43 protein-coding genes and 13 tRNA genes (2 of these 56 cut by a window edge) are annotated in these 57671 nt (G+C 30.3%); 19 read left to right on the top strand and 37 right to left on the bottom strand.

Features of this window, described 5'->3' with window-relative positions:
- From argS to OF377_RS02280, 4 genes are all read right to left on the bottom strand, one after another.
- On the bottom strand, positions 1-1606 hold the 5' portion of the coding sequence (argS, locus tag OF377_RS02295; RefSeq protein WP_263836272.1) for an arginine--tRNA ligase. The gene continues 41 nt to the left of window position 1, outside the view; 1606 of the gene's 1647 nt are visible here — the first part of the coding sequence; it begins with the start codon at positions 1604-1606; the stop codon falls past the left edge of the window.
- A gap of 59 nt (positions 1607-1665) precedes the next feature.
- A complete protein-coding gene (gene rpsU, locus OF377_RS02290) occupies positions 1666-1836 on the bottom strand; it encodes a 30S ribosomal protein S21 (protein WP_263836271.1) in 171 nt (56 codons plus the stop codon).
- A 256-nt stretch (positions 1837-2092) separates the two neighbouring features.
- A complete protein-coding gene (locus tag OF377_RS02285; protein WP_263836270.1) occupies positions 2093-2614 on the bottom strand; it encodes an adenine phosphoribosyltransferase in 522 nt (173 codons plus the stop codon).
- Positions 2615-2626: 12 nt separating this feature from the next.
- Entirely contained in the window at positions 2627-5596 is a 2970-nt protein-coding gene (locus tag OF377_RS02280; protein WP_263836269.1) for a hypothetical protein, read from the bottom strand.
- A gap of 148 nt (positions 5597-5744) precedes the next feature.
- On the opposite strand from OF377_RS02280, the gene ybeY reads away from it, so the two are divergent.
- Genes ybeY through dnaG form a run of 5 tightly spaced genes read left to right on the top strand, consistent with a single transcriptional unit; the run spans position 5745 to position 11078 of the window.
- Positions 5745-6182 (top strand): rRNA maturation RNase YbeY, encoded by a 438-nt coding sequence (gene ybeY / locus OF377_RS02275; RefSeq protein WP_263836268.1) that lies wholly within the window; start codon positions 5745-5747, stop codon positions 6180-6182.
- Positions 6182-7090 carry a GTPase Era gene (era, locus tag OF377_RS02270; RefSeq protein WP_263836267.1) on the top strand — a complete coding sequence of 303 codons (909 nt, stop codon included), beginning with the start codon at positions 6182-6184 and terminating at the stop codon, positions 7088-7090. The genes ybeY and era overlap by 1 nt, the downstream gene beginning before the upstream one ends.
- Positions 7090-7806: a DNA repair protein RecO gene (recO, locus tag OF377_RS02265; RefSeq protein ID WP_263836266.1), complete on the top strand. Its 717-nt coding sequence runs from the start codon at positions 7090-7092 to the stop codon at positions 7804-7806. Before era ends, recO begins: the two co-directional genes overlap by 1 nt.
- A 31-nt stretch (positions 7807-7837) precedes the next feature.
- On the top strand, positions 7838-9250 hold the full coding sequence (locus tag OF377_RS02260; protein WP_263836265.1) for a glycine--tRNA ligase: 1413 nt from the start codon (positions 7838-7840) through the stop codon (positions 9248-9250).
- Positions 9195-11078 (top strand): DNA primase, encoded by a 1884-nt coding sequence (dnaG, locus tag OF377_RS02255; RefSeq protein WP_263836264.1) that lies wholly within the window; start codon positions 9195-9197, stop codon positions 11076-11078. Before OF377_RS02260 ends, dnaG begins: the two co-directional genes overlap by 56 nt.
- Before the next feature lie 27 nt (positions 11079-11105).
- Here dnaG and OF377_RS02250 read toward each other — a convergent pair.
- Positions 11106-11187 (bottom strand) — tRNA-Leu (locus tag OF377_RS02250).
- A 117-nt stretch (positions 11188-11304) separates the two neighbouring features.
- Between OF377_RS02250 and OF377_RS02245 the strand changes: the two genes are divergently transcribed.
- Entirely contained in the window at positions 11305-11913 is a 609-nt protein-coding gene (locus OF377_RS02245) for a class I SAM-dependent methyltransferase (RefSeq protein WP_263836263.1), read from the top strand.
- 3 nt (positions 11914-11916) lie between these two features.
- Positions 11917-12870 carry a 6-phosphofructokinase gene (locus OF377_RS02240; RefSeq protein WP_263836262.1) on the top strand — a complete coding sequence of 318 codons (954 nt, stop codon included), beginning with the start codon at positions 11917-11919 and terminating at the stop codon, positions 12868-12870.
- Between the two features lie 37 nt (positions 12871-12907).
- On the opposite strand, the gene OF377_RS02235 is transcribed toward OF377_RS02240, so the two are convergent.
- The 12 genes from OF377_RS02235 to rpmF form a co-directional block, all read right to left on the bottom strand.
- Positions 12908-13684 carry a tRNA1(Val) (adenine(37)-N6)-methyltransferase gene (locus OF377_RS02235; RefSeq protein WP_263836261.1) on the bottom strand — a complete coding sequence of 259 codons (777 nt, stop codon included), beginning with the start codon at positions 13682-13684 and terminating at the stop codon, positions 12908-12910.
- A gap of 66 nt (positions 13685-13750) precedes the next feature.
- Positions 13751-13824, bottom strand: a tRNA-Gly gene (locus OF377_RS02230).
- A 4-nt stretch (positions 13825-13828) separates the two neighbouring features.
- Positions 13829-13914 (bottom strand) — tRNA-Leu (locus OF377_RS02225).
- Positions 13915-13951: 37 nt separating this feature from the next.
- Positions 13952-14026: transfer RNA gene (locus OF377_RS02220), tRNA-Lys, on the bottom strand.
- Between the two features lie 37 nt (positions 14027-14063).
- Positions 14064-14138: transfer RNA gene (locus OF377_RS02215), tRNA-Gln, on the bottom strand.
- Between the two features lies 1 nt (position 14139).
- A tRNA-Tyr gene (locus tag OF377_RS02210) sits at positions 14140-14223 on the bottom strand.
- 119 nt (positions 14224-14342) lie between these two features.
- The gene (locus OF377_RS02205) at positions 14343-14930 is read right to left on the bottom strand and encodes a hypothetical protein (protein WP_263836260.1); all 588 of its coding nucleotides are present in this window, start codon (positions 14928-14930) and stop codon (positions 14343-14345) included.
- A 73-nt stretch (positions 14931-15003) separates the two neighbouring features.
- Positions 15004-15825, bottom strand: coding sequence for a bifunctional 5,10-methylenetetrahydrofolate dehydrogenase/5,10-methenyltetrahydrofolate cyclohydrolase (locus OF377_RS02200; RefSeq protein ID WP_263836259.1), 822 nt, complete (start codon positions 15823-15825; stop codon positions 15004-15006).
- Positions 15826-15834: 9 nt separating this feature from the next.
- Positions 15835-17154, bottom strand: a complete 1320-nt coding sequence (locus OF377_RS02195) for a hypothetical protein (protein WP_263836258.1) — start codon at positions 17152-17154, stop codon at positions 15835-15837.
- A 14-nt stretch (positions 17155-17168) separates the two neighbouring features.
- The gene (locus tag OF377_RS02190; protein WP_263836257.1) at positions 17169-19331 is read right to left on the bottom strand and encodes a hypothetical protein; all 2163 of its coding nucleotides are present in this window, start codon (positions 19329-19331) and stop codon (positions 17169-17171) included.
- A 163-nt stretch (positions 19332-19494) separates the two neighbouring features.
- Complete coding sequence (locus OF377_RS02185) at positions 19495-19719, bottom strand: hypothetical protein (RefSeq protein WP_263836256.1); 225 nt, start codon at positions 19717-19719, stop codon at positions 19495-19497.
- 27 nt (positions 19720-19746) lie between these two features.
- Positions 19747-19917 carry a 50S ribosomal protein L32 gene (gene rpmF / locus OF377_RS02180; RefSeq protein ID WP_263836255.1) on the bottom strand — a complete coding sequence of 57 codons (171 nt, stop codon included), beginning with the start codon at positions 19915-19917 and terminating at the stop codon, positions 19747-19749.
- A gap of 147 nt (positions 19918-20064) precedes the next feature.
- Here rpmF and udk point away from each other — a divergent pair, with 147 nt between their 5' ends.
- From udk to OF377_RS02165, 3 genes are read left to right on the top strand one after another with little or no spacing between them, the layout of a single operon-like run.
- The gene (gene udk / locus OF377_RS02175; protein ID WP_263836254.1) at positions 20065-20685 is read left to right on the top strand and encodes a uridine kinase; all 621 of its coding nucleotides are present in this window, start codon (positions 20065-20067) and stop codon (positions 20683-20685) included.
- Complete coding sequence (locus OF377_RS02170; protein WP_263836253.1) at positions 20685-20993, top strand: hypothetical protein; 309 nt, start codon at positions 20685-20687, stop codon at positions 20991-20993. Before udk ends, OF377_RS02170 begins: the two co-directional genes overlap by 1 nt.
- On the top strand, positions 20971-21267 hold the full coding sequence (locus OF377_RS02165; RefSeq protein WP_263836252.1) for a NifU family protein: 297 nt from the start codon (positions 20971-20973) through the stop codon (positions 21265-21267). Before OF377_RS02170 ends, OF377_RS02165 begins: the two co-directional genes overlap by 23 nt.
- Positions 21268-21336: 69 nt before the next feature.
- On the opposite strand, the gene OF377_RS02160 is transcribed toward OF377_RS02165, so the two are convergent.
- Positions 21337-21921 (bottom strand): hypothetical protein, encoded by a 585-nt coding sequence (locus OF377_RS02160; protein WP_263836251.1) that lies wholly within the window; start codon positions 21919-21921, stop codon positions 21337-21339.
- An 83-nt stretch (positions 21922-22004) separates the two neighbouring features.
- On the opposite strand from OF377_RS02160, the gene OF377_RS02155 reads away from it, so the two are divergent.
- The 6 genes from OF377_RS02155 to OF377_RS02130 all read left to right on the top strand — a co-directional run bounded on the left by OF377_RS02155 (position 22005) and on the right by OF377_RS02130 (position 27553).
- The gene (locus OF377_RS02155; protein WP_263836250.1) at positions 22005-22220 is read left to right on the top strand and encodes a hypothetical protein; all 216 of its coding nucleotides are present in this window, start codon (positions 22005-22007) and stop codon (positions 22218-22220) included.
- Positions 22221-22223: 3 nt separating this feature from the next.
- Positions 22224-23300 (top strand): radical SAM family heme chaperone HemW, encoded by a 1077-nt coding sequence (gene hemW / locus OF377_RS02150; RefSeq protein WP_263836249.1) that lies wholly within the window; start codon positions 22224-22226, stop codon positions 23298-23300.
- A gap of 354 nt (positions 23301-23654) precedes the next feature.
- Positions 23655-24776 carry a DnaJ domain-containing protein gene (locus OF377_RS02145; RefSeq protein WP_263836248.1) on the top strand — a complete coding sequence of 374 codons (1122 nt, stop codon included), beginning with the start codon at positions 23655-23657 and terminating at the stop codon, positions 24774-24776.
- Complete coding sequence (gene grpE / locus OF377_RS02140) at positions 24776-25405, top strand: nucleotide exchange factor GrpE (RefSeq protein WP_263836247.1); 630 nt, start codon at positions 24776-24778, stop codon at positions 25403-25405. Before OF377_RS02145 ends, grpE begins: the two co-directional genes overlap by 1 nt.
- A gap of 65 nt (positions 25406-25470) precedes the next feature.
- Positions 25471-25881, top strand: a complete 411-nt coding sequence (gene cdd / locus OF377_RS02135) for a cytidine deaminase (protein WP_263836246.1) — start codon at positions 25471-25473, stop codon at positions 25879-25881.
- 10 nt (positions 25882-25891) lie between these two features.
- Positions 25892-27553 (top strand): phospho-sugar mutase, encoded by a 1662-nt coding sequence (locus tag OF377_RS02130; protein WP_263836245.1) that lies wholly within the window; start codon positions 25892-25894, stop codon positions 27551-27553.
- Between the two features lie 35 nt (positions 27554-27588).
- Here OF377_RS02130 and plsY read toward each other — a convergent pair whose 3' ends face one another.
- Positions 27589-28338 (bottom strand): glycerol-3-phosphate 1-O-acyltransferase PlsY, encoded by a 750-nt coding sequence (plsY, locus tag OF377_RS02125; protein ID WP_263836244.1) that lies wholly within the window; start codon positions 28336-28338, stop codon positions 27589-27591.
- Positions 28339-28384: 46 nt separating this feature from the next.
- Between plsY and OF377_RS02120 the strand changes: the two genes are divergently transcribed.
- Entirely contained in the window at positions 28385-29563 is a 1179-nt protein-coding gene (locus tag OF377_RS02120; protein ID WP_263836243.1) for a DUF1600 domain-containing protein, read from the top strand.
- 72 nt (positions 29564-29635) lie between these two features.
- Here the strand turns inward: OF377_RS02120 and OF377_RS02115 are convergent.
- From OF377_RS02115 to rpsP, 5 genes are all read right to left on the bottom strand, one after another.
- Positions 29636-29709: transfer RNA gene (locus tag OF377_RS02115), tRNA-Gly, on the bottom strand.
- A gap of 49 nt (positions 29710-29758) precedes the next feature.
- The gene (locus OF377_RS02110) at positions 29759-31225 is read right to left on the bottom strand and encodes a YitT family protein (protein ID WP_263836242.1); all 1467 of its coding nucleotides are present in this window, start codon (positions 31223-31225) and stop codon (positions 29759-29761) included.
- Positions 31226-31311: 86 nt separating this feature from the next.
- Entirely contained in the window at positions 31312-31680 is a 369-nt protein-coding gene (gene rplS / locus OF377_RS02105; RefSeq protein WP_263836241.1) for a 50S ribosomal protein L19, read from the bottom strand.
- A 9-nt stretch (positions 31681-31689) separates the two neighbouring features.
- The gene (gene trmD / locus OF377_RS02100) at positions 31690-32376 is read right to left on the bottom strand and encodes a tRNA (guanosine(37)-N1)-methyltransferase TrmD (protein WP_263836240.1); all 687 of its coding nucleotides are present in this window, start codon (positions 32374-32376) and stop codon (positions 31690-31692) included.
- A 3-nt stretch (positions 32377-32379) separates the two neighbouring features.
- Complete coding sequence (gene rpsP / locus OF377_RS02095) at positions 32380-32691, bottom strand: 30S ribosomal protein S16 (protein ID WP_263836239.1); 312 nt, start codon at positions 32689-32691, stop codon at positions 32380-32382.
- 226 nt (positions 32692-32917) lie between these two features.
- On the opposite strand from rpsP, the gene OF377_RS02090 reads away from it, so the two are divergent.
- Positions 32918-39139 (top strand): ZmpA/ZmpB/ZmpC family metallo-endopeptidase, encoded by a 6222-nt coding sequence (locus OF377_RS02090; RefSeq protein WP_263836238.1) that lies wholly within the window; start codon positions 32918-32920, stop codon positions 39137-39139.
- A gap of 52 nt (positions 39140-39191) precedes the next feature.
- Here OF377_RS02090 and OF377_RS02085 read toward each other — a convergent pair whose 3' ends face one another.
- Entirely contained in the window at positions 39192-43571 is a 4380-nt protein-coding gene (locus OF377_RS02085; RefSeq protein ID WP_263836237.1) for a hypothetical protein, read from the bottom strand.
- 10 nt (positions 43572-43581) lie between these two features.
- Positions 43582-48798: a hypothetical protein gene (locus OF377_RS02080; RefSeq protein ID WP_263836236.1), complete on the bottom strand. Its 5217-nt coding sequence runs from the start codon at positions 48796-48798 to the stop codon at positions 43582-43584.
- 162 nt (positions 48799-48960) lie between these two features.
- Here OF377_RS02080 and OF377_RS02075 point away from each other — a divergent pair, with 162 nt between their 5' ends.
- On the top strand, positions 48961-49473 hold the full coding sequence (locus tag OF377_RS02075; RefSeq protein WP_263836235.1) for a Holliday junction resolvase RecU: 513 nt from the start codon (positions 48961-48963) through the stop codon (positions 49471-49473).
- On the opposite strand, the gene OF377_RS02070 is transcribed toward OF377_RS02075, so the two are convergent.
- The 11 genes from OF377_RS02070 to OF377_RS02020 form a co-directional block, all read right to left on the bottom strand.
- Entirely contained in the window at positions 49474-50256 is a 783-nt protein-coding gene (locus OF377_RS02070) for a hypothetical protein (RefSeq protein ID WP_263836234.1), read from the bottom strand.
- Positions 50234-51976, bottom strand: coding sequence for an aspartate--tRNA ligase (gene aspS, locus OF377_RS02065; RefSeq protein WP_263836233.1), 1743 nt, complete (start codon positions 51974-51976; stop codon positions 50234-50236). The genes OF377_RS02070 and aspS overlap by 23 nt, the downstream gene beginning before the upstream one ends.
- Positions 51963-53246: a histidine--tRNA ligase gene (gene hisS, locus OF377_RS02060; protein ID WP_263836232.1), complete on the bottom strand. Its 1284-nt coding sequence runs from the start codon at positions 53244-53246 to the stop codon at positions 51963-51965. Before hisS ends, aspS begins: the two co-directional genes overlap by 14 nt.
- Positions 53230-54852 (bottom strand): CTP synthase, encoded by a 1623-nt coding sequence (locus OF377_RS02055; protein WP_263836231.1) that lies wholly within the window; start codon positions 54850-54852, stop codon positions 53230-53232. Before OF377_RS02055 ends, hisS begins: the two co-directional genes overlap by 17 nt.
- Positions 54852-57005 (bottom strand): RelA/SpoT family protein, encoded by a 2154-nt coding sequence (locus tag OF377_RS02050; RefSeq protein ID WP_263836230.1) that lies wholly within the window; start codon positions 57003-57005, stop codon positions 54852-54854. Before OF377_RS02050 ends, OF377_RS02055 begins: the two co-directional genes overlap by 1 nt.
- Positions 57006-57122: 117 nt before the next feature.
- Positions 57123-57198: transfer RNA gene (locus tag OF377_RS02045), tRNA-Phe, on the bottom strand.
- Between the two features lies 1 nt (position 57199).
- Positions 57200-57275: transfer RNA gene (locus tag OF377_RS02040), tRNA-Asp, on the bottom strand.
- A gap of 2 nt (positions 57276-57277) precedes the next feature.
- A tRNA-Met gene (locus tag OF377_RS02035) sits at positions 57278-57354 on the bottom strand.
- Between the two features lie 32 nt (positions 57355-57386).
- A tRNA-Ser gene (locus tag OF377_RS02030) sits at positions 57387-57479 on the bottom strand.
- Positions 57480-57534: 55 nt separating this feature from the next.
- A tRNA-Ile gene (locus tag OF377_RS02025) sits at positions 57535-57612 on the bottom strand.
- A 2-nt stretch (positions 57613-57614) separates the two neighbouring features.
- Positions 57615-57671: transfer RNA gene (locus tag OF377_RS02020), tRNA-Met, on the bottom strand (it continues 20 nt past the right edge of the window).

Genomic DNA, 57671 nt, shown 5'->3' with positions numbered 1-57671 from the left:
AACCATTAAATAAAACTTGCTTTACACTTTTAATCAACCCTAATCGAGCTTGGGTTAAAGGAATTTGGTCACGATCAATAATCTTTACATTTGCATAATAGTTATGTAGTAAATTAGCTAACTCATACAAATAGTTTGCGATTTTATGCATACTAAATGTATTGGTTGCAATACTAATTGTTTTTCTGAAATAATGCAATTGATTGCAAAGATTACGTTCTTTCTCGTTAGTTAATAAATTCGCATCTATCGCAGGTATTAGATCTTTGTTTTTGTTTAATAATGAAAAACAACGGGCATGAGCGTATTGAACATAAAAGAGCGGGTTGTTGTTATCTTTTGCAAGTGCTACATCAACATCAATAACCACGTGGGTATTCATTGATGATGAACCCAAGAACCAACGAAGTGCATTCGGCCCAATCACACTAATTAAATCCCGAATTGTTAAGGATTGACCTGAACGTTTAGATAACTTAAACTCCTCATTATTTTTTGTTAACTTCATAATTTGTGAAGTTAAAACAATTAAATTATCAGGATTAAATCCAAAACATTTTACACCCGCTTTCAAGCGCGTAATATAACCTAAATGATCTGTTCCAAACAAATTAATCATCACATCAGGCTTGTATGTTAAATATTTGTAGTAATGATATGCAATGTCGGGCAAAAAATAAGTCATCGCTTGGTCAGATTTAATTAAAACACGATCTTTATCATCGTTAAATAAAGTTGTTTTTAATCATAATGCACCACCTTGTTTATAAGTATATTCATCTAGTTGGTTTAGAGTGGTAGGAATTAAATCTGTTGCACGAATTGCTTTTTCAGATGTGTAATTATCAATCACTGTGTGCATTAAATTCAAATCGTTCTTAATTTCTTTTAGAAAATATTGCACTCCAAACTCTTTGATGTACTCACGTACTTTATGATCGACAATATTAAAATCAGTATCAACTTGCACATTTACAAATTGATCGCTAACTTGTCGTTGTAATGCATTTGCGGCTTCTTTGATTTCATTCCCATGATACGAATCTTCAACTAAATCAAATGGTTTGTTGAAATTTTGTAAATAACGAATTAATATACTACTTGCAAGTTTATCAACCTGGTTTCCTGCATCGTTAACATAATATTCACTAGCAACATCATAACCACTTTTCTTTAATAAAGCGCATATTAAATCACCATAGACAGCATTTGCAGCATGACCAATATGCAATAAGCCGGTTGGGTTTGCAGAAACATATTCAACAAGGTATTTTTTATCTTGGGGCGCAAACACCGGAAAATCTCTTGTTTCTGCATTAATTGTTTCTAATAACTCTTGATTGTCTTTTGGTTGCAGAACAAAGTTAATAAATCCGGGATTAACAACTCTGATATCCTTAAATACATTTTGATCAATTTTGCCAACTAAGTCTTGAGCAATTTCAACCGGTTTCTTACGTCATATTTTTGTAAGGGTCATTGCAACATTAGTATAAAAATCACCGTGTTCAATATTACTAGTTTTATCAATCACATAATTATGATTTTCTAATCCGGATTCAGATAGTATTTGATCAATGATTTTTTTAATTTTTGTAATAATCATTTTAACTCCTATAAAATAAAAAATTCAACTCATACCATAGGCAAGAGTTGAATGAAATTCTAGTATTTAGAACGGTATTTATTTGCCTCTTTAATTTTTTCTTTTTTACGTAGGCCTGGTCTTAAATGGTATTCATGACGCTTAGAATCTTTTTTTGTTTCATTTGAAATACGTTTAAATTTTTTTAACGCTTTTTCCAAATCGCCTTCAACGCTAACTCCTCTTGACATAATTCACCTACATTTCTATAAAAAATTATAATAATGTATATAATTATATGATAAAAATAACATTTATAGCAAGGAAAACACCAATCAAACAAAATATTAACCTAAAGAAGCCGTTTTTTAGGTAATTTACAAGATGTTTTATTTTATTAATTGTAAATTAATATAAATTTATTTTTGATGAGATATTCAAAAATATAAAATATTTATTAAGAAAAAACAGAATCATTACTGATTCTGTTTTTTGACAAAATAGTTCTTAATATTTAATTAATGAGAAAACGGGGGCAGATAGTTTTTTGAAGCCTTCTAAAAATGTTAATTCAATTAAATATAATGAGCCAACAACTTGTCCACCAGCTAAACCGACTAATTTTTCAATCGCTTCAACAGTTCCGCCGGTTGCTAGTAAATCGTCAACAATTAACACACGTTGACCAGGTTGAATTGCATCTTTGTGCATTTGCACGCTTGAACTACCGTATTCAAGGTCATAATCCACAGAAAAATGTTCACGTGGTAATTTGTTTGGTTTTCTTACTAAAACAAACGGTTTATCCATTTTTAAAGCTAGTGGTAAGCCGAATAAGAATCCACGTGATTCAGCACCCACAATTACATCAACATTTAGATCTTTTGCATAATCAGCAAACATATCAACAACATCTTTCATTGCTTTTGGTTGCATAAAGATTGGGGTAATGTCCTTAAAAATAATTCCTTGTTTTGGGAAATCAGGAACATCTTTAATTAATGATTTTACATATTCAATTTTTTCCATACTTTTAAACTCCTAGAACTTATTGATGTTTCAAATTTCTTGTTCATCATACTTATCATAACCAGTTTGGTGATGTGTATGTAGGGTTTTTTGGCGAATTTTTTGGGCAATCAACACTGTGACAATATTTAATTTTTGCATCAATATCATCACTGGATAATAAAGAATTGCGAAGGCTACAAACACAATCAGATTCATCATAATTAGAACAGTTGGCAAGAAGAACATCAAGATTAATAGTGATATTAGAACCACACTATAAATTATAGTATAAGCAAGACTATTATGGGTTGTTCGACTAATAAAGATCGCTTTTAATTGATGTTTTGTGTATCAATTTTTTTTATTCACATATGTTTTTGTTTGTGATAAATAAACGAAAACAAAAATTAACATCAAAATAAAGAATAAATTAAATCCTAATAAACTATATTCATTAATCGGAATTTGTGCTAAATAGACAACTGCTACCCCTATAAACATATAGGTAAATAAACTAACAAAAATAACCAGCACTGATGTTAGGCCTAATCAGATTAAAGCCCAGAATAAGGCAATTACTAAAATAATTAAATAACTATAAATACTCATTGCTGCATTTTGAATTCAAAATGCAGTGTTTTGTTGACTAAAACTCAATGTAAAGTTTTGCGTTAGTGTATATCAATCACTTCTAAAACTTGTAATAGTTGTGTCAAAGACTAATTCTGTTTTTTTCTCCAAAATTGTATAGTCGACTAATGAATTATAGTCTCAACTCTTAATTGTTTCTATCGGTATAAAATGGTCTACATAAGCAACTAAGCGAGTGTTACTAAATCAATCATTTGCACGTACTTGCAATCCTAAAACAAGCATTCCAGCAACAAAAATAATTATAAAAATAACAGCTAAACTAATTGCTAATCATTTATTTTGAAGTCATTGTGCAAACTTAACAGCCGATTTGTTTACTGGTAGCTCTAAGGTTCCAAAATGCTGTTGATTAATTTCTTGAGCATGTGTTAGAGATTTCTTTCATAAATGGTATTGTGGTTGTTCTTCATTTAGATAAGCTACTAAATACCCACTTGCAAGACTAAGTAAATAATTAATCAGTACACTTGCAAATGTAATAATCATTATATTAGTTCCCCACGCTTGGTTAGTGTGATCATTAAAGAACATAAATACTAAACCAACAAATACAACGAGCATATACATATAGAAATATTTAATTCAGTGCTCATTTAAGCTTTTAACAAAAGCATTTTTATATGAATAACCTTGTTGTAAATAATGCTTTAACTGTTTGTTAATTTGCATAAAACCAAACAGGTTTAATAAATTTAAAGTAAATAAAGCAGCATAACTTTCGGCACTAAAACCAATATTAAATTTCACTAAAAATATTAGTGACAAGGTGTAAGATAAAAACATTAAAACAGCATTTAATGCGCCTGCAAATTTATACAGCACGCTAATAACAATACCAATTAGCAGAATAACTATACTTAAACCAATCAGAATACTCTGTTGATTTGTCAATTGGACTATTAACTTGTTTGTGTATGTTGCTTGTAAATGGCTTGCACGATTTAGAAAATCAACAAAAACACGTGCATATTGATGTTTTATTAAATCTTTGTTATCAGCTGATAGTAAATTACTATAAACATATGCATCATTGAAATATTTTTTGAAATTAACTAAGTTTGCAAAATATGAATTATTACTTTGATTATTTTGTGGTTGACTCAAGATAATTTGTTTAGTACTAAACTCATTATTTTCATCAGTTTTAAAGAAATGATAGAATGACAAATAATCAATTGCTAACACATAAGGGCTAATCAATGATAAATCCTTTATGTTTCACGAATAAAACATTTCTTGCTCTTTTAATACATCATCAGCGGTTGTTGGTTGACTAAAACTAAATTGGTTATTGCTGTTCTTTTTATAAAAGCTTGATGAATAAAATGCACGAATTAAATTTAATAATTGGTCATCCTGAACCTTGGTATTATACTTAATAGTATTTTTGTCAATTAAAAAATCATTAATCGGCTTTTTGCTGCTGCTAATAAAGTCAACATATTGTTTTTCTTCTGAATTAGCATCTAAAGCGCTATATTGAGCGTCCACCATATTTCAAGTGTTTTGATCCAATACATCTTTTTGTTGGTGCGCATACGCTAATAAAGCAAGTGAGTTTAACTTCATAATTAAACCATCACGATTAGCCCATAACAACCATAAGTTTTCTGGTTTAGTTAGTTTCTTTTTATCCTGAATAATATTTGAAACAGCTTGATCACGAGTTTCAGTTGTATTTTCTTGACCAACAACGTTTTTATATTGAGCATCAAAAGTCTTTAAGCTAAAATTAGCATTATCTTTGGTTTTAACATTAATAGTTAATTCTAAATTATTACTCAAATTATTGTTTTTTAGATCTAATGCTTGAGGGTTTTTATTCAAAACCAAAACACCAGTTTCATCAAATGTTTCATCATTTAATTTAGTTGTTTTGTGAATTGTTTCACCTAATAAATCCGAAATATTTTGCAACTCCAAACGGTTGGATAAACTAAACACATTCAACAGAGCTAATTTTGCAGTTGTTTGCTCATTTTGATCACTTAAGTGCGCATAGTCAAAATAACTATGTGTGCTATTTAAACTATAATCATAAAAGTAGTTGATGATTTCATCATCAACTTGTGTTTTAGTATTTAGAATATGAAAGTCTAATTTTGATAATTGATCGATGTTGCTTTTATGAACTTGCAAATGATCAACGTTGTCGCTAATTAACCATTGAGTATGAGTAACATACTTTTGATCCAGTCCGTTCGTGCTTTTTAAATCGCTTTTTAAACTCACACTACTAGCGACAACTCCCGCAATACTTCCTGCAACAACAGTAGTTAATCCGCTGATTAGCAATGCTTTTTTATTTCACTTAAATGGTTTGTTGACAAATTGTGAGTTTTTCAAAACGATCAATCCTTTTAATTTTGTATGCACTATAAATCATAATTATATTATAAACATATCGCAATCGGTGTCTTTTTTGTATTTAAGATTAATGTTTATTATAATTATATAGATAACTTATGCCATCAAAACCATTAAAAGGGGAGCTATGATTTACAACATCTATAACCAAACAAAAGATTTTGATTTAACAACCCACGAGAGTTTGTTTGAAAAATTAATCGAAACCATTCAAAACCATTTGCAAATACCAGAGTCTAAAATATTTGAACTCTTTTTTGTTGATGACGAAGAAATTAAAGAAATTAATTTTAACTATCGCCAAAAAGACGCAATTACAGATGTGGTTTCTTTAGAAAGCGACCAAAACCACACAAGTCCAATTCTAGGGGAAATTTATGTTTGTTATCCGCAAGCTATTCGTCAAGCGAATGCCTATGAACACTCATTAACCCGTGAATTGTGTTTTCTAGTTACGCATGGCTTATTACACATTTTAGGTTATGACCACCTAAATCCCCAAGACGAAAAAATTATGTTTGGGTTACAGGAAGAAATATTAAACAAGCTAGGAGTAACTCGCTAATGCAACAACAAATTAAATACGCAAACATCGCAATTATCGGAAAACCCAATGTAGGAAAATCGTCGTTAATGAACCGACTAACATCAACATGATCAAGTATTGTTACGCCAAAACCACAAACAACACGAAACGCAATTAGCGTTGTCTATGAAGATGATGAAGCAAAATTCGTGTTCACTGACACGCCAGGTTATTTAGATCCCCGTCATAAACTTGATGAATTTTTAAACCAGGAAATCAAACAAGCTTATGAAAAGGCGGAGTTCATCCTTTTTATTAATGATATGTCAAGACCATTGAGTAATGAAGATGATGAAATCATTAATTTGCTCTTAAATTTACGTAACAAAAAAATTATTTTAGTTGTGAATAAAGCCGAAACTGCAAGTAACCAACATATAATTGATGAACGTATCCAAAATGTTAAACAAAGGATTAATGTTATTGATCAAATTCAAATTAGTGCGTTGCACCAAATCAACATTGATAAACTATTAAGCTTAATCAAATCACATATTGCATATTCGCCAATTAACGAATACTTTGGTCAACAATACCAACAAGATGATTTATTTATGATTAGTGAAATTATCCGTGAACAATGTTTAAATTTGTTAGATAAAGAAGTTCCACACGGAATTGGTGTACAAATCGAACAAGAAAATTACGATCAGACAATTGGTATTTGAAAACTTGCAGTTAATCTAATTGTTGAAAAAGAATCACACAAACGAATTGTTATCGGAAAAGATGGAAGTAAGATTCGACAAATTCGTTTAAGTAGCCTTAAGAAAATTAAATCTATCTTCGATGCTGAAATCACTCTAAACTTGTTTGTAAAAGTCGAAAAAAACTGACGCGATTCTTTTACCACTTTAAAGGCATTAGGTTATAAAAATAAAAAATAATGGCACTTGTTGTCACACGAGGTTATTTAATCAAAAGGTCTGATTATAACTACTTTGATGAAATTCTTACTTTTTTAAATGAACACGGGAACATCTTTCATATGTATGCGCCAGGAACTAAGCGTATTACTTCAAAAAATGCACGCAGTTTATTTTTTGGTAATTACCTAGAGTTTGAATTCTTTCATGCAACACAAGTCAATAAAATGGGAAAACTAAAAAAAGTAGTGGCAATCCATAGGATTGATTATCGTTATGATAACAACTTAGCTTTATTAGCCCTAAACTATTTAGTGAGCTTAAGCGATACAACAAGTAAAAACATATATAATTTTTATCAAAAAATCCTAAGTTACATTATTAGTGATTATGATCCCTACGCCTTAACTATTTATTTGATGGTTAAATATGCTCAACAAGAAGGTTTAGTTTTTCATTTTGACGATTGTGTGCATTGTCGCAACAATAAACGCATTGTGAGTTTTGATCAGAATCACTTAGGATTAATTTGTGTAAATTGTTTTGAACGAGAACCACAATTTGTTTTACAACAAGATTTAATCAAATTATTTCGTTACTTTGCTTACGCAGAAGATTTTGATAAAAATTTAGCAATTCTAGAAAAAAACGCAGTTAATTTAATGAAATATCTTAACCATTTATTACTTAATAAGCTTGGGGTTTATATCCCCTATATTGACCATTTAAAAAAATAAAAAATCTATTTATTAATATAAGGAGGCATTTATGCAACGATTTATAAAAGCGGATGATCTTGTTAATCATCTTAAACAAACAGGATTTGTGTTTGCGAATTCAGAAATTTACAATGGGTTAGCAAACGCATGGGATTATGGGCCCCTAGGAGTTTTACTAAAAAATAATATTAAAAATTTATGATGAAAATACTTTGTGCGTCAAACCCCTGATGTTTATGGTCTTGATTCTGCAATTATTAACAATCCACTGGTGTGACAAGCGAGTGGGCATTTAGATAATTTTAGTGATCCATTAATTGATTGCAAAAAATGCCAAACCCGTTATCGTGCAGACAAGATGATTAACCAAATTGCACAAAAAGAGTTAATCAATGAAAAGTCAACTAACGAAGAAATCAAAAAAGCCCTGCAGGAATATAATGTAAAATGTACTAATTGTCAAGCAAATAACTGAACAGATGTACGTTATTTTAACTTAATGTTCAAAACAAATATGGGTGTAATTGATGATAATAAAAATATTGTTTATTTACGGCCAGAAACTGCTCAGGGAATCTTTGTAAATTTCAAGAATGTTCAACGTGCAATGCGATTGCATTTACCATTTGGTGTTGCTCAAATCGGAAAATCTTTCCGTAATGAAATTACCCCAGGAAATTTTATTTTCCGAACTCGTGAATTTGAGCAAATGGAAATTGAATACTTCTTGCATCCCAACCAAGCATATATTACCTTTGCTGATTATGAAGAGAAAATTTACAACTGACTAATCCAGGAATGCCGATTAAGCCCTCATCACTTACGTAAACATGAACATAATCAAAAAGAACTAGCTCACTATGCGAAGAAAACAATTGATTTTGAATATGAATTTTTATTTGGATTCCAAGAATTATATGGGCTTGCCTACCGTGGTGATTTTGACTTAAACCAACACATGAATTTATCTAAAAAAGATCTAACTTATTTGGATATAAATACAAAGGAGAAATTTATTCCCCATGTTATTGAGCCATCAGTTGGGGTTGAACGCTTATTTTATGCAATAGCAACCAATAATTTGCTAACTGAACAATTAATTGAAGGTGATGAACGAATTGTTTTTGATTTACCATATGATCTAGCACCTTACAAAATTGCAGTTTTACCGCTATCAAACAAATTAAAGGAACCTGCACAAAAAATTTATCAAAACTTATTAAAGCAAGATCTTTCAGTAACATTTGATACAGCTGGTTCTATTGGAAAACGATACCGACGCCAAGATGCAATTGGAACAGTTTATTGTTTAACTATTGATTTCGATGGTGTTGATGAAAACAATAATGTTGTTTCATTTACATTACGTGAACGAAATTCAATGCAACAAAAACGTATCTCATTGGATGAATTACAAGCATACTTATCAAAAGAAGGACATAATAATTTTAACCGTGACTAATTTGTACGATAGCATCAAAGATCAAGTTAAAGTATCCGATGTTATTGGACAATATTTAACACTTAGTAAAAAATCTAACAGTTTTATTTGTGTTTGTCCTTTTCATAATGATACTAAACCATCGTTATCGATCAATGATGTAAAAAAAGTTTTCAAATGTTTTGCTTGCAATACCGCTGGCGATGCTATTAAATTTGTTGCATTAAAAGAAAATATTTCTTATCAACAAGCAGCAGCGAAGATCATTAGTGATCATCATTTAGATCCATCGTTGTTAAAAGTAATTAAAAATCAATCACCACAGCAAAAACTCGCTGATGATGTTGGTTTTATGAACCAAAAAATTGCTTTTTATTTTCATATGTGGTTAAATGATCTAAAAAATAAAAGCATTAAGCAGTATTTAAAAAAACGTAAAATTAGTGATGAAATGATTGAGTTGTTCCAAATTGGATATGCTCCAAAGGATAATTTCCTAACTTCAGTTTTAGAAAAAGTCATGGATAGCATTAGCGCTGAAAATGAGTTTTTTACTTGAAAAAACCTTGTTGACTACAGTTTGATTAAAGTCAATGAACAAGGGAAACATCAAGACTATTTTTTTAACCGAATTATATTTCCTATTGCAAATTTGCACAACCAAATTATCGGTTTCAGTGGCCGCGCAATGGAAGAACAAAAAACTAGTAAATATATGAATTCCAAGGAATCGGCTATTTTTTTAAAGAAAAACACTTTGTATAACCTTAATTTAGTCAATAAAAACCTACAAGAGTCAGAAAGTTTATATATTTGCGAAGGATTCTTTGATGTTATTAGTGCATATCAAGCAGGAATACATAACATCGTTGGAACAATGGGCGTTGCATTAACTAACGAACATACTAAACTTTTGAAACAACTAAATATCAAAAAACTAATCCTGGCATTTGATAATGACCAAGCAGGAATGGAAGTTACATTAAAATATTTGCAATCTCCAATTGCTCAGCAATTTGATTTATTTGTCATTGATCACCAAAACAATCCTTACAAGGATTTTAATGAATTTTTAGTTAATCAGAATGAAGAAAAACTAAAAGATCAATTGCAAAAATATGTACATTATTCCGTTTTTTTACTGCAATATTTCGTGAAATTATATATAAACGAAAATGATTTAATTGCAAAAAACAATTATCACCAAAAAATTCAGCAAGTAATTGCGCAAACAGGTCAAGAAATATACATTAGTAATTATGTTCCTATTTATATGCAAATTAACGATCGTTTTACAAATGATATAGCCATTTATGAAATTCGAAAAATTTTACGAAAACAAAATTTGCAATACCAAAAACAAGTTGTTCAAGAACAATCAAAAACTTTATACAAATTAAATTATCAATTTAGAAACCAAAAACAGGTTGCTAATACAAATAATTTGTATTCAATGTTTGCAGCAATGATTCAGTCACAAGATTGCTACCAACAAGTTTGTGTGGCTTTAAACCCTACTAAACGCTTTCAACTTCTTCCAGAATACTCTGCATTATTAGATTATTTTGACACTCTTTATATCGACGTCAACGATAAGCCTAATCGTGATAATCAGGACTATAAATTAGGATGATTTATCAATAAATGAGATCCTGAAGAACATGATCATCCTACTAATGATTTGTATAGTAAAATTAAAAATTTTATTCTTGATCCCAAAAACCACTGACCCTGAATTAATAAAGAAAATCCCAATGAAAAACATATTGCAATTACAGAATTCGCAAATTGAGCTATTAGAGATACTATTCCCTTTTTAAAACACAAAAAAAACCTTCCTGATCGTTAAGATTAGAAAGGTTTTTATATTTTAAAATGGTGCTCAATAAGGGACTCGAACCCATATGATTTCTCGGTTGATTTTGAGTCAACTGCGTCTGCCATTTCGCCAATTGAGCAGCACTAATATATTATAATTAAAGGTGTTAGTTTTGTCAAATATTTTTATTTACAATTCTAATATATCTGATATTTATAAAATCTAAAAAAAATAATAAAAAATGAAAGGTTAAAATATGAGCCACGCAAAAACAAACAATAGTTTTGCAAATCCAACAAACGATCAAGAAGGTTACAATTTAGTAATTGATATGAATGAACATCACAAACCAGTTGGCGACTGAGCTTTTAAGAATTTAGAAGTTAAAAATAACGATGTCTGTTTGGAAATCGGGTGTGGTGGAGGAATTAATATTAAACGACTGGCAGGTTTAACATCATTTGTAACAGGCATAGATATTTCAGCGATGTCAATTAATGTAAGTACAGAGATAAATATAGATGAAATCGCACAAAAGCGTGTTGAGCTTTTTCAAGCTTCTATTGAGGATTTTAACGCACCCAACGCTAAATACTCATTAGCAACTGCTTTTTCAACAATTTATTTTTGAAGAGACCGGCAAAAAGCATTTAGCAATATTTTTCGTTTATTAAAAAATCAAGGTCGTTTTAATATTATTTTTTCAAGTATTAAGAAACAAATCGAATGACAAAACATATTAACTTTTGATCTGGTTAGTGAATTTGATTTAATTAAGGAATTAAACCAAGCGGGGTTTAACCAAATTAAAATGATAGTCGAACCGCAACAACAATGAATTATTATTGAAAGTGTTAAAATTTAATTTATGATCAAAGAACGCATTTTATTAGTTACATCTGGCGGCGATGCACCAGGTATGAATGTTTTTTTAGCAACAAGTATTAAAAAATTCTCAAAAAAGTATGACGTTTATTTGAGTTTTAATGGATTAATCGGATTAATTAACAATGATATTCAATCTGTTGATAAAAATGTTGATTATGATCAATACTTGCATCAACCTAGCACCTTTTTAGGCTCATCTCGTCTAAAAATTTGATTGCAAGATGATGAATATACACTAAGAAAAATTGTTAATAATTTACAACAAAACGAAATTAAACACCTTATTGTTCTCGGAGGAAACGGAAGTTTAGCAGCAACAAATGTCATCGCTAATGCAGCAAAGATTAATGCTTATGGCATTCCTTTTTCTATTGATAATGATTTTCACCCAAAATACTATACTCTTGGAGCCTCATCGGCCGCAACATTTAATAATCAATTATTAAAAAATCTTATTTATACAAATAAAGCCCACCAAGCAATATGTTTTGTTGAAATTATGGGTCGTGATCACGATTATTTAGTCAAAGAATCAATAAAAAATTTAAACCCATTATTAGTTATTAGTAAACAAAATGAAAAACTAACTGGTCAGCAAATTGCAGATATTATTGCATATAAAATTGATAATAATGAAGAATTCGATCCTCTAATTGTTGTTAAAGAATTAATTTATACTTCCAATGAGTACAATGATATTAACAAAATTTTAGCTAATATTTTTATTACTAAGACAATCAGAAAACCCCAAATTTTCTCTTATTTGCAACGTGGTTGTAACGTTAATCAACTCGATTACACAATTGCGCTGCAAGCATCATCAACCTTATTTGATTTTATAACAAGAAAAACTGATCTTACAAATTTATATTTCTTAGGAATTGACCAAGATAATCCAAATCAAATGCAATTTTACTTGTTCGAAAACAAATAAAATTGATTATTAAAAAATAACCTATTGTGAAAATAGGTTATTTTTCTTTTCTAAAATAATTAATCCGATGGTAAATTAGGGCTTCATTCGTATAACTGTGGTCGTTAGGATTTTCGTTATGTAGCAATAAACTATTTTCCATAACCAATCCTGGTGTCGTATTATAAACTGCTTCAACTAGCACTAAACAACTAGGTTTATAAGGTCGTGAATAAACCATCATAATTCGCTTTGGCTCGAATTTGTATTGCTTCATTATGTAAATTAAATCAACTAACCTAACACTCGAAACAATCATGGATAATGTACCTTTTTGTTTAAGCATTCTATGAACACCTTGCATTATTTGTGTAAATGTTAATGTTTGCTCATATAACGCATTTTCACTTTGTTTACTTAATTGTTTATTTTTCACACCAGATGCTAAATGGTATGGGGGATTACAAATAATTAAATCATAACGATCTTTTTCATCCCAATGACGACTTACTGCATATTCATTAAAATCTGCATTGATAACGTTAATACGTTCAGTTAAATAATTTTCATCCACATTAAATTGCGCTAGATCAATTGCTTCGGAATTGATTTCTATACCATCAATAATTAAATCATCTTTGCGCTTAGCAAGTAAAATAGATAATGCACCGTTATTTAACCCTATTTCACAAACTTTTTTGGTTTTATGTTTTAGTGTTGCTCAATTGGCAAGTAATAATGTGTCGATAGAAAAATTAAACTGATTTTTATCTTGATAGATAAAAAGATTCGTGTCATATCCTAATTGATTTTTTACCCAATGTTGTTTTTTCATAACTATTTCAAATTCTGTTGATATATGATAAAAAATGTTCGCTAATGCGAACATTTTAATGTTTAATGGAGCGGGTGATGGGAATCGAACCCACACTAATAGCTTGGAAGGCTATAGTTCTACCATTGAACTACACCCGCATTATGGTGCTGGAAGAGGGACTTGAACCCTCACGACCGTGAAGTCATTGGATTTTAAGTCCAATGCGTCTACCATTCCGCCACTCCAGCAATAATAAAAACCATATATAATATGGTTGAATTTAAATGGTGCCCCATGTAGGGTTCGAACCTACGACCCCTTCATTAAAAGTGAAATGCTCTACCACTGAGCTAATGAGGCATAGACTATATAGAATACTATATAGGTGGTGTTTTAATGGCTGGCCTGGCAGGGATCGAACCTGCGCGTGGAAGAATCAAAATCTTCTGCCTTACCGCTTGGCTACAGGCCAATGGTGGACAGAGTAGGATTCGAACCTACGAACCTCTCGGAGCCGGGTTACAGCCGGATGCGTTTGGCCACTTCGCTATCTGTCCATTTAAAAACACTATATAATTATACATAAATAAAGATAAAAATGCAATTTATTTTAATTTTTTTATTTTTCTTACTTATTTGTTCCTTAACTTAATAGTGTTTTTAATTATTTTTAAAGTTATTCCCGATTAAAATTGCGATACAAAAGCTTTAGTTTTTGAATTTTATTATAAACTTGTTTTTGTGTACACATTGTTAGATGCGAAATATCTTTAACATTATAATGTTCCTTAACTAATTTAAAAAAATCCCATAATGAACGATGATGTTGATAAAGATATTCGTCAAAAGCTTCTCGATCCAAACGTTCATTTAAACTTTTTTCATAATTAATAGTATATTCATCAACAAATTGCTCACTGTTAATATTCATCTGATTGATATCTTTTTTACAAACAAGAACCCTGTTTTTATTATTTAAATCCTTCCGTAAATCACTAATAAATTCATAATACAAATATTTCTTAATAAATGCAAGAAACACTGGTAGACTGATGTTGCTTTGTTTCTTTAAACTACTTGCCGCTTTTTTAATAGCCGCAAAAATAATTGTATAGTAGTCAGATAGCTGATAATCCAAATAGAAACCCTTTTGATTAATTAATTTACCGATATAAGCCATAAAAATACGGTAGTATTTTTTGTAAAATCACATAATGACTTTTTGATCATTATCTGCAATAAGAAATAAAATAGCCGAAAACATATTAAATATCACCCATCTAAATCATATGTTAAGTGGGTGTTATTTTATGCATTTATGATAATTAATTATTTAATTATTTATTAAAGGTTTTAAAGTAGTTTTTTAGTAAACAAAGTGTCGTTAATTTACCTACGCCACCCGGTGAAGGCGATACTGCAATATTGTGAGTTGTTTGGTAAGCATAATCATAAATAAATGAGCCATAAATTTTATTCTTATATTCCTCAAATGTTACATCGATCAAATAGCTGTTATCCTTAAGATTTTCAACTGAATATTGATTAATTTGATTAATGCATGAGATAACAATATCAGCGTCTTTTAATATTTTTTCTTTGTCTTTGGTTTGTTTACTAATAACATCTGTTTGCAAAAATAAATTATGTAACAGATGATATAAATAATTCCCTAAATGCTTTGACCGTCCTAAAATAACTAATTTTAGTTTATGAGTCTCTAATTTTAAACTATGAATTAATAACAAAACGGCCTCGATCGTTGCAGGATGATATTTAATATTTTTAATGTTGTTTTCTAAATATAAATAACTAGCTAACCCGTCAATATCATTATCAGGTGTTAAATAATTCATTAAACCGGTTGCTTCTAATAATTTTTGTTCAATTGGAAGTTCGTAAAATAGAAAATCAGATTGATCTATAATATTTTGCATAATTACACTTAATTTATTAATAACATTTGTGTCACGCAAATCATAAAATTTTAAAGAAATTTGCAATAAACTTGCATACTTACGCTTAACTTTTAAATAAATTGAATCGTAAGAAACAAAAAAAGAATCATAGAAAATATGAATAATTTTCGTACGATCCTTAGTTTGTTCAACTAGTTTAGTTCATAGCTTATCATATAAACGACTAATTAACATTTTCATAATAAAAAACTATTTTTTCTTAATTTTAATATTTACAGGCTGCTCATTCACATACGCTTGGACATGTAAATCACGTGGTTGATTAGCATAAACATTTACTTCGTAATTAGGAATAATTTTTGTTTGTTTATAAACAGTGTTTGTAACTACTTCATCGTGATCATGATCATTTGCATAGCCAGTTGTTTCTAAAACAACTTCATGAATAACATTATCTTCGTCATTTGTTTTTAATAATGCATTCTTTGCATTATTTGCAACAATTTTTGCTAATTTGGTCAACATATTAACATAATTACCATATAAAGCAAATGGGTGGTTTTGTTGTTTTAAAACACCTAAGAAACGGTTTAATAAGTCAATATTTTTTGCTAAGGCACCTAAAATTGTAACTTCTGCCCCCATCACTTTAAGCAGCTCTAATTGTATCTGGTATAGAGCCTGATTATATTCGTCTTTATTTTTAAAGAAGTTGTTTAATTGCTCACGATGTAGTTTTGTTCGTTGAACAACCATTTTGATTCGTAATAATTCTTGTTCATTCAACAAACGTTCAAGATCATTAATGATTCCATATTGACCAGAAATCAATAATGCAAAGTTTGCTTGTGATTTAAATGACAAATCGTCAAAATCAGCTTTTTTAACTAAGAGATTGGTTCAAGTTTCCTCAATAATACTATTACGTTTTTGGTTGTATTCGTTACGTAAATCCAGAATTTTTTGTTCTTCAGCTGCGTTAATGGCATCATAAACACGTTGTTCTTTTTGGTTTAATTTTAGATCCGAAAAATTATCTGATGCATGAGGATCGTTTAACAAATTATAATAATGTCGTAATTTCCGTTTTAGAGTTAAATCTGTTTTTGCTTGAATTTTTTCTAATTTCAAATATTCTTCATAACCAATTTCGCTCAACAAATGAGCATCTCACTCATAGGTTAAACTATCACAAACAACTTGGGTTTGTTGGATATGATCATTTAACATTTTTTGGTTTTTAATAACTGTAGGAACATCCTTTTTATTTGTTTTTGCCTTCAAATAAACGCTGGTTAATTCCTCATACAATTCAGTAATTTTGTTTTCAATATCTAAACGGTAGTTTTCTAGACCTTTAACATCAAACTCATTATCATTAATAACTAATGATGCTATTGGATTACTGTGTGTATGCGGATGATTGATTCCATTTGTACTAACATAAGGCACCACAGGTGCAGATTCATCATTTTCAGAAACAAAAATTTTACTATCGTTGCGTTTTAGAGTAATTTGTTCATTATCAAAAGATAGCTCAACATATTTTTCAATTATTTTATTATTCATAACTGCATCCCTCCTTATTTACGTCTTTTTCTTCGGAATCATGGAATTGTTTTTTTACCATAATTTTTGTATTCCTGATGATTGTCAATTAATCAATCTGTATTTGCTTCTACTTCTTTAACATCAAGTGTGTTGTTATCAAGTTCATTTAAAAAATCATCAAGACGATCTTTGGTTTCATTGCCAAAGGTATCGATTTTTTCAACTGTTTCTTCTTCTACCGGTTGATTAACTAATAAATCCTCAATATTTACATTATCAACCTGAACACTTGTGTCTTCTTCTAGGTAATAAACATTAGGTGTTTCATTTTGGTATTTTGCCATATTTTCTAGTGTTTGGATTCGTTCATCTAAAATCTTAAATTTGTGCGATCCAAGATTATTTAAATCAGAGTATTTAGTAACTAAATCTTCTTCAATTAATTCAGATTCTTTCACGATTTCTATTGGAGCCGGCGAATCTTCAACACTTGAAACTTCGACTTCTTGAAGAACCGTTGTTTGAACAACTGGTTCCTCACTAACAGCTAGGTAACCAACATTATTTTTTAGGCGTTGCATGTTTTCTAAAATTTCTAAACGTTGGTCTAAATATTTAACACGAGGGTCAATAATCGGTCGTGGATGATTTAAATAGCAAGTAATACACTCATCAATTGTGCGATCTAAACGACGACAACATTCTTGTTCATTAACGATCTTGCTTTGTGTGACAGATTTTTCTTCCTTTTCAGTATCAGAAGTTGGTGTATTTAAATCACGCAACATCGTTTCATAACGAAGAATTTCCTGCTCGATATATTCATTTGTTGTTTCTTTAACAACCACTTCTTCTAAATTAACAGTATCCCTTGGGACCATTAGGTCTTCTGAATTATGGTCTTCATCATCATTTTCGAAAATCATATCAACATTTGCTTCATTTTTTCACATCATTTCTGTTTCGTGGTGAACACGGTAAACATCTGGATGTCTTTCATATAAATCTTGAACATAATCTTCTTTAATTTCAACTTCATGATAAGGTTCATCAGTAATCGCTTTTTCAAGTTCTTTTTTAACATTAACTGTATTTACTTCTTTTTTGGTTGTTGAATTAAAATTAATGTTTAAACCATTATTTGCACTGCTGAAACTTGAAAAATCCGGTAAAATAACAGTTTCTTTAGCTTCATTTTTAACAGCAACTGGTTGTTGTATGGCATTAATTGGTGTCAATTCAGGTTCAGATTTGATTTCTTCTTGATGAGCAAATTCGTTTTCTTTTAAATTAACTACTGTTTGTTCATCAGAATTAATAACAGGAGTAATTGCTAGCTCTGGTTCCTTTGGTAACAAAGGAACTGCTTCTTCTTGGGGTGTGTGAACTAATTTCATCGCTTGTTTTTCATCGTATGTACTGGTTGATGACACAGAATTAGTCTTAATTTTTTGAACCATTTGTTTGTAGTTTTTTTGATCTAAATATTCACGACGAACCCGGTAATCATATGTAGTAAATGCTCCCGGAATACGTTCAGTACCATAACCCGTTTTTGCTCACTCGTCAGCAAAATTAGGATTAGTTTTTTGTTCAATTAATGTTAGTAAATATAAAAGAGTTAGTTGAATATCAAGTGATGCTTCTAATTTAGCTTTTTGTAGAATAAAACCATCTTCATTTAAAAGGTGGTTTGAATCATGATTATCTTCTAAATCAACAATTTCTTGTTTAACTTGTTCGATATCTAAGTTTAATTCTGTTAATCAGTTAACAACATTGGTTTGTAACACTTCAAGTTCTTCTGTCTTTCACGTTTTAAACGGATCATTACTTAGAAAATAATCCAAAATATCACGTGTTTTTAGTTCGTGCTCTAAGAAGTATTCACGTACTAAACCATAAACTTTCGCTTCATAATAAGTTAAAAAACTTATGTTTTGAGACTGATAATCATAATCATCAAAAACATTTAATAAAGTCGGTTTCGAAGCGTTTTCTTCGTTATAAAAGGTATATGCTTTAGTGACGAGTTTTTCTAGTTTTACTTCGTCGGCAAAACTATTGATTACTTGACTTTCCACAAAACGGTTGTTAATTACCACTTGTTGGTTGTCAAGATCAATGATTCCTAGTTTTTCAGCTTGTTTTTTACTTAAAAACAAGGTTGCATTGTGTTTGTTTGTTTTATTCATTTTGATATTCACCTGTGTTTTTATGATATTTTGTGGTATTGTAAATACTATTTAATTATAAATTAATCCCCTGAAAAATATAACTTTTATGGATATTTCTTGTAAAATATAATGATTTGGTAAGAATTATCTAAAAAAATAAAAAATGGACAACAGATAGCTGTTATCCATTTTTAATACCGATAATGATAGCGACAACAATAATGATCCCAATGGTGATAAACATAGTTGTAATCGCAATAATTAAATTAATAACAAAATTTCTAGATTGTTTTTTAATTTGTTTTTCGGAATACTGACTAATATTGGGGATATTTAAAATTCTTGCTAATTGTTTAGTTTGATCATCGTGTGCTAATTTACTAGCAGGAATTGATTTATTTTTCATAATAGAAAAAGATCTCTTTGATCAAAATTAAATATCGAATTTGTTGTCTCGATACGTTTTGCAATCACGGCAAGCACGGTGAGGAAGTAATGCTTTCCCGCAATTAGGGCATGAAGTGGTAATCGTCACTTCTAAGTGGTCATGACTACGACGCATATTACGACGTGACTTACTCACTCTTCTTTGTTGAACAGCCATCTAATCGCCTCTTTCTAAATTTTTATTTTAAAAATATTTTTAAATACATTTTAATATTATACTATTAAATTAGAAAAAAAACCAGTCAATATTAATCGCAGTTATTCTATAATTTAAGTTAAGTAGAAAATATAGGATAAATTCAAGATGAAAAAACCCGTTTTAATTATAGCAATTGGTGGTGCAAGTGGTTCAGGAAAAACCACTATTGCTGAAACAATTAAAAAAACGATGCCTGAAAACAAAAAATGTGCAATTGTTTGCCAAGACTCTTACTACCACCCTGTGCACATTATTAAATCCCAATTAAACGGAATTATGAACTTCGATCATCCCCAAAGTTTTGATTGAGATTTAATGCGTTCACAAATTTTAGCACTTAAAAATAGAAAAAAAGTTGCCGTTCCTATTTATGATTATGTACATCATCAACGAATGAATGAAACCCATAGTTTAGCGGATGTAGATGTTTTGATTATTGAAGGAATTTATGCTATTTATGACGAATCCTTAAACGGCCTAATTGATTTGAAAGTGTTTGTCGAAACCCCTAAAGACGAGTGTTTAATGCGGCGAGTACTGCGTGATTTAAAGGAACGTGGGCGCAGTATTGATTCAATCGCTGAACAATGGCGTTCAACTGTTTCTTTAATGTATGACCAGTTTGTAAAACCATCAAAAATGAACGCAGACATTATTGTTCCTTGAAGCGAAAAAAACCAAGCAGCAATGGATTTATTAATTGATGTTGTTAGTCACCGTGTATAATGAGTTATTATGCTAAATTACCATTTCGATTTACTGACCATGCGTTAAGTCGTATTAAAACTCGTCATCCAAAATATTCTAAAACACCAACCATTGACATTATTATATCAGGTGAGATTAACACAAAACTCTCACGAGTCCGTCCATCAACTCACCACGAACATCCAGATCACTTAATTTTTCAGGATCCTAGCGACCCTAAACACTATTATTTAACTAAGCGTGTAGAAAACCATTATTTAGTGATTACATATGCGCAACATAATCACCGCAAAAAAGGAATTTATGGCAGATTATTTAATGAATAGTCAAAACGAAGAAGACTTAAATAAAATCAAACAAATATTGACTGATTTACGAATTTATGTTCAAGCTGATGGGGGCGACTTTATTTTTGATCGTTATGAAAATAATGTAGTCTATATTCGTCTAGCAGGTGCGTGCGTTGGTTGTTTTTTAACTAATGTAACATATGAAGAAAATCTCAAGAAAATTTTAATGAAGGAAGTTCCGAGTATTAAAGATGTTGTCCTAATCCAACCAGACATTAATCAAACACCTGGCTTTCCTTTTAATTTCTAAATACAAATTAATTTCAATAAATATAAGCAATAAAAAACCCTGTATTTCTTCTACAGGGTTTTTGTTACTCTATTTTCTTTTTTGTAATTTATTTTGTTCTTCTTCATTGACTACAGGATGCCCCATATTATAGAAAACGTTAATAAACATTGCAATACCGACGAATACCACCATTGTTCAAATTCCACCTAAATAACTTTCAAACCCTTCTGCTTTTTGTAAGGCAGTTAAGCTAATAAAGTTTCCTTGTTCAGCAACCGATAAACCTAATTTATAATTATTAACTTCTTGATACATACTTGTCGCCATTCCTAGACCGTATCACAAAAAAATAAACGCCAATAATCAAGCACTATAAAGAATGCTTTGTCAAATTATTTCTTTTTTTGTTCACACTTGTGTTCATACTCGACGTAATGTGCGCACAATAAGTACTCCCAACATTAATAACAAAATTGGAAAAGCACCCAAACCAATAATTCATTTTGATGCTTCGGGGTTTCACCCACCAATTAAAGCACACGCAAAACCGATAAATGCAAGGACAATAGTAGTGATATTTAGAGCACGATCTGTTTTGACACTAGGTTTTTTTAATCAACCCACAATACTTAGTTTTGTTTGGGGTTGATTTTTATTTTCAAGATTCGACATATAAACCTCATATCTTTCTTCATGGTTATTATTATATAATAAGATAATAAGCTGAATACCAAGTATCCAAAGAAATGATAATTATGAAATCAAAAAACAATAAAATTTATGATGAAATAGCAAGTGATGATATCTTGAATGCTTTGCAAAATCAAGAACAAAAAATTCAACGCAAAAAACAAAGTTTACGTTGATGGGAAAAACTACTAATCGTTTTAGGATTAATAATTGGTTCATGTTTGTGCATTGTATTACTTGTTGCACTAATCGTACACTTAGAAACTAATGCTTTATTTTAAAATATGCAAACAAGTATCTTTGATTCACGTACCCAACATTTATATTTACATATCCCTTTTTGTAATCACATTTGTACTTACTGTGATTTCAAACGTATTCTAAAAACAAACAAAACCCAATATTTAGTTGATAACTATTTAGAAAACACACTACTAGCAATCCAAAAGTATTGTGTGCCTAAACAATTTAAAACTATATTTTTAGGTGGTGGAACTCCTAATTGCTTGACAAATAATGAATTGGAAAAACTACTTGCGGTTTTAGAAAAATATGCAGCGGATAACTGTGAATTTAGTATTGAATGTAATCCTGATTTAATCACTATTGACCAAATTTTAATCTTTAAAAAATACCGTGTAAATCGCATAAGTTTAGGTGTTCAATCAACCAATAATGCGATCTTAAAACAGGTGAATCGTTTGCATACCATTGAAGATGTAGAACACGCAATTCAACTATTACAAATGAACGGAATAACTAACATTTCGTGTGACTTTATTTACAACCTAGAAAATCTAACTTTTCAAGATATTGATGATGTCTTTTTGTTTCTAAGTAAAAACAGTATCCAACATGTATCTTTTTACGCTTTAGAAATCAAATCTAATAGTCTATTAAAACGTTTAGGATGTACCATTGATGAGGACAAGGAAGCTGATCAGTTAACGTATATTATTCAACAATTTGCAAAATATAACTACACACGTTATGAAGTAAGTAATTGAGTCTTAAACCCACAATACAAGTGCCAACATAACCTAGCTTATTGGTTAACGAAAGATTGAATGGCCTTTGGTTTTGGAGCACATGGTCTTGAAAATAAAACTCAATACCAATACAATGCCCCACTTGACCAGCCAGAATTAATCACTAATCCTTTAAGTGATTATGATTATTATCAACAAATTCTAATGATGGGGTTACGACTTGCGGACGGACTAGATTTAAAAAATCCTTTGTATTTGCAAGCGTATAACTTTTTTAAAGATAAATTAGAATACGTGTATATTGAAAATAATTTCTTGAAAGCAGAATCATTAGATCTGCTCAACCAAACTTTATTAAGTTTATTTGACTAGTTAAAAAATGTTCGTAATCTTTTAAAATTTGTAAACTAAACCTTTACATTTAGTCTCTAAAAAATTAAATAACTTACAAACAAAAATAACTTAAGTATTCTTAACAAGAATATTTTATTTTAATTCCAAAAAACGTTAATAAAATTTTTATAAACATGCTTCAATCATTTATTTTTAATCAACTAAAAAACATTAAAAACAAAAAAATTAAAAATCAAGCAAAGCAATATGGTTAGGTTCTCTAATACTCTCAAATATTTAAAAATTAGCAAGCAGTATAAAAGATTGCTAATTTTCTTTGTTTTACCTTATAATTTATATATTATGAAATCACACATTATATAAGGAGTAAATATGAGTAAGCGAGATTATTATGAAGTTTTAGGGGTTAGTAAGACAGCAACTGCTGATGAAATCAAAAAAGCGTTCCGTAAACTTGCAAAAGAGTATCACCCTGATAAAAATAGTTCACACGATGCGGAAACTAAATTTAAAGAAATCAACGAAGCATACGAAGTTTTAAGTGATGAATCAAAGCGTGCAAACTATGACCGTTTTGGACATGATGCCCAACAACAAGGTTTTAATCAACAAGCTGGTGGCTTTGGCGGCTTTGGCGGCTTTGGCGGCTTTGAAGATATTTTCTCAAGTTTTTTTAACGGCGGACAATCTCGTAGTCAACGTTATGAAGAAGAAATACAAGGAGATATTCACCTCGCTTTACGTTTAAGTTTCTTTGAAGCAATTAAAGGAACAAATAAAGATATTCTTTATGACCGTTTAGTTACTTGTGATTTATGTCACGGAATCGGTGCTCCTAATGCGTCTGATATTGTTACCTGTCAAACCTGTCATGGATCAGGTCAAGTTCTATTTCAATCACAAACTGCTTTTGGTGTTTTTCAACAGCAAGCAGTTTGTGAAACTTGTCGTGGGCAAGGAAAAACAAACAAAAATCCTTGTAAAAAATGTAAAGGTCATAAAGTTATTAAAACTCCAACCAAAATCAACATTACAATTGAACCCAACACACTTAATCAAGAAAAACAACGAATTAGTCAAAAAGGAAATGAAATTAATGGTGTCAAACACGATCTTTACTTATACATCGAAGTTGCACCTCACCCTTATTTCAAAACCAATAAACTTGATTTATACATCAATGTATTAGTCGATCCTTTTGTGTGCTTGGTTGGTGGAGAAGTTGAATTTGTTACAGCTTATGGAAAACATAGTTTTAATATTCCAGCCAACACCCGTGATGGTAAACAATTCCAAATTAAAAATTTAGGAATTAAAAACCGAAAATCAAACTTGTTTAATAAAAAACAAGGTGATGTGTACATCACTATTAAATATGCAAAAACTAAGAAACTAAGCCCTGAACAACTAAGTTTCATTCAAAACATTAACAAACAAAAAAACAGTGAAGTAGAAGATTACAACAATAAATGATTAAAGGAAGTACAAAAATAATGTCACATACAAAAGAACATAAGAGCCATGAACACAAAAATAAATTAGCTGAGTTAGAAAAAAAGATCGCAGAACTAACAGCAGCCAATGAAACATTGTCTAAGGAATTCGAAACCTTACAAACAACAAACTTAAATCTAATCAATCAAAATAAACAATACGAACAACAAATTAACCAGTTAAATCAAGATTATATTGCCAAAATCACTGCTAAAACTAACGAAATCCAAACGATTTTAAAGACTAAAGAACAAGCCTTAAACAACCGTTTTGCTGATGATGTCAAACAAGCAATTTATAAAGTTTACAAATATGATATGGATACTTTATTAACGCAAATTAATCATTTTAGTAAAATTGTAAATAACCAATATGACGATCCTAAACTCCAAGGTTTTCTTGTTGGCTTCCAGATGATTGCTAACCAAATGCATGAGGGCTTGGAAGACTTAAAAATTCAAAAAATTACGCCTGTTGTTGGGGAATTATTAAACGATGAGACAATGGAAGTTTTTGAAACTGTTACAAATACTAATCATCCAGCATTAACAATTATTGAAGTTATTAGTCCTGGTTATATCTATGACAATAAAACCATTAAATTTGCTGTTGTGAAGGTCGCAGCATAACGAAACGCAACCCTGCGTTTTTTTCTTTCTCTAAAAAATCAGTAATAAATGTTAAAATTTAATCTATGAAAACAAAAATTAATTACGAAAATATTTATCAACAATTAAAAACTTTACAAAAAAGATCATATGCTCCTTATTCACATTATCCTGTTGCCGCGCTTGCGCTAAGTAATGATACATTTATCCCTGGTGTAAATGTAGAAAACGGATCATATGGGTTAACAGTTTGCGCAGAGCGTAATGCTATTTTTAGTATGATAGCATTGGGTTACCAAAAATTAGATATGATGTTTTTAATCACCAATGACGAAAATGATAGTGGAACACCCTGTGGTGCTTGTCGTCAAGTTATTAGCGAATTCATGCAACTTGATGGTTCTGTAGTGGTTTATAACCAATCCGGAACTTATAAAATTTATCAATTACAAGAATTATTACCGCATTCTTGAAGCCCAACGGCATCACTAAAATAGGAGAATTACTATGCAAAATTTAGTCAGTCAAACTTTAGAGTCTGAGCTCGTTAGTAGTGAGGATAAAAAATATATTAAGTCATTAGATCAAAAAACTTTAAGCGAGTTGTTTGACCCTAACTACAAATTTAAATTTGGAACTGCAGGAATCCGATTACCATTAGGTGTTGGGACGCGCCAATTAAATATCTTCACATATACTCAATTAATCTTAGGATATATTTACTACTTACAAACTATTCCACCGAAAAACAATCGGCACCATAAAGTTGTTTTGGGCCGTGATAACCGTTATTTATCACGCGAAGTAATGATGTTTGCAGCCCAAATCTTCACAAGTTTCGGATTCGAGGTTTTTGTTCCCCAAGATTATGAAATGCTTGCAACACCAATTGTATCTTATCTCATTAACGAATTAGATTTAGACGGTGGAATTATGTTCACCGCATCTCATAATCCCAAAACTGACAACGGTTTTAAGGTCTATAATAACGTCGGTGCTCAACCAACAACAGATGTTACCAATGTCATTGAAACCTATATCCCATCATATAAGGATGTAATGTTGTTTGATTTTGAGGCCGATGAAGAATTGATTTCTTTCATTGATGAGCATGAAATTACTGCCTATTACGACTTAATTAAGGAAAATTTAATTAATACTAACAAAAACAGTGAAAAGCAATTCCAAACAGTCTTAACAACCCACCACGGGGCAGCATCTTATAACATGCAACCCTTTCTTGAATCACTAGGTTATGAAATTATTAGCGTACATGAACAAAACTTTGAAAATCCAGATTTTATAAACGATGAATCATCAAATCCTGAAGATCAAATTTCGTTTACCAAAGCATTAACTTATACTAATGAACATAATGCCACTGTTATGATCGGGATCGATCCTGATGCTGATCGTATGGGGGTTGCAATTCAACACGATAACGAATGATATTATTTAAGTGGAGATCAAACAGGGGTTTTATATGCATATTATTTACTGCATTATAAAAATTATGAACGTCCAAAATATATCATTTCAACTATTGTTTCAAATACTTATGTTGAACGGATCGCCAAAGACTTTGACACAACTGTGCATTATGTCGGTGTTGGATTCAAACATCACGGTAATTTAATCGCTCAATTACGTAAGGACCAAGATTTAGTGGTAGCTTTCGAAGAAGCAATTGGAACTAATTTAATTGATATGAATAATGATAAGGATGGTTACCAATCTGCGGCTTTTATTCTTGAATTAATTGCTTTCTACCAAAACCAAGGATTAAGTTTAATTGATGTATTCACTAAATTAATTTTTCCAAAATATGGTTATTGATATGCTCATACATATCCATTTGTGTTCAAAAACAAAGACTGAAAACAAGATGCGCAAGCATTATTAACCAAACTCCAAACAACTGATTTAAAACAAATTATTGACTTAAATTTACTAAAAATTGAATATAATCAAGAGCACAACTACATTACTTGGTTTTTAGACAATGACAGTACAATTAAGTTCCGTTTATCAGGGACAGAACCCAAATTTAAAATTTATGTAAACTTAATTGAAGATCAATACCAAAGCAATGAATTCTGATACACACATTTTGCAAATAAAGCAGATGCCATAGTTGCAATGTTAAGAGAATACTTGCAACTACCATAAAACAAAAAAACAACCAATTTATATTTGGTTGTTTTTTATATGTACTTTTTAAACAACATAAAATTGTTGGTTTTTTCAATTCCTAAATTCAGGCGAATAATATTATCCTTGTGTTTAAAAATAATTAATGATGCAGCCGGAATAGTAAATAAATACAAATAGCTAACGTTTTTCATCGTATGTGTTAGATCAACAAAATAACTAGCAAAATAGTTATTATATAAAGGAATATAATTAAGACCCGGAATAATAACCAATAACGAAGAAAATCCGACGCTAACCATTGCAGCTAATGACACATATTTTTTGGTCCTTACAGTAATATAGAAAACTAAAAAATACAATAGAGCAACGAGGGGGTTCATAATTAGCAACCATCCAAAATGAGTACTAACACCCTTCCCACCTTTGAATTTAAAGTAAATTGGGTAATTATGACCGATAATACACACAAATCCGCTAAACTGGATAAGAATACTTAAATGAAAATCACTTCATGGATTCACAGAAACATCATTTAGTGCATACCTCAAAACCAAAAAAGCAACAATAATCATAATCATCGGTTTAATCATATCCAATAAAAAAACCAGAATGCCCATCTTCTTGCCAAAAACACGAGTCATATTAGTTGCTCCTGCATTTTGCGAATTAAAACCCCTTACATCCTTGCGTTTTAACCACAAACTAAAGACTAAACTAAAATTAAATGATCCAATTAAATAAGCAAAAATTGGAGCAATTAAGATCAAAAATACATGAGCAAAAACAATGTGCGAAACCATAATAATTCCTTATAATTAACTATTAATATATTATAAAGGAATCATTATGTCACTAACACATCGAACTTATCAAACCGCTAATAATGTATTTCAGATTAAACACGCTAAACTTTTTAATCTGACTTGATTAGCTAATATTTTTCTTGTTTTAGGGGTTATTTTTTTATCCATTTATTTAACTAGCAGTTACCAACGTAATAATATTTTATATAATGTTTTAACTATTAAACACGAAAGCATCAAAAGTATAGGTGCTTTTGGGCTATATAGCTTTCTATGGTACATTGGAATTAATATTATTTATTTTATCAATATAACACGTTATCAAAACCTTGATCGCGCGGTGTTTATAAATCTTATCTTGGGAATAATGTTAATTAACCCTTATGTGTATTTTTATCACATAAAACACTTAAAAAACAAACGTCAATATTTTACAGAAACATTTTACTATTTGCTTGATGAAAGCAACCAAATTGCTTTTAACTTTAAAAACAAAAAAAGTGTCCTTGCTTTTATTTATTTGATAATTGCCACAGGGTTTATTGTTTTTTCGTCTCTTGATTACTTACCTGTTGAAATTCAAAAAGGAATCAATGTAATTGAACCGAACACACCAATACAAGTTGTGTATAGCAAAGATCTATGATTTAATAATTTACAATATTTTACAACTCAAGGGAACTGATTGTGTATTTTTGTTGCTCTTGTTGTTTTTCTGAATCCCCGAACACGCTTTTTAAAAAGCAATAACCTAGTTCTAATTGCAACCACTTATATCAGTATTATCAGTTTAATTTGATTAACTACTTTATACCCACTAGCAAGCAACAAACCCAATTGACGATGAATCTATGACTTATCTGGTTTCTATAACCATTTAATTACCCCTGTAATGTTTCATATTTTCGCTTGATATTTAATTAAGCAAAACAAGGTTTTCAAACAAGAAAATTATATACGTGCCTGAGCTAAATTTATTTTTTATCTAATTATTTACATTTGCTATGCATTATTTTTACCTTTAATTGGTAATGTTTCTGTTTATGGGGTTGTTACTAATCTATGACCAAATGTAAATGGTAGTTTATGGCTGTTTTTCTTTTTAGTTGGATTTCTCGCTTTTGTCAATCTAATTTATTTCATCTTTTACATCATAATGTTAAAAGTTAACAAAATCCCCGTTAAAAGTTTATTTAAAAGAAAACAAACAAGTGCAAACTAATGCGCACTTGTTTGTTTTATTATCATTTGAACAGAAATAAAAAACCACTGATGTTCAGTGGTTTATATTTAATGGAGCAGATGACGGGAATCGAACCCGCGTCTCGACCTTGGCAAGGTTGCGTTCTACCATTGAACTACATCTGCATTTACACCATATAATTATAACATATATATAAATATGGTGCGTTATTTTTTAATTAATAACCGATTTTCTAACCACCATTGAACCATCAATGTCCACAATTGGATATATTACAATCAAGCAGTTTGTATCTACTTGTCGAATTAATTGAATAATTGATGGAAATTCAATGTATAAAGAAATGATTTCTAGTTTTTGGTTTGTTTTGTGTGAAATCAAGTTACTAGAATTAGTTACAGTAATGGAATTATTAAAATCATGAAGATGCAAAATATTCACGATTTTATCAAGATTTTTTGATAAAATTTCCAATTTTAATGACTTATTTTTTGGGAAGTAAATATTTACAATAATTCCTAAAATAATTGATACTAATGTGGAAGCAACAAAATTTGGAGAAAAGAAAAATTCTAAATTAAAGAATTTCGAATCAGCCAATCCCGCAGGAATATATGAACCTAACATAATTCCAATAAATAACGTAATTGCATTAAAGTAGGTTAAAATATTCCCAATTGGTTTACTTTTCTTCTTTGAATACCAGAAACTTATGATATCTGTTCCCCCGCTTGTTCCTCCCACAATATATACTAATGAAATAAATATTGCGTCAAAGATTGCATAAATAATTGCATAGACAAAAATTGATGGAATCTTAGTTGCTTGGTCAGGGTTTGTTCACGGAAGTACCTGTACCTTATTATCAATTAAAGGATGGTAATTATATAACGGCTGTGCAGCGTCATATAAATAATTCGTATATTCTTGCTGGGTTTTGAAATCAGTCATCTGATTGATTTTGCTGTATAAATCATTTAATGGTTGATCCATTGTTAGATTTTCTATTCGCATCAATTCCAATAGCTCATTGTTTAATGTAACTTCATTAATCTTGTGTGCAAGAATCCGTGGTGTAAAAAAGTTATCTGCATCTGGGTAAGTAATTTTATTATCCCCGAAAATCATAATTTTGTCTGTTCCAGGAATGAAGGATAATAATAATCCAAAAACCTGAGTTGCAACTAAATATAATAAGGTCATTAACGTAAAATGCTTACCTAATTTTTTGTAAGAAAAAATTAATAAAGGTACATTAATTAAAATAACTAATAACCAGAATAAAACATTATAAGAAATTTGAGCAGCATTAGTTAATGTCGAATCATTATACAAAATAACTGTTTGAATTAAACGAGCAAAACCCTGAGATAAACCTGTGATTCCAGGTGAATAAATTCCCGTATTTTGTACTAAGAACAAAGCCATAACTGACGTTAAGAGTGAAAGGATAAAAATGATTAGATACCGGACTCATAGTCGCTTGGTTGTATATAAACTCGCAAATTTTAAAATCCCTGCTTTAAATTTAATTGTTTCTGTTTGCGACTCTAAATGTTCTTGTTCTTTATAATCTTGGTTAACTTGTTTTAATAAATCATTAATCTGACGATCTTGATGTATTAAACGCCAACGTTTACGTTTTTTTCGACTTATCTTGTCTGTATCATGAACATTCATAATCATCCTCCTGAAATAGTGTACATAAAAAAATAACAATAATATGTTGAAATAAAGCACAAATTACTGTTATTAATTATAAAAAATTATTTGTTTAATTGTTTAATACGTGCTGATTTACCAGAACGAGAACGCATATATGAAATGTATGCACGACGTACTTTACCACGACGTACAACTTCAATTTTTTCAACTAATGGTGAATGAATGTTGAAGTTTTGTTCAACTCCAACTCCATCCGTTTCTTTACGAATAATAACTGTTTCATTGGCTTGTGAACCACGACGACGTAGAACAACACCTTCAAATTTTTGGATCCGTGTTTTCTTACCTTCAACGATTCGGTTATGGATCACGATTGTATCCCCACTAGAGAAGTTTGGTACATCTTTTTTCATACTTGATTCATTTACAGATGAAAGAATTGCACCTTTATTAATTTTGAAAATACTCATATTTTCCACCTACTTTTTGTTTTCTAAATATTTTTGATATAAATCATTACGATAAGTTTTTGTTAAGTTTTCTTGTGCTTGTTTGCGATATTTATTAATTTCAGCATGGTGTCCACTCAATAAGATTTGTGGAACACTATGACCATCAAATACTAATGGCTTAGTATAAACTGGATAGTCTAATAAATTATTATTAAAAGATTCATCAACCAAACTCTCCTGGTTAATTACTCCATCCAATAAACGAATAATACTATCAGCAACCATCATACTGACAAGTTCACCGCCTGTTAAAACAAAATCACCAATACTTAAATAAGCATCAACATAATATTTAATTCGTTCATCAATACCTTCATAATGACCAGTAATAATAATTAAATGCTTAATATTTTGAGCATACCACAAGGCTTGTGGTTGTTCATAACGTTTTCCACGTGGTGATGTGTAAATGACATAACTATCAGGTGTTTTAATTGCGTTTAGACAATTCACAACGACATCAATGGCAATTACCATTCCTGGTCCGCCACCATATGGATAATCATCAACTCGTCTGTGCTTGTTGGTTGCATAATCACGCATATCTACAATCTGCACATCAACCTTGTTGTTAAGTCGGGCGCGTTTGATAATCGAGTGTTCAAGTCAATTATCATACAACCCAGGAAACAAGGTTAAGATACTAATTTTCATAAACTAAGCGTTATTTTGTTTTTTTAAAGCTGCTTTACGTTTTTTATTTGCATCCTTAGCAGCAATAAATTCTTTTCAAACACCTTGTGCAGAAAGAATTTGTTTAACTGTTTCAGAAGGTTGAGCACCGTTGTTTAAATGTACTAAAACACGGTCGTTTTTCAAAGTAACAGCACCTGTTAAAGGATTGTAATGTCCTAAGTTTTCAATGTATGCACCATTTGCTTTTGCTTTTGCGTCCATTACAACAATTCTAAAGAAAGGATTCTTGTGAGTCCCCATTCTTGTTAATCTAATTTTTACCAATGTATTCACCTCTTTGTTTTTTAAAAGACTTGAATAATTATAAACTATTTTTTATAAAGGTGTTAAGTTTTTTTACTTAACCCTGATATTTTTTATTGATACAATTTGTTAACAATTAAAAACATTTAATTATTAAATTATTATAAAATTGCTTTTATATAACTGTCCCATTGTTTTTTTATGAATATGGTAAAATTAATCTATCTTAATTAAAATATAGAAAAAGGGAACAAAAATGGGTTTAAGTAAAAAGAAAAAATCAATTATTATTCCGTTGTCAGTAGGTGTTATTCTTGCTGGTGCAGGAATCGCAATCGGACTTGCGGTACATCAAAGTCAAAAGAATAAAAGCTTTGATTTCGAACTAATTGGTGTAGTTAACAGTGATGGACAGACAGGTTTAGTCAAAGTTGACCAAAACACTGAACAGGAATTAATTTTGAACATTCCAGCACATAAAAAATTGAGTAAATTAACCATTAATGGTGTAGAAACACCAATTAATCTTATTAATAATCGTTTTCAACTAAAAGCAGACGGAGATAAAAAAATCAAAGCCACTTATGTTGATGAAACATATCAATTATCACTAGGTAAAAATTTGAGTGTACAAGATAGTATTAATTTAAATGCAATTCCTTATAATACAGAATTAAATTTAAATATTAACAAAAAGGACAACGAGGATATTGTTTCATTAAAAATCAACAACCAAGAAATGAAAGACATCATCGATAAGGATCATTTTAAATACCGTATTACTGATAATACTACTATTTTTGTGCAATTAGAAACAAAAAAAGAAACAATTGCACCTATAAAACCAGAAACACCAATTCTGCCTAAAGAACCAGAACAACAAACAGACGAAAATGTTACTGAAACGACAACACCAAGTGTTGATGAATGAAACACATATAATCAAGCAAGTACTTTATCTTACCCAGATATTGACCATATTAAATTTAGTTCTTTAGATGTTAATAACCTTGATTCATCAATGTTTAGTTTTGCAAGCAATGATGTTAATTTGACATGAACACTTATACGCTTAACTAAAACTAATGAAGGTTTAGAGCTAATTTACCAATTAAACAAAAACGGTGTTGCATCCCCAGAATTCAAATATACTTTCCCTAAAACTGATTTTGAACCAGAAGACAATCAAACAGAAACTAATCATTCAGAACCTGTTCAACCAAAACCAACTGAACCCACAAAACCAAACACAAATCCAGAACCTACACACCCCGAAACACCGGTTGCATTCGATTTTAGCAAATATCAAAATCAAACAAATGTGCAATATAAAAATGCTCATCAAACTACTTTTGCAAACGCTGATGTATCAAACGCAAACAATTTTGTTTTAACAAACCAACAAGCAACAAATGATGGTGTTGCATTAGTCTTTTTAAGTGCGCAAAAAGAAACACAGCCAAATAAACAAATTGTTGTTTCTTACCAATTCACCAAGGATCACCAACAATCAACAACATATACTCTGGTTATTGACTATTCCCAATTCTTAGAAGAACAACCAAACAATGAAGTTGAACCACCAGCACCTGCTCTAACAAGTTCCTTAACACTGACTGGCTTCTATGAAGCAGATAAAGTTGTTGACCAAAACACAAGTGTAACATTAAACTTAAATATTCCCGCAAATCATAAATTAGTTTCATTAATGGTAAATGGTGTGGAGAGTAAAGACAATGTGACAAATAGTAGTTTCACATTTGTCCCCACAACAGACAATTACAACATTATCGCAAGTTATGAAATTAACAAGTACACTTTGACATTGGGAGATAATTTAAGCGTTTCTAATACTAATTTAGATTTAAATGCAATTCCTTTTGGAGAAACAATTACTGTTAATATTAATGTCCCTGAAAACAAAAAAATAGATCAATTAAACGTTAATGGTTCAAATGCTAAACGCCGTGTTAACAACAATACAATTGTTTTAAATATGCACAATGATATGAATGTGAGTGTTATTTTTAAAGATGCAACACCAACTAAACAGTATTATTCATTAACATTGGGTCCTAATTTAGTAGTTTCTGATCAAGTTCAAATTGACCATCTCTTAGAAAACAAACCAATTAAAGTATTTATTGATACTCCATTGAATAAACGACCTTTTAAACTCCTTGTAGATAATGAGGATCAAACTAGTAGTTATGATTTGAGCAAAGGTTTTTTTGAATTTATTCCTACTAAAAATAGCAATTTAAGTATTGAATTTCAAGATGATACATCCAATACATCTGCATTTGTCGATTTTAGTTCCGTAGACAACCAATTGCAACCTAATTCACTAGAGGTAGGAAATGGTTTTTTAACCACAAAAATTAATCACCCTGTTCTAATTAAGATTATCGCTCCCGAAGGACAACAAATCAAAACGATTTTTGAAAATCAAGTAGATAAAGGACTTGCTGCTTCAGCGGACGGCAATTTAGTCGTGTTTATACCAACTGGAGCCAATTATTCAGTCATTAAATTAACTGCCACTTTTGAAGAAAAAATAGAAGCCAAACCAGACAAGAAACAACTAACAGCAACTATTAAATTAGCGAACGAAAAGAAGGCGTCAGCTACATACATTTACGAAGATAACGAGACAGAAAAAACGCATTTTGATACACAATTAACAAATGCCCAAGCAATCTTTAATAATGAGAATTCAACACAAGAAGAAATTGATGCAGTTGTTTTTTCTCTACAGGATGCAATGGAAAATCTTGATGGACAATTTGAAAAACAAGTAATTGATTTTAAAAATATTTCCAAAGTTGAACTTTATCACATTACTGATAATGGCGAGTTAAATATAATTACTGGACTAACATCTGGTATTAATAGTCCTACAAATTATTTGGTAAAAATTACAAATGAAAATGATGAAATTTTCTTCCCTGTCAGTCGGATTGAGGATCTAAATAATAAATTTAATGTTGTAGTTGATCAGCCTCAATTAACTTACTTTAACCAAGAAAATGATCCAATTAATAGTTTTACTTTTATAGTTGATAAAATTGCAAGCGCAGAAAATGTTTATACTGATTTTAAAACCCTAGTTAATGCTATGAATAACGCAACTGAAAACCAAATATTCTATATTGGTGCTGATTTGCATGCAGAACCAATCAGTGCGGATGCATATGTAACTAACTTATTTAAAGGAAAATTACAAAGTATTGATGGACAAAACTTCAGTATTTCAGGTTTACAAAAACCATTGTTTAAGAGTATCGAAAATGCAACACTATCTAATTTTAAAATCTTAAACAGTGATGTCCAAGTTAATAAAACTGGAGGTGTGTTGGCATCAACTGTCCTTAATAGTATCGTTAACAAACTTTATATTGATGCAAATCTTTCATATACTCGAAACGGTATTGATACAGTCGATGTTGGTGGAATTTTCGGCTCTATTCGCGGACTCAATGCAACTAAAAACGTCTTTAAGATTAATTTAGCAATTAATGACCAATCAAGTAATACGCAACCCTATGGATTGCTTGCTTCAAAAGCTACAGGCTATAATACTACAATCCCTTTAACATTTGATAAAAACTATCTTGAAGGTACTTATACTTTTAATAACCAAAAAACAGGTAATAAACCAGAACTTGCCAATATTATTGGTAGTGCTTCATTTGGAACCATTGAGAATTTAGTCACTAAAATTAATAACGGTTTTAACACTAATGATTTTAAAATCAGTTCTAGTATGAACAACACAAATTCAATTTACAAAATTAGTGATGTGACAAATCAAAACAACTTGACAGATGCAGATGCGCAAGCAAAATTAAAAGAATGAGGAATTGATAGTAGTCCCCTTTTAAAAAATAGTTTTGCTGTAGTTGATTTCAAAACTGTTAATGACTATGATGAAACAAGAATCACGGCGTACTATAATACACAAAAACTATTACCTTTTTATGACCGTAATACAATTGTTAAGTATGGTAATAAAATTAGTACATCATCAAGTTTATTTAGTAAAGAAATTGTTAGTATTTTAACATTACATGATAATGATGTGATAACTAATCTTTATGATAAAAACGAAATCAACAAGATTTTAGTTCGTTTCAAAGATAACAGTACAGAAACGTTTAATTTAGAAACACCAACTAAATTTGAAGATACAAACATTTATCAGTATGTCTTAAGTGATAATCTATTGTTTACTCCGTATCAATTCCTTGTTGCTAACGATAATTTTATCGATAATTTAGCGCAGGAATTTGCGACTCTACAATTGGATTCTAATGACTTCAAAACAATGATTGGTTTTGATGCATATAACGCAAAATACTATCCAAATAAAAATGGGGAAGACTATAGATCATTATATTTGCAAGATGCATTTAATTCGGTTAAAAACAATATTAAATCTTATTTAAAAAGCATTGTAGCTAATTATAAGATCGGAAACCTTGAGCAAACAAACTTCACTAGTATGTTAAAAAATGAAATTTTAAGTAATAAAAAACAAATTATGTTGGGGTTAACTTATTTAGAACGTCTGTTTAAAATTAATTTTAATAATATTAATATTTTAAACATTATGATGTTCCAGCCTAATTTCTATAATGGTCAAATTAAAAATTTAGATTTATTAAAGGAAATCGGTAGTCTACAATTTGAAGATTTATTAATTCGTAATAACTATAATACATTTGAAAAAATCTTTAAAAAACTAACTAATAAGTCGTTATTTGAGTTTCTTGAATTCAATAATCAATTATTTAATAACAACCAGGATATGAATGATTGATTCAAACATAATACCAAAGCATTTGTGCACGAAGAAAAATCGTCTAAATTTCCTGAAATTGATGTTAATGTATATAACCGTTTAAAAGTAAAAAAAACAATGAAGAATTACATTTTACCTTTGTTGAATTTACAACAAAATAATATGTATATCATCTCCACAATTGCAACTATTTACTTTGGAGGATATGGTCGAAGTATTGATGAAACCCTAACAGATGATGCATATGCTCGCGCCTTAGCTACAACTAACCAAAAAATAGCTGATAGTGCCGTTGGTTTTAGAAAATTCCAAGAGTTACTATACAGTATTTCAAATGAAGCAGGAAAAAATGAATTAAAATCAACAATTACCGAAATTTTTGACGGTTATTATATTTTGTCCAATACTCCTGAGGGACAACCTGAACACCAAGGTAGTGATGTTAAAAGACGTTGAGCAACAGAATTTGATCCAAAATACACAGTTATTAATCAATTCTTCGGACCCATTGGACGCTATTACTCACAGTCACCACGGAAAGATTCAGCATATGCAAACCAAAACACAAAAATGATTTTCTTTGATAGCGTTGATGTTTTGGGGGATGAAGGTGCAGTTACATTAACTCACGAATTAACCCACGCATATGATAGAAAAACATGATTACAAGATCATAATTATCGCCCTGGACACGGTCCAGAAGCCTTTGCTTTAGGTTTCTTTGAATCAGCATCAAGTAATAATGCGTATTTCTATGGTTTTAATTTCGTTAAAAACCTTTATGGACAAGTAACAACAAATAATAGCATTGATAGATTTACTAATAAAAACGATTTTCAAAGTTATTTAAAAGGTCTGTTTGATACAACATATTTAATTGATGGCATTGAGGCAGAAATCTTGTTAAATTTATCAAATGATGATAAAGCGCGTTTATTTGAGAAATTAAGTTTACAAAAAGATGACGACAGTATTAAAACCCACTATTATTTCTATAAAAATGATGATGTAGCCAAGGGTTATTTACACGCGATGGATTTAAAAACTAGTTTAACTGCCGCTGAAATTGCAAATATGAACTTGCGTACAATAGATGATTTAATTGACCAAAATATTATCTCTAAAAGTAATCTTTATACCCACAAAAATTTATTTGATCGAAACAATAATGAAAACTATTATTATGTTTCTTTGTATTATCCTATTTATGCGGCCTATACTAATGATACAGGTGTATCCGGAGGGTTAATATTCCGTCGAAACGCTTTCGAATTACTAGCAAACTATGGCTGAGATCGTGGTTTTGTAAACTACACAACTGATGCCTTAAGCTCACAACTGGCAAACGGCGAAATCTTATCCGATGATGTCGTTCTAAAGAAAATCTTTAATGGTGAATATGAAAATTACAAAGCTTTCCGTAAAGCAATGTTTGCACAGCGTTTAAATAAAAAAGACCAAATTAAACCAATTAGTATTCACTATAATAATCAAAACTATAACTTAACCAATGGTGCTGATATCAAAGCGTTACTGCAAATTGCCATTAATAAGGATCTAGAAACCATGCGTTTAAATGGATGAGCATTCGAAAGACAAAAAGTTAAAGAATTAATTATCAAGAAATTTAATGAAATAACTAATAATTTCCGTACATCAATTTTTAATGAATAGTTAAAATATGAATAAAAAAGAATCTTTTTAACAAAGATTCTTTTTTATTTTATTATTCATCATTAAACACATCTGTGTAATTTTCAGGATTTAAAAAAGCGTTGCGCTTAATTCGTCAATAGAAGCTTTCGGGATTTTTCTTGTCCTCTTTTGAGCCATAAATGGAACGAACCTGTCCGTCGAATAAGTGGAAGGAAATGGGACCGTATTCAGTCGTATGACCTTCAGTAACTAAACCAATAGCATTTCCTAGATAATCGTAAATCATTGTTCCAGATGCGCCACCGGCTAGGTCTGTTGCATAACGATCGAATGCAACTTTAGTTGTAAGATATTGAGGTAAATATCCTCCCGCATTCATAAACACTGAACTATACATTAATAAGTACTCACGATAACGTGAACCAGAGACACTATCTTGGTTATCTGTTAAATCAGCAGGGAATGATGCAATATATCAATTTAGCGCTGAGTTGTCTGCAAGCAGTTTTGCATCTGGTGATAACTTAGTAAAAGGCAAATTCTTTCATTCCAAAAAGAATTGAACAACTTGTTTGTGTGGTTCTGATAAATTACGATACCATTCTGTATTACCATCACCATAACGTCTTAAAAGATCACTTAAATCAATAGTTCCAATTGTCATATCAAAATTGGCGTGTGAAGTGTGAATTTCATTACCTTCATTATCAACGATTTGGTTCATACGAGAATAATTATACACTTCATTGTAAACTAAATTAAAATCAGCGTATGCTCATTTGTAAAAATCATCTTCTGCTCGGTGTGGAGAGGTTGGGTGGGGATTGTTTGGGTCTTTGTCGATGATTTTAGGAACCATAATTTCTCCAATTAAACCCATTCTAGTAATATCACGATTATGAGCATTACCACCAACATGGTCATTAGTCGTAACCCAATAACGATTATCATTTGGATCTTCTGGTTTAACTTTTCCTAATAAATTTCATGTTCCAATTGTTGCTTTAAACGCTCGTTTACGTGCATTTACTATGGCATTAGTTTGATCCTCTTTAAAAAGACGTTTAGCAGACTTAAGCGGTAAATCAGGACGCTTAATAAATGGCGTTTCACGGAAATCATGGTAAGGTTGTAGAGGCAAATCAATATTATACACTGATAAATCAGGTTGAATTTGTGTAAGCTGATCTAATTTTTCTTCGTTATATAATAATTTTAATGTTTCATTAGTGTGCATAATTCCAAAAATTGTAGGACTAACTAAAACTGAACGCTGAGAACTAGTTGTATGTTCATACACCAGGCTTGTGAATTGGTAATCATTATTTTTTGCTTTAATTTTAAATGTTAACTCTTTTGTTGATGGATTGAAATCAACTATAAAATTAAACTGGTCACGCATTTGATTATATACGTGCTCCTGTACTGCTTGGGTTGTAAATAATTGGTAAAAATAGAAATTTAAATTTTCTAAATGATTGTGATTTAGTAAGTAATCATAACTGACAGGAACAACAATTTCTGTATTTTTCTTGCGAGCATCAAAGAAATCCCAATTAATCCGATCGTGTAGTTCAAGTTCAAATTTAAAAAATAAAATTGTTTGTGCAGGATCTAATTCATTTAAATTTTCAAAACGTTTTAAACCTTTAGTGATAATTGCTTCATGGCTATCGTTGTTAATAGCAAAAACTTTATTTTTTATTAATTCCCGCGGGGCATACAACATCAATGGAGCAACTGACTGATCAGGTTTTTCAATTTTGTAAAAATATGAATTTCTGTCATTGTCCTTATATTCAGTAAATAGCTTACGCTTATCTAATAAATGCTGAGCAATGGCTCACATATTGTTTGTCGCAAATTTAAGCGTCTTATTAGATGTATACTGGTTCCGTGTTTTTCATTCATCCCGTAATTTAAAACGATCATAAACATCATCGCTTGTCAAATCATTGTTATTTAATCCGTTTAAACTAAAATCATTTTGGTTGTGAGTTTCATAATTAAAATGATAACTAAATTGTTTGTTTAAAAAACTCCCTAAATTTACTGTATTAATTAATACAGCACTATTCTTAGTTACAACCCGAATAGCTTGTAGTTCATACTTATTAAATTCTGCAAATGTATTAAGATTGAATTTTCATAATTCATCAAAAGGAACACTAACTTTCTTAATTGGATTAAAATTAAATACATATTGGGTGTTTAAATTATCTGCATGGTGTTTGAATACAAAATCAAAAACCATATTTTTATAGTATTTTAAATCCTGTTGTTGGAAATTAAAAAACGCAGAACCATAAACAGTTTTATCAATTTGGTGACTAAAAAAATCAAAGTGTTCTAAACTTAATTCTGTTAAAACATGCGATTTAAATCGGTGGTTTTGGTTGTTATAATCAGGAATTACAGATACATCTTGATCAAGAAAAACATTAGTGATAACAAAATCTAATTGATCTTTTGGTAAATTATCAATATTAAATGTTGCTTGATTATTCATTTTTGATTGAGCGGTTAGTATTGTATAAAAAGGATTTGTAACATCAAGACCTTTAACCATAATTTTTAGTTCTTGATTTTCATTAATATTTTGATTAAATGTAACAGTCAAAACGTTGTCAGTTACACTATTTTTAGTAATACTAATTGGGTTTGTCGCCTTTTGGTATATGGGAACAGAAATGTTATTCTCATCAAGTAATGTAACGCGTTGTTCTGTTAAAGCACTAGAATCTAAAATATTAAAAACATATTGATTATAGTTTTTAGAACTGGGTGCAATTATTTGGTCATTAATTTGCAGAGTAAAATTTTTATGCATTGCATTTGCAATAAAATATATTTTTTCATTATCTTGGTTTTTAATTAGTTGAGCATATGTGGAAACTTTAGGTTTCACAATTACTTGGTCAACCTCTTCAAAATAATTATTTTGATTAGTATGTTGTGTTTGAATAGCTGCCTTTGTTAACTCATTTGCAATTTTATTAATTGTCGTATTTTGCAATACCGGTTCAACAGGATTGTAATTGTCATTAAAAGCGCTGTATGTTGGATTTAATGTCGCCTGGTCGTTTGGAATTGATTGGGTTGTATTGAAAACACTTTCGTTATCAAAAACAGTTGATGCACCTGCATAATTAATACCTTGGGCGTCAGCAAACAAATCAATTTGCTGAATTTTATATTGTTTATTATTTTCCAATCCCCTAAATGAAACAAATTTATTCGTTAATAAATTAATCTCTGATTGAACCACATTATTTGGTTGATTAACATCAACTAAAGAAATACGTGTATACAATGAAACATTATTGGGATTTGTGGCAAATCATAAAGTATACTTTTCTTGAGTTTCGTCGTATTCTAGTTGCTTAGAATTAAATGTGAAACTTAATTGTTCTTTTGCTGTTGTGAAATGTGTTGTAAAAGGTTTTAAATCAAAATTCTTAGTTTCTTTTGTCGTTTCATTAGTAAATGAAAGACTCTTGATTTCATAATTGTTACTTGGTTGTAATTCGTTTAGTAAAAATTCATATTGGGTTAATGAATTAGAAAACTGATAATTTTTAGATAATAGTTTGTCGGTATTTTCTTTTTGATAAGTTAAAAGCAGATTTCCGGCAGGTAAAATTTGATTAAAAGCAACGTTAACAGTTGCACTGCGCGGCTGAATGTTATCTGTTAGCAATCTAACTAATGCTAATTCTGGTGTTGGAATACTAAATTCCTTATTTGGTAGTTGACTAATATCAATTATCTGAGTACTTGTTTTTAAGCCTGTAATTGTGTACGTTTGATCAAAAAACAAGCCAGTTAGAATAAACTCTACATTCGTACTTCCAACACCCTTGTCTACACTATACTTTTCATTACCAACACTTAAGATAAATGTAGATGGGTTTTTTAGTGGAGCAGATAAGTCAAAGCTAATAGTAACCTGATTATTAGCACTAATTAATTGGTTAAGATTATTCACCATAATCATTTCAACATTTTCTGGTTGGGATTGAGGTTTATTTGGTGTTACTTCTTCTGGTTTGGCAACAGAATTATTCTCTGGGGAAGTAACATCTTTTTCCTTATCATTATTTGGTGTTTGGGGTTTATCTGGTGTTGTTTCTTCTGGTTTGGCAACAGAATTATTCTCTGGGGAAGTGACATTGTTATCATTTGGTGTTTGGGGTTGAGATTTTGGTTGTTGCTTTTCCTCTAATTTAGGTTTTATTTGTTCGGGTTGTACCTTAGAATTATCTTGTTTTTTTGGCCCTACTTTATCTTCTATTTTTTGAGAGGGCTGATTAGGATTATTAATTTCAGGAATCTCAATCGGTTCATTAGGTTGTTTTTTATAAACACACGCAGCACTAATTGCGGTTAAAAAACCAATAATACTAATTGATGCTAAAGTAACTTTTCAAAAATGTTTTTTTAATTTCATAATAATATCCTTATTTTAAATTTAATGGTTTTTTTACAAAATTACTTGGTGAATATCGTTCGGGGTATAAATAAGACAATAAACGCATACGTTCATAAAATGATGTTCAGTTTCGAGGGTTATCGCCCGTTCCCATATATGAATATTTATGGCTATCATAAACTAATAGTCCAGAATATTCGTTCGAGCGTTCACTAATTAATCCTACCATTTTACCGTCACTATCATACACACCACTTCCTGAACCACCAGCTGCAAGATCAACTGCAACTTGATTGATATTAACAGCTAAAGTACTTGATTTTGCACCAATATATGAAATATTGCCAACAGAACCATAATTTCCAAAAATATATTCTCGATAACGTTTATTACTTGTTGAATCTTGGTGTTGGCTTGATGAAATAGGGTATCCACCCATAAACCAATTAGCATTCAAATGATCCTGTAATCTCCGTCCTTGCAACGAAATTTCCACCATTGGTAAATCCTTTAGTTCTAAAAAGAATCTAATAATGCGTTTTTCATCTACACTTAATGTGCGGCCGTTGTATTGAGCATTTTCAAGTGTTTCCAAATTAAAATTTTCAAAGAATCAACTAAAATCAACGATCCCCACAACCAGATCCGTACCACGTTTTTTAGAATCAGTAACTTTTTCCCCATATGTGTCACGTGCTTCGTTTAAGTAACTATATTCATTGGTATTTTCAAAATTAGCAACCAATTCAATATACACATCCGGACTATTAATCATTCATTCTGAATCATATAAATTACCCCTTGTGTCGGGTTGAGTTGGATCCGTTGGTTTGGTTAATAAATCAGGAACTTTTCATTTTGGGTCAGAATAACGGATTACTGGTAATCCATCTTTAGAACGACTTGTTACACGACGAACACTTTCTCAAACATGATTATTTGTATTCACATAATAATGATAATCATTAGGGTTGTCCGGATTAACTTTACCTAGAATATTCCAAGAACCTGTACCATATGAGCCAAATGAGAACGCACGTCTTCTTACCTCTTTATTTCCCTTAGCTGTATCTTCTTTATATAAGCGCTTTGCAACATTTTTATTTTCTTTATTGATTGCATTATATTCATCAAAGAAATTAAAATATTTTGGTTGACTTAAACCATGACGGTCCGCACGGGTATTAATAGATAAGTGATTATTTTCACCACCTAAAGGCGTTGCATCATAATATAATTCCGGATTAGTATTGGCAGGTTTAGCATAATTTCACATTACTGTCAAATTCCCCAAGTAAACTGTTGTTTGGTTCGCAAAATATTGATCTCCTAAGAAATCTACTAGGTGAATATTGGAACGACGTGGAATAATTGTGAACTTCATTTTTTTATTATCCAACAATTGAAATTTGAATTGGAAACGCTCATTAATTTGTTTTTCTAAATATGCATTTAGTTTTAACGATTCTACACGTGGAATATAGCTAAACGTTGCATTTTCAACTGTTTTTTGTTCCTTTAGTTGTTTTCAACTAACAGATACATAAATAAATGAAATTGACTTGTTGGGGATTGAGTTTGTTGGTGTTAATGTACTTAAAATTTGGCGAGTATTTTCCAGTTCTAATCGGAATGTAATAAAACTGTCGTCAGCAACGCTATCTGTATTTTTAAATTCATTTAAATCTTTTTCAATACTTGCTTGTGTATGATCTTCATTGAATTTAAAAATTGTGTTTGTAATAATTTCGCGCCCAGTGATATAATTATAATCCATTTTTTGATTATCTTTGTATAACTCAAAATGTTTATGATTATATTTGCCAAAACCATCATCAGCAATGCCACGGTAATAAAGATAACGTTCATATTCCAAAACCGCAAAATAGTTTTGTAATGAATATGGAATTTTATTGACCTGTATATTCTTGTTGAAATCAATTGCTAATAAATCAGTTCGTGTCAGATCTAAACGATTAGTTACAAAAGTACTATCTGTGTTATTCGTTATTAGCATTGGTTGATTTTGTTTATTAGTTTCTAAAATTTCGCTTCCTCAATGATCGTAATCAAAATGATAGGCAAATTCCTTGTTTACATCACTATTAATTGAGAAATTATCATCATATTCACGTAATGTTTCTGGTTCAACGACACTCACATTTATTAGTTGATATTTTAAAGTTTCGATAAATCCGTTAATTTGGAATTTTCATAATTTTTCAAACGGAACATAAACATCTCAATTTTTTAAAAAATTATAACTATATAACTCTAATTGATTTGCATCAAATGCGGGGCGGAAACGGAATTTAAATCATTTGTTTTTAAAATAATCATAATTATTTTCACTAATATCAAATTTCGCACTTGCATAAATTACTTTGTCAATATCATCTTTGTAGAAATTTAGGGCACTAAGATTATAGTTAGTAAGTGATGGAATCGTAAATTGATATTTATCCAAAAAACCATATTCATTTAAATTATCATCTGCAAGGGATTTAGTAATAATAAAGTTTTTAATATTTTTTGCTAAAACAGATTTATTAAATGTCAACGTGTGACTGTTTGAATTAACCGTTGCATTCACCATTTTTGCATATGGTTCAAAGGCATTAGTTGACTTAATTAATAATTGAACAACTGTTGTTTGTGGTTTTAAATCGTTTACATAATTAACAGTAACTATCTCGTTGTTAACATTAACACCAGAAATTTGTAATGTTGCTGTCACATCAACTGCTGATTCATTCGGAATTTTAATTGTTGGGACTCCGTTTAACAAATAAGTTTTTAGGTTTCTTGGTGAGTTATTTTCGCCCAAACGCAAAACAAGACCTAAAATCTGTTGAACTTCAGCTTTATTGAATGTTGCTTCGATTTTCCCATCATATGATTGTGGATACCCGTTATAATCACTTTCTGGCAAATGAATATAACCAATTGTCCCATCCGGTTTTAAAACCTTTAAATAAAATGCATTTGGATAATACAAATTAGATTGTTTTTTGCGCAATAAAACCTTAAACGTTCATTGACTATTTGATGCGGGTCACAACTCTCAATCATTTTCATTAAGGTACTCAAAGGCATCAGAATAGGTATCATGGGTGTGTTCTGCTTCAAAAATTCCTTTCGGTTTCACAAAGTCAGTGATTTCCAGATTATTCTTCTTCAAAGCACCAATTGTAATTTTGCTACCTTCTTGAAGACCTCTAAGTGTGGCTTTATATTTATTAGCACTAACTGGTGTTAAATTGACATTTATTTTTTCAAAAATATTGTCAGTGTTAATAGATTTGTTCAATTCTAAAACAAAGTTTGGATTATTAGTTAAATTAGCATTAATAATAATTTCGATACTAAAATTTTCGGATGTCATTTCCGTTTTAATAACCCGAGCACTCTCATTATTTTGATCAACATTTAAAATTAATTCTTCATTTGTAATCGAATCATTTTGGTGGCTATTTAAATATGCAAAATAACTATTTGCATTATACGTTCTTTTTAGTGTTTCATCATTACTAAAATTACTAATATTAATTAAATCATCTGTATATGTGCCCCGTGTATTTGTGTTTTCTGGCACTAAATCCATACTGCCAAAAGCGCTTTGACGATTTCCAATATTTGTGTTTACTGCTGGATTATTTTCTAATGTTGTAAAGGTTAACGGCGAACTTGGTAATAATAAATTTTTATTATTTAAACTAACTGAATCCAAGCTATATGTTGTATTTGCGGACAAGTTATTTAAATCAATATACAAGTAGTCAGTGTTCACTTCATATTCTAAAACCGTAACAGATGATGAACCAATATTATTAAAGTTAACTACAAAATCTTTTTGTTCTTGGTTTGCCAAAGTGTGTGATCCAAATTTTAATTTTAAATGTGCACTATTTGCAGTTTTAGTAATAGTTTCTAATCCTGTAATAATAAATTTATCTTCAACAGGAGTTAGTGTTGTGAAAGTTTTTACTAACCCATCAACAAAATCAATTGATTCGTTGTTGTGCTGAAAAAGCATTAAGGTGTAACTAGTATCTGGTGCTAGATTATCGAATCTAAATGTCACTGTTTTATTATTTGGGTCATAAGATGTATTAGTTACAGTTCTATCGTCATTTAGTGTTAAAGTAAAATTCTTAACATCTTCTTCGTTAAAGTTTTCTAGATTTAAAACTATATCAACAGTATTTGTGGATAAATTATCAAATATAATTGTATTAACTTTTGCTTGAATATTTGCGTTTGGTTCAGGAGTAGATTCATGTTGATTAGATTCATTATCTTCATCAATTGTAGGCGGAACATCGGGAGTCTTTTCCGGATTACTAGGTTCTGGTGGTGTAGGTTGGGAATTATTATTTAAAGTTGTAAAGCTCAATTGGTTAGTGATGTCCGTTAAATCAATTAACTCATTATTTAATGAAACACTTTGCAAAGTATATTTTGTTTGTCTGTTTAAATTTGGTAAATCAATTTTCAATGTATTTTGTGTTGAATCATAGCTATTTGTATTAACTGATAAGTCATTATCAAAACTAAAGCTAAAATCTTTTTTTGAAGTATCTTTAAGCGTATGTTTATCAAATGTAATTAACAATGTGGCACTTGTTTCATCGACATTAGTGAATTCTAGTTTTTGAATACTAAAATCATCTTTTGGCATTACAACTGGTGGTTTTGGATTTCCTGGGGAAAGGGGTTCAGCAGGAGTTATTTTATTGGTATCATCGGGCTTTGAATCAAGTTGTGTATTTGGTTTTTCTTCTGTTGATTTTTGTTCTTGGATATTAAATCGTAATTTATAATGTTTTAATTCCGATAAATCAACCTCTTGATTTTGATAACTTAATTTCTTTAATTCATAAACACCAGATGAAGTTATATTTCCTAAATTAAATTGCAGCCCATTAGCATTTACTACTGGTCTTAAACCTTGAACAAGACTTTGGTCTTTTATATTTGCAAATGTAACAGTTCACTGGCTAGCATCCCCATATTCAGTTAGCAAGTTTGTTTTGAAACTAAAATTAACTTCTATATTATTTTTTGATAGTTCTCTATAAGTTAAGTCGGAGGCCTTAAGCGTTTTTTTAATAGGCGTAACAGGTGCAAATGGTAAATGCACAGGAGTGTTTTTCTTAACACACGCACTTAAAACAGTACTTAACCCCACTAGTGCAAAAACTGAACTTGTAATAGTAAGTAATTTAAGATTTTTTCTTTTCATCTTTATCACCTTTATGTATAAACTGAAATATATTTAATTATACTCTTATAAGCAAATAAATAAATGAGTAAAACACGGAAAAAATATAGATATAAAAAGGAAAAATTCATCTTGGTTTAGTAAAAAAATATTTCTTATCGGTTAGTCAAATAGGTGAGTGTTATGTGAGTCAAAAATAAAGGAATGTTGTTAGAAAGTATTATTAATAAAAGCTTAAAACTATTTAATGAACGAGTGGGAAGTTTTTTTATTAAGCGTAATTTAGATATCAATATTTTTAGAATTGACACTAACAATTATGTCTACGGAAAACTAAAGACCAAGTCACAGGCAGATTATTATGGTTTTTATGCCCATAAATATTACGATTTCGAAGCAAAGGAAACAAAAGATAATGTTTTTTCGTTAAATCAAATTAAAGATCACCAACTTAATCACCTGTTAACGGTTCACCATAATTACGGTTATGCTTTTGTTATTATCGCTTTTATTAATACAAATAGTTATTATGCTGTTGGAATTCAAAAACTATATCATTTATATCTTAGGACACGCAAAAAAAGAATCAAACGCGAATGGTTTGATTCTTATGCGATTAAAATCGAATTAATTTTTCCCGGAATATTTGATTGAGAGGAACTTTTAAAAAAATTACAACAAGATATTGAGTTTTAATTATTTTTTAGAATCATAAATTCTATTTAGTAATTGCAATAAATTATGAGTAATTGTGCTAATTTTTTGTGGATTATTAATATTTAATCCATCAAAACAAATGGCCATTACATAATTTTTGAAAAACTCATAATTACTATTAAAATGTTGTTGCAAATATACAATATTTTTCTTTAAATAATCATTGTATGTTGGCTCATCAAGAAGTGATAATAGGCGACCAATTTTTAATAAAGAGATGTTTTGAATAATAGTTTTTGTTTCCATAAAGAAAACACTAATTTTGGGGCGTAACTGACGAATAAATAAAAAATCTAATTCTATTCCTTCATAATCTTCATATCCTAGACTATTGTATCACTCATATTCCTTTTCAAGATTATAAATAAGGAACAAGCTTGCAGTTTCCAAATGGTTATTAAATGTGTGTTCTTTTTCTAATAAATTAAAAAAATTTTCAGGTTTTTCAACGTCGCCAAAATGATTAATTAAAAAAAATCGGGCTGAATCTTTTAATCACGTTTGATTTGCATCACTAGCAATAGCATCTGAGCAAAAATCTTTTAAACCTTCTTGTACAAAATATAAATCAGCTAGCTTTAAAATTGCATCATCGTTAATGCTTTTTGTTCTCGAAGAAACAAGGCTCTTGTTAAAATCTTTAAAATTTTTTAAACCTGTAACAAGAAACTCATAAGCGTTATTAATTTCGGTAATATGCTCATCAAATTGCTTAATTTTTGATGCTAAAAAATCGTTGTTAATCTTGTTCTCGTTTGTCATTTTTAATTCCTAAATCTGCCAATTCATCATCAACAACCACACTTGGCGCATTAAGCATCATATCAACACCTTGGTTATTTTTGGGGAATACAACTACATCACGAATCATTTCACTGTTAATTAAAATCATCATTAAGCGATCTAAGCCGAGCGCAATCCCAGCATGCGGCGGAACTCCATAGCTAAATGCCTCTAATAAAAAACCAAACTTATTTTCTACTTCATCTGCATCCATTTGGATTGATTGAAACATTCGTTTTTGAATATCTGAGTTAGTGATCCGCACTGAACCACCACCAAGCTCATATCCATTTAATACAATGTCATAACTGCGCCCAAAAGCATTTGCCTGGTTTATATCAAAATCTTGTTCACATACAGTTGCCGGTGCTGTAAAAGGGTGGTGAGCTGCAACAAAACGATTAGTTTCGTCATCAAATTCATATAATGGTCAGTCAATAATTCAAGTGAAAGCATAAGTATTAGGCACTTTTAAATTAATTAAACTTGCTAATTGTGTACGAACAATCCCTAAAGCGTTAGTAGCAATTTTGTATTCATCAGCAACTAATAGCAAAGTCCCTGATGTTTGGTTTTGCTGTTTAATTAGATCTAAATATAAGTGGTGGTCATCTGCTAATTTAGCAAATGAACCATCAACAACTGTATTGTTTTCAACTCGCATCCAAATTAAACCTTTTGCTTTTTTATCTTTAGCAAATTTCTCTAATTCCTGAACTTGTTTTTTTGTTAACAAATATTCGGTAAAAATATAACGAATTACTTTATTGCTCTCTAGAGTTGAACGCAAAATATTAGATGCAGAACGTAAAAAAAGATCGTTTGTATCTTGAATATTTAAACCATAACGTAAGTCTGGTTTATCAGTACCATATCAGTGCATTGCATCTTTGTATCTCATTCTCGGAAAAGGAGATTCTAATTGAATATTTAAAGTTTTTTTAAAAACTTCAACTAACATTTGTTCAATTAAACTCTGAATGTCCTTTTCATTCACAAAACTCATTTCAATATCAATTTGAGTGAATTCCGGTTGTCGGTCACTACGTAAATCCTCATCCCTAAAACATTTGGTAATTTGGAAATATTTTTCAAATCCCGCTAACATTAATAATTGTTTGTAAATTTGTGGTGATTGAGGCAATGCATAGAATTTATGACTTCTTGTAGGAACAAGAAAATCACGTGCTCCTTCGGGTGTTGGTTTACCTAAAACGGGAGTTTCAGTTTCAATAAAATCTAAACGGTGTAAGTATTCCCGCACAATTTGAGTTACTTTTGATCGTAATGCAAAAGTTTTTAAATTAACTGGACGGCGAAGATCAAGATAACGATAGGTATATCGAACATCTTCGTTTGCATCGGTGATATCTTCAATAATTAATGGAGGAGTTTTAGATTGCGCTAAAATTTCAACATTTTTAGCATGTAGCTCATAATCACCTGTTAATAAGTCTGGATTTTTTTGTTTTCTTCTTAACAATACACCCGTGACGTAAACAACATCCTCGCGATTTAATTTATTTAAAGCGCTAAAAACATCATCTTCATTGGTCGCAAAAATTTGCACTAATGCATATCTATCACGAATATCTACAAAAACTAGATTCCCCAGTTTACGAACTTTCTTAACTCATCCTTTTAAGGTAATTTCTTGATCTAGATAATGATCGCTAATTTGGTTATTATTTATTTTCATTGTTTGCACCTTGGTTTAACAATTCTTCAAAATTTTTAATTTGTTGAGTTTGATCTGCTTCGTTAACAACAATCACATTATGGTTATTTTGTCATTCTTTCTCAGCAAAGATAATGATTTGTTTTGGTTTGGTTTTTTTTGCACGTTTAAAAATCTTATCGAATTTACTAACTTCATACAAAACATCCGTTTTTAAATGACTAGCTCGGAAACTACTGGCTAATAAATGTGCACATTCAGCGAAACTAGAATCCGTATATCCAATTAAATAATCTGATAAATACGTAGGTTCATTCTGCTGTTCAACATCCTTTAAGGCAATTAAAATTCGTTCGACACCACACCCAAATCCAATTCCATTATAATCTGGTCCATTTAATTCACTTAATAATTTCATATAACGACCACCACCAATTACAGTTGATTGACCAACTAATAAATCAGATGTGCTAATAAATTCAAAAACTACACCAGTGTAATAGTCAAGACCGCGAACTAAATTAAGATTAATATCATATTTAATATTTTTTGCGTCTAGTAATGAACATAAGAATGCAAATTCTTTTTTTTCATCCTCGTCCCAAAAACTATCAATTTTAGGTGCATTTTGCACAAAATCTTTTTTTGATTCAATCTTATCATCAAGAATACGTAGTGGATTAATATTTAAGCGCTCACGACTAACTGGTTCTAGTTCATTTAGATAATTTGCAAAATATTTTTGCAGAGCATTAATTCAAGTAGCACGTTTTTTCGGAGTTGAAATATAGTTAATTTCCAAACGGTATTTATTGATTTTTAAATCTTTTAATATTTGATTTGCAAAACTAATAATTTCAAAATCTGTGTAGATACTATTAGAACCTAGTAATTCTACCCCAAACTGGTGAAACTGACGTTGACGACCGCTTTGGGGTCGTTCGTAACGAAAACACGGTTCAAAATATGCTATTTTTAAAGGTAAAACATTTTGGAATAATAACTTATTTTCAATAACAGCACGCAAAGCGGGAGCTGTTCCTTCTGGTCGCAATGCAATCCAACGTTCCCCTTTGTCTTGAAAAACGTACATTTCCTTAGAAACGAGATCTGATGTTTCACCTGATGAACGATTAAATAGTTCGTAATGTTCAAAAACTGGTGTTTTAATTTGATTATAGCCATAAATATTTGCAAGATTTAATAGCTTTTGTTCCAGATTCCTAAAAGCATCTAGTTCTTGGCCGTATAAATCAACTGTTCCCCGAATTCGATTAATTGTTTGACTCATTGTTGTGTTCCTCAATACATATTCTTAATAAAGCACTAAAGTAAGGATTTACTTTGAAAGGACGTGTAGAAAACTCGGGATTAAAATTACATGCGATAAAGTATTTTTTGTCGCTGTACTCTAATACATCAATAAAATTATCACTATCTACACCGGCAATTAATAACTTATCATTCTCATTTATTTCTTTTTTTAATTCATTATAACCTAAAAAAACTCGTTGCAAATGACGCATATTAATTTTTGTTTTTTTAAACAAATCATAACTTAGCGAATTCTTACTTAAATTTGTTGGAAATGAACCAAACTTAACCATTTCTTCTTTCAAAATAAAATAATCTTTCAAATAAGCTACAGAATGTTCCTTGTTAAATTTAATTTGCGGTTTTATTTCTTTTATATTTATTAAAAAATCATAAACAAATAAATTAATTGCATTACCAATAACTAATGTTGGGATATTATGCTCGCGTGCGTACGCCAGTGCGCATACCGAACCACTAAATCCGTTTTCCTTGCCTGTATACGACGGGAAAATAAACGCATTAATGTTAGCTAGTTCGTCTTGAACATTTGTTGCATCCAATGCTTTTGCTTGAATGAAAACTAATTCTAAATCCACACTTTGATTATATGCTGCAATATTTAGGCTTTCAATAATTGATTTATAAGCATCGGGCAATTCAATATATTTACCAATAATCCCTACTCTCAACTTATATTGTTTAGGAGCGGTAATTTGGTTAGTGAAACTATATCAATGACTCAATGTTGGTTTGCTTACTTTTAATCCGAAGTAGTCAAGAATTGACTTATGAATTTTTTGTTTAAATAAAACATTTGGTAATAAATAAACTGAACTAACATCTGGTGCAACAAAAATATTTTGTTCTTCAATTAAACAAGATCACCCTAGCTTTTCAATTGTTTTTTGGTCAACTTCCTTAGATGATCGTAACAATAGAATGTCAGGTTGAATACCTAATGAACGCAGCGCACGTACACTATGCTGTGTTGGTTTTGTTTTCAACTCTTTAACGTTATTAATGTAAATTAGGGGCGAGCAATGCACACACATCACATTCTCTCGACCATATTTGTGAATAAATTGAGAAATTGCTTCAATAAAGGGAAGCGACTCAATATCACCAATTGTACCTCCGATTTCAACAATTACAAAATCTACATCAAGAGTTTCACTAACTTTTTGAACATATAAAATAATATGATTTGTTATGTGTGGAATTGTTTGGACAGTGACATTTTTAAATTCATTATGTCGTTCCTTAAAAGTAATTTCTGAATAAACTTTTCCGGCACTAATGGATGCGTATTCATTTAAATCAATATCAATAAAGCGTTCATAAGTTCCCAAGTCCAGATCGGCTTGTTTACCATCTTTAGTAACAAAAACTTCCCCGTGTTGGTAAGGAGAGAGATATGTTGGGTCTGCATTTAAATAAGGGTCTAGTTTTTGCATCGCAACTTTAAACCCTAATTCAACCAAAATCCGACCAATACTGCTCGCACTAACACCTTTACCAAGTGAAGAATAAACCCCACCAGTAATAAATATATATTTTGTTTTTTGTTCTTTATTTATCATTACACTAACTTCCATTCATTCATTACGTTTTTAACACGAAACTCGTCAAGAATCACTTGCAAATGTTTGTCATTTTTCACATAAACTACAAGTTTTGTTTCATGTGTTTTGTTAATTTTATGTTTATTAATAATTAATGATGACATATTCGCGCGATAACGAATTAAAACCTGAGCAATTATATTCCCTAGTGATTCGCTTCAATTTCCCTTTAATTCTAATTGACATAAGAATGATCGGGGGCGAGCACTTAATTTTTCCTTTGATCAATTGACGACAATTGTTTTGGCTTTTGTACTTTTAATTTTCCGACAATCAGAGCGGTGAATTTCGATTTTATTGCGAATCAATTTCCCAACACAGTCAAAACCAGGGATTTTTGAACAACAAGGTGTAATAACTAACTCATTAAAATATAAATTTTCTAATCCATCAAAATAAGAATTAGCAATTAACCATTTTCATGTTTGAGATTTAATATGGTTAATTGCTTTTTTACTAACTTGTTTGTTGTCACTAAAAACACTATATTTAATATCTTCATTAATGTCAGCAATATTTGTTAAGTCAATAAATTCCATAAAATCATTGATGTTAAATTCATCTACTAGTCGTTGCATCGCTTGGTCAGCTGTGATAATTCGTTGGTCTAAATAAAAACTGGCATCGCGTAAGAATTGTTCTTTATTTGCACGTCTATAATTTTCTAAATGGCGAAGTTTGTCACGAATATGTTTTTTGACCACTTCATTGTTTGCGGCACGCAATCATGATTGATTAACACTTTCTTCAGTTTGACTATATACAATTTTAATTGTATCTCCTGCTTCCATATGTGTATCAAAATGCGCACGTTCACCATTTAAATAAATGGCAATAATTTTAAAAAAATTTAACGTATCATAGCGATAAGCTAAATCTAATAATGTGTGATTACTTGCAACTGTTAGTCATTCGTTAGAGTTTATAATCAAAACATCAAAAATTGTTGATGTTGTAATATTTTTAACTTGATTAACATCCTTAATTTCATTATTAATAAAATCCCGCATGAGCATTGTTTTATCCACGGTTGATGATATTTTTGAAAAATTATCCTCTTTGTATTTTCAATGAGCTGCAAGACCATAATTTGCAAAAGTATGCATTTTTTCTGTTCTGATTTGAATTTCAAATAAAGTATTTTCGAACGAAATTGTTGTATGAATCGACTGATAAAGATTCCATTTAGGATTAGAAATATAATCTTTAAACGTGTTGATAATATATGTAAAATTCATATGAATCAAACCTAGTGCTTGGTAACATTCATGCACATCATACACTATTAATCGCAATGCATAAATATCGTGGATATTTTTAATTTCATAACCCTGGGTTGTTTTTTTGTAAGTTGAATAAATCCCTTTAATTCGTGATTCAAGCTTAGCTTTAATATTATTAGCTTCTAAAATTTTATTTAACCGACTAGTTGCTTCATCTCATTTGTTCTTATTGATTGAAATAATTTCATCAAGAGTATTCTTTACTCGATAATAATTTTGGGGATCAAGAACTGCAAATGACATATCAAGTAAATCAGTTTTAACTTTATACATCCCAAGTCGGCCAGCAATATTTGCATAAATATCTAATGTTTCCTTTGCAACTCGTTGTTGTTTTTCTGCACGTAAATAATCAATCGTTAGCATATTGTGATAGCGATCTGCAAGTTTAATTATCATTGCTCGGATATCTTCAACCATACTCATAAAAACTTTAATTGAATACATTTCCAAAGTTTTATCTTTATTAATTTTATTTCGTTGGTTGCGCGCATATACAGATACCTTAGTAACATACATAACTAATTTAGTAACTTCTTGACCAAAAGCAGCATTTAATTCCTGCTCACTACAATTAGTATCCTCAATTACATCATGTAACATCCCTGCAACCAATGTTTTTTCATCCATTAACCAGGATACTAAAGTTTTAACTGTCGTAATTGGATGAACAATAAACGGTTCGCCAGACTTACGTTGTTGATCACCATGTTTCTGATTGGCAAACACAAACGCTTCGTTTACCATATCAATTGTATGTTGACTATATTCTTTTGAAACCATTAGCTGGTTTAACTCATTCATGAGTTGTTGCACTAAATTTTGCATATGATCACCTTAAATAATAATTATAAATTATTAAAAACTATCTAACATAACAAATCTGCATGAAAATCTTAAGTATATAAATAAAAACTCCTATTGCTAGGAGTTTAGTAATATTAATGGTGGTTTCGGACAGAATCGAACTGTCGACACACGGATCTTCAATCCGTTGCTCTACCGACTGAGCTACGAAACCATGGCGGTCCTGACGGGAGTCAAACCCGCGATCTCCTCTGTGACAGAGAGGCATGTTAATCACTACACCACAGAACCAATGGTTGCGGGAGATGGATTTGAACCATCGACCTCCAGATTATGAGCCTGACGAGCTACCAAACTGCTCTATCCCGCGATATGAAAACACAATTAAGTGTTGATTATAAATGGCGGAGAAAGAGGGATTCGAACCCCCGCGCGGCTCACACCGCCTCTCAGTTTTCAAGACTGATCCCTTCAACCGGACTTGGGTATTTCTCCGTATATACATCTATATATTATAACAAATATTTAGATGAATTTGTATTTAATTTAATGGTGCTTCTAACAGGACTTGAACCTGTAACCAACCGATTATGAGTCGGGGGCTCTAACCAAATTGAGCTATAGAAGCAATGGTGGCTGAACTGAGATTCGAACTCAGAACCTCCCGGGTATGAACCGAGCGCTCTA

Origin of the sequence: Ureaplasma sp. ES3154-GEN (genome assembly GCF_025780075.1) — a bacterium.
Classification (GTDB): domain Bacteria; phylum Bacillota_I; class Bacilli_A; order Mycoplasmatales; family Mycoplasmoidaceae; genus Ureaplasma.
Note: the sequence above shows the minus strand (reverse complement) of the source record. Positions and strands in the feature narration are given on the sequence as shown.